The sequence below is a fragment of the Rothia sp. HMSC072B03 genome, assembly GCF_001809565.1.
Taxonomy (GTDB): domain Bacteria; phylum Actinomycetota; class Actinomycetes; order Actinomycetales; family Micrococcaceae; genus Rothia; species Rothia mucilaginosa_A.
In genome coordinates, this window is record NZ_KV797969.1 from 660,688 (window position 1) to 718,358 (window position 57,671).

Genomic DNA, 57,671 nt, shown 5'->3' on the forward strand with positions numbered 1-57,671 from the left:
CCTCTCACGGCGCCGCTCCTTACGTCGCGGCACTCCGGGGCATGATGGATTTCCTCGCACGCTCGGTATCATGCCCCGCCACTTCTTACGGCGTGGCATTCGGACGCATAATGAATTCCCTCGCGCGCTCGGCATTATGCGCCCTCATCACCATACAAATCCGGTTGGGGTCACACTAGGAAAAAGCCTGGTTTCTTCGGAAGCCAGGCTTTTTTGTTTATATCTGTATTCGTTAGAACTCTCTGGCTTTGCGGTACCGTTCCGATGGGAGAGGGCGGTAAAGTTTTTCAAAAAAGTTGGTTCCTCAATTTGACCTCCCCTCAAACCGTCGGTATAGTCTTATCCGTAAGCGTGATTGGCGCAGTGGTAGCGCGCTTCGTTCACACCGAAGAGGTCACTGGTTCGAACCCAGTATCACGCACCAAAGAACCCCCGTTTCAAGGAACGGGGGTTTTATTGTGTCCACCCCGGCACACCCTCCACAAAGGCTCCGAAACCCCGCCGACCGCTCGGTCGCCCCGCCGAGGGAACGCCAACCCCGACACGGCCCCACCACGAACGAGGTACCCCCGTGACATCACCCGAACTCGCAACCTCCACCGACTACGGACGAATGTACTCCCGCAAGCGCGGGGGAGAACTGCTCGTGCCCTCCATTACCACCGTCATCGGCCAGCACGCCACCGACCTGAGCGGCTGGCACGGATACATGGCCGCCAAGGCCGCACTCGAAGACCAGCGCGCCTACCGCGCCTCCGGATCCCACGGCCTCAAGTTCGCCATTATCCGCGACGCCGCCAACGCCTCCGAACGATACCGCGACGCAGCCGCCGCCCGAGGCGACCGCGTGCACAACTACGCCGAAAACGTCGCCCTGCGCGCCATGGGACGCGACCACGACGTCGCCGGATGCCGCGAGCTGCTCATCGCTAACGGCGAGCAAGCCTACGCCGACCGCTTCGACGAGTGGTGGGAAGCCTTCAACCCCCGCCCCCTCGCCGCCGAAATCACCATCTGGAACGACACCGTCGGCTACGCTGGCACCCTCGACCTCGTTGCAGAAATTGCGGGCCGCACCTGCATCATCGACTACAAAACCAAGGGCACCGACAAGCGCGGCCGCGTCAAAGCGCTCGACGAGAAGGTCGTCATGCAGCTCGTCGCCGGCCTCAAAGCCGAAGAATCCCTCGTAGACCCCGACGCCGGCACCTGGGAACCCTGGAAGTACGGGGACGCGCCCGTGCTCATGGGCGTGGCCCTCGGTGAGACGCAGGTTCTGCCGCAGCAGGCGAACCCCGCCATCCTCGAACGCAACTGGTACAAGTTCTGCGCCCTGCGCCGCGTCTGGGAATTCGACCGTCAGGTGCAGGAATTCGAGGATCCCGCGCTCATGCCCGTGGTGCCGCCGCCCACCGAGCGACGCTCCGCCGCGTAGCATCGCGAGGCAGGGCCGACCGGAACGAACCCCCGGCCGCTCCGCTCAGCTCCCGCGGCGACGACCGGCCCAGGGGTCCGGCTCGGAGACTCCTCCCGGGGACTCAACCCGGAGACTCCTCCCGGAGACCCCGGCCCGACACCCTCTAGATTTACCCACCCCGATTCGGGGACAATGGGGGAGAGCCGCACCCCGCGGCACCCCACCGAATATCCGTTAGCACATTAGACCGGCCCGGCGCCGGCAGAGGAGAACTATGACCATCCTGAGCATCCGCACCGTGGGCGACCCGGTGCTGCGCAGCGTCTGCGAACCCATCACCGTCTTCGACGACGACCTGGCGCGACTCATCGACGACATGCTGGAAACCATGTACGACGTGGGCGGCGTGGGGCTCGCTGGACCGCAGATCGGCATCTCCAAGCAGATTTTCACCTTCGGCGGCATCGACGACCGTGAGGGCTACATCATCAACCCCGTGCTCGAGGTCGGCGAAGAAGACCAGGAAGGCGGCGAAGGCTGCCTGTCCGTGCCCGGCCAGAAGTCCGCGACCCCGCGCAAAAACTGGGCGCGCGTGACCGGCGTGGACCGCCACGGCGAACCCCTCGTGCTGGAGGGTGAAGGCCTGTTCGCGCGCATGCTGCAGCACGAGACCGACCACCTGCACGGCAAGCTCTTCATCGACCGCCTGGTCGGCGAAGACCGTCGACGCGTGATGCGTGCCCTGCGTGCCGCAGACTACAACTCGGTCGCCGCGAAGACCGTGACCGAGCGTGCAACCCGCGTGGGTGGCGCCTTCGGCGGCGGCGGTGCGTTCGGTGCCGGTTCCTCCTTCGGTAGCTTCGGAAAGTAGGCTCACATGCTCAACATCATTTACGCAGGCACCCCCGACGTTGCCGTGCCCCCGCTCGACTACCTCGCGAACTCCAATAAGGTGCGCGTGGTCGGCGTGCTCACCCGCGAGGACGCCCCCGTGGGCCGCAAGCGCGTGCTCACCCCCTCCCCGGTCGCCCAGCGCGCCGAAGAGCTCGGCCTGCCCATCGTGAAGGCAAACCGCTGGAACGACGAAGCCGCCGCAGCCATCGCAGAGCTGAACGCCGACGCAGCCGCCGTGGTTGCCTACGGTGCCCTGCTGCCCCTGTCCGCGCTGGAATCCCTGCGCTACGGCTGGGTCAACCTGCACTTCTCTAAGCTGCCCGCCTGGCGCGGCGCCGCCCCCGTGCAGCGCGCCCTCATGGCCGGCGAGCAGGAGATCTTCTCCACCACCTTCCTGCTCGAGGAGGGCCTGGACACCGGCCCCACCTTCGAACAGGAATCCACCCCCGTGGCCGCCGACGACACCGCAGGCACCGTGCTGATGCGCCTCGCAACCAGCGGCGGCGCACTGCTTGAACGCACCTTCGAACGCCTCGAAGCGGGCGAGAACGGCACCGCGCAGGTCGAGGACGAGTCGGTCAGCTACGCCTCCAAGATGAGCATTGCCGACGGCCGCCTCACCTGGACTGAGCCCGCCGAACAGATCCTGGCACGCTTCCGCGGCGTCACCCCCGAACCCGGAGCCTGGTGCGAACTGGGTGAAAACCGCTTCAAAATCGGTGGCCTGGCGGTAGCCGACGAGCGCCTGGTGGCCTCCCTGACCGAGGCAAACGGCGGCCACCTCGCACCCGGTGCGGTGCGCCTGCACGCGAAGAAGGTACTGGTCGGCACCGGGACCGAACCCCTGCAGCTGCTGCAGGTTCAGCCCGCCGGTAAGAAAATGATGGATGCGCCCGCCTGGGCTCGCGGCGCTGGCAAGGACATGGCGGAAGGCCTGGTGGTACTCGCATGAGCAACGAAAAGCGCCCCTACAAGGGAGGACACGGCAAGCCCGGTCACTCCGGTAAGCCCGGCAACGGCAAGTTCAGCCCGGACAAGTTCGGCCGCGGCGGCTTCAACCAGGCTGGCGACCAGGGCAACGGCCAGGGCGGCGCGAAGCGTAAGCGCCGCCGCCGCTCCGGCTCGGGTAATGGCTCGGGTGCAGGTGAGCAGAACCGCCAGCAGAAGTGGGATAACAACTCCCGCGGCGACAAGAAGCGCTTCGAGCCGCGCGGCGAAAATCGTCATGAGAACCGCGCAGAATCCCGCACCGGCCGCCGCTTCGACGGCCTGACCAGCGTCGAACGCGCCGAACGCCGTGCCAAGACCGCGCACGAGGACACCAAACGCGGTGGCGGCGGTACCTCCCAGCGCAACAAGAGCGGCCACGAACGCAACCGCCGCTCCATGTCCGCCCGCGAATTCTCCGCGGCGGCACCCTCCGCACGCTCGCGCACCGCAGACACCGCACGCGCCACCGTCTTCGAGGTGCTGCGCTCCGTGGCGGAATCCGACGCCTACGCGAACCTCGTGCTGCCCAAGGCGATTCGTAGCCACCGCCTCGACCACCGCGACGCGGGCTTCGCAACCGAGCTGACCTACGGCACGCTGCGCCACCAGGGCACCTACGACGCAATCCTGCGCCACTGCGTGGACCGCCCCCTCGAGAAGGTCGGCACGACCACGCTCATCGTGTTGCGCATGGGCGTGCACCAGCTGCTGAACATGCGCGTTCCCGCCCACGCTGCGCTGAACCAGAGCGTGTCCCTGGCACGCGAAAAGATTGGGTCGGGCCCGGCAAGCTTCATCAACGCGGTGCTCCGCCGCGTCTCCGAGCGAACCCCCGAAGAGTGGTACGAGCTCATCATCGAGGAGGCCAAGGACGATACCGAGCGCATGGCTCTGCTCGCCTCGCACCCCGCCTGGATTGTGCGTTCCATGCGTCAGGCACTGGTCGCGCACGGCCGCCCCGCCACCGAAATCGAGCAACTACTTGAGGCCGATAACCTCGCCCCCGTGGTGAACCTCGTGGCGTTGCCCGGCCTGGGTAGCCTCGACGAGGCGCGAGAACAGGGTGCCGTCGACGGTGAGCTGGTCGAGGACTCGGCGCTGTACGCCTCCGGCGACTTGGCACGCCTGGAATCTGTACGTGAAGGCACCGTCCGCGCCCAGGATGCCGGCTCCCAGCTGGTGGCACGCGCGCTCGCCGCCGCACCCCTGGACGGCACCGACACCGCCTGGCTCGACCTGTGCGCAGGCCCCGGCGGCAAGGCGGCGCTCCTCGGCGCGCTCGGTATTCAGCGCGGCGCATCCCTGGTCGCCAACGAGGCGGCACCGCACCGCGCGCAGCTCGTGGAATCCTCCATGCGCCCCCTACCCGAGGACAGCTACACGGTACTCACCGGCGACGGCCGCCAGATCCGCGAGACCCTGCGCAAGAACGCCTCCGAGCTACCCGGCTCCGTCGAGCCCGGCCAGCTCTTCGACCGCGTCATGGTGGATGTGCCCTGCTCCGGCCTGGGCGCCCTGCGCCGCCGCCCCGAGGCGCGCTGGCGCAAGTCCCCGCGCGATATTGCCGAGCTGCTGCCCCTACAGCGTCAGCTCCTGGATGCGGCCATCAGCGTGACCCGCCCCGGCGGCGTGATCGCCTACGTGACCTGCTCCCCGCACGCGGCGGAGACTCAGAACATCGTGGCCGAGGCGCTCGAAAGCGGTGCGGTGAGCCTGCTCGATTCGGCGGCCATCCTGCGCGAGGTGGCCCTGCACACCGAGGGCGCGAACGGCGAGCCCGTGAGCGTGCTGGCGGGGGAGAAGGACCCCGGCCACACCCCCGAAATCAAGGTCAAGAAGGGTGCCCCGGTCGTGAACGCCTCGGCGACCACCGCTCAGCTGTGGCCGCACGTGCACGGGACCGACGCCATGTTCCTGGCCCTGCTGCGCAAGAACTAGGCTCCGGAAGCCTCGGGCGTAAACCTGGGCGTTTCAATCCCGCAGATCCGGAATTGCAGACCCGAACCCGCGCAAAATTAGACCGTCACTCGCCCCGCCCGGCCCATGCTCCATTCCCCGGAGCGCGGGCCGAGCGCGGGGGAGTGCAACGTAAGGACAACACAATGGGCATTGCCATTAACCCGTCGATTCTCTCGGCGGATTTCGCGAACCTGCAGCGCGAGCTCGAACGCATCTCTACCGCCGACGCCGCGCATATTGACGTGATGGACAACCACTTCGTGCCGAACCTCACCTGGGGCCCGCCGGTGGTCAAGCGTCTGCGCGAGGTATCGCCGGTGCCGTTCGACGTGCACCTGATGATTGAGGACGCCGACCGCTGGGCGCCCCAGTACGCCAGCATGGGCTGCGAGTCGGTGACCTTCCACGCGGAGGCCGCGATTGCCCCCATCAAGCTGGCGCGCACCCTGCGTGCCGAGGGCGCGAAGGCCGGCATGGCGCTGCGCCCCGCGACCGCCGTGGAACCCTACCTGGACATGCTCAGCGAGCTGGACATGCTGCTGATCATGACCGTGGAACCCGGCTTCGGCGGCCAGGCTTTCCTGGACGTGACCCTGCCGAAGATTGCCCGCGCCGCCAAGGCGATTGAGGGCGCGAACCTGCCGGTGACCGTGCAGGTGGACGGCGGCATCACCGAGGAGACCATTCTGCGTGCGGCCGAGGCGGGTGCGACCTGCTTCGTTGCCGGTAGCTCGGTGTACGGCGTGGACGAGGCGCTGGGCGGTCCGGAGGCGGCCATCGCCTCCCTGCGCGCGGCGGCCGCCTCGGTCAAGCGTTCCGGCGCCGGTTGCGGTTGCGGCCACTAGCGGCCCTCGCCGACGGCGGCACCCCGGAGCCCGGGCGCTCGCCCGTGCCTAGAAAGCCTTGCTGAAGCTTCGTGTGCCCCGTCGTGGGGAGACGCCCCGTCGCGAACCCCGCGGCGGGGCGTTTGCGCGTTGTAAAGGGGCGGGGAGAGGTACGTCTACGCGCTCGCTCGATTATTTTGACACTCTGTCAGCAAAATTATGACAAATATATGAAAAGTAAAAACCTTGAAAATCCGCGATAGGGCGGCTCGTTACGCCGGGAATGTATGCGAGACTCTGAATATCTTGAAGTGGCACTCAGATATCTGTAAGGTTAGGTATAGTTTAGTGATATCTAGGGAGAACTATGTCTTTCAACCGTTCCGAGCTGACCGACCCCGAGAACCAGGGCGCATCGGGCGTTAACCGCCGCGCCTTCTTCGGCCTGGCCCTCGCATCCTCCGCTGCCCTCGCCCTCGCGGCCTGCAGCAGCGAGACCACCACGACCACCACCTCCGGTGGCTCCGCATCGGGCGACTCGAACTCCGGTGGCACCCGCACCATCCAGGACGTCGATGACGAAAAGGTTGAGGTTCCCGCCAACCCCAAGAAGGTCATCGTGCTCTCCGAGCCGACCCTCGACGGCCTGCTGGCCCTGGGTGTGACTCCCGCCGGTTCCGTCTCCGGCCGCGGCCAGTCCGGCGTACCCAACTACCTCGCCGACCGCGCCAAGGACGTTCAGATTATCGGCACCGTTGCCCAGGTGAACTACGAACAGATCGGCAACCTCGACCCCGACCTAATCCTGGTCGACTCCACCGGCGTGGATAAGCGCTCTGAGGCCTTTGAAACCCTCAAGAAGATCGCCCCCGTGGTCTACTGCGGCTACGCCGGCGGCGACTGGCGCATCAACTTCCGCAACGTTGCGAACGCGATGAACATGGTCGACAAGGGTGAAGAGGTCATCAAGGCCTACGAGGCAAGCGCAGCGGCACTGAAGGAGCAGCTGGCCCCCAAGTACGGCGACAAGACCTTCTCCATCGTGCGCTGGGCGGGCAACGGCCCCGCCCTGATCCTCAAGGAACTGCCCGCCGGCCAGGTACTCAACGACCTGGGCCTCAAGCGCCCCGAGGCGCAGGACCGCAACGGCCAGGGCCACTCCGAACCGGTCTCTCTGGAGAACCTGGCAACCATCGACGCGGACTACATGTTCCTCGGCACCCTCGGCGGCGCAAGCCAGAAGAACCCGAACGCCCAGGGCACCGCAGGTCTGCAGGGCGCCGAAGAAGCACTGAATAAGGCGAAGGAAACCTCCGGCTTCACCAACCTGAAGGCAGTCAAGGACGACCACGTGATTCTCGTGGACGGCTCCAAGTGGACCTCCACCGGCGGCCCCCTGCTGCTCAACGGCATTATCGAGGACGTCAAGAAGGCCCTGCCCCTCTAAGCCCTCACCCCTCTCTGGCTTCCCGTAGCGGCCCGGTCGCTGCGGGAAGCTTGCACGACTCACCACCTCGCAAGGAACAACCACCATGACCGATCACCGCCCCGCCCGTGCCGCCGCACGGTACGGCGCTGTCGTTGCGCTTGCCGGCGCGCTCGTGGCTCCCGGTGCGGCCCTGACGGCACCGACCGCATTCGCGGATTCCAAACTGCCGATTGGAATCGCCTCGGATCCGGCGGCCAGCCCCTCGGCCACCCCCAGCGCCGAGCCCAGCAAGACCGCGGACCCCACCCAGTCTGCTAGCCCGAACCCCACCTCCGCGTCACCGAAGTCCACCGACTCCAAGCCCGCGAACCCCGCGAAGGCGAATGTCACCATCTCCACCGAAAAGTGGCGCGAAGGCAAGCTTGTGGTGCGCGGCGAGGGGTTTGTCAGTAACGCCCCCGGCCGCGGCGCAGTGTTCGCCGTGAAGTTTCTCGACGCCCTGCCGGATGAGGCTCACCAGGCGATTAACCCGATTACCAAGAAGGGCGGCAACTCGCCCGCGAACTTCATGGCGACTGCCAAAGAGGACGGCACCTTCGAGGTTGAGGTGTCCCTGCCGACCCCCGAAAACACCGGTCTGACCGCTGAGCAGCTGAAGAACAAGGGCTGGACCGTGGAGGGTACCAGTCACCGTATTCAGGTGCTTTCCGGTTCCCTGGGTGGTACGGATGCGAACGGTAACACCTACGACCGTCGTGCATCTGTGTCGCAGAATATTACGCTGAGCGACCCGGCTCCGACCGCAGAGCCGACCCCCGCGCCCAGCGAAGACTCGAAAACCTGCGCACCCGCCGATGACTCCTTTACCCCGCGCCTGACCATCGAGAACCCCAAGGCGGTTCAGGGCGGCAAGCTGCACCTGACCGGTGACGGCTGGTGCAACCCCGAAGACAAGAAGGCATCCGTTATCGGTCTGAAGATTGACGACGGCAAGGTATCTCGCAACGACGCCACCGCAGTCAACGACAACCGCACCATCTGGGCTGTCATCACCCCCGACGAAAACGGCCATGTTGACGCCTGGATTGACCTGCCCACCCGCGACAACGCAGCCTTCAAGAATGACGAAGACGCCGCAAAGTACGCCTCCGGTGAGCACACCCTGCGCCTGCTAACCGGTAGCCTGCGCGACGGTGACCGCTCCGGCACCTACGGCGGCGCCAACAGCCAGGGCGGCATCAACACCACCTTCACCATCGGCGAGTACGCCCCCGGTGACGTACCCCAGCCGGTCAACGCCTCCGAACTGACCAACGGCAACGGCGTGCAGGTGAGCCGTGACGGTTCCACCGTGACCGTGACCGTGCCGAACGCTGAACCGGGCACCTGGGTGTACGCCGCAACCTACCTCGGCAACTCCCCACAGACCCTCTACGGCTCCGGCTGGAAGCGTCTGGATGACAACCGCAGCTTCAGCTACGAAACCCGTGTGAGTATGCCCGCCGCCACCTACCGCGTGGTCGTGCACAACGGTAACCAGGGCGCCGAGAACGCCGTGCTCGGCTTTGCCGACATGACCGTCGAGCGTGCCGCGGCACCCCGCGAGGACGCATCCGATGACGACCTGGGATCCTACGAGGCAGAGCCGACGCTCGCCACGGTGGTCACCCCCGCCGAGACCGTCGTGAACCGCGTGCAGGCCAAAGCGAAGGAAAAAGCTCCCCAAAGCACCGCCGCGAAGCCCGAGGCTAAGGCGACCGCCAAGGCTACCAGCTCGCCTTCCGCCTCGCCGCGTTCGACCACCAGCGCCTCAGCCAGCCCCACGGCCCTGACCGCTCAGGGCCCGACCGTTGAGGGCACCGAGCTGACCGGCGCGACCAAGTGGTTCGTCAACAACGCGAATAATCTGCTGCTCTCCGCGGCCGGCCTGGTGATTCTGGCCCTGGCGCTGACCAGCCGACGCACGAACAAGTAACCCCCCCCCCAAGAGCCCGGGACCGCTCCCGATAGGGCTCACCCGACCTCCGCCGCCTTTTTCGAGAGTGAACGCGGCGGAGCCGGGCCAGAACCAACGGGGCGCCCGGCAACGGGACCGCCGGCCGCCCCGGAAAAATGTGAAAGGACCACCATGCGTGCACCTTTTTCGGCTGCCTCCTCGAAGGCACCCTTCACCCGCAAAGCCCTGACCGCCTGCGCCGCGGCCTCCCTGGCCCTGGGTCTGGGAATGGGTAGCGCCTCCGCCCTGCCCCCGGGCGGCGCGAAGGCTTCCACCCCCGGTACCTCCTCGACCGTCTCCTCCTCCGTGACCGAGCACGGCGTGATTTCCTTTACCCTGAGCGGTTTCCCCGCGAACACCCAGGTGTCGGTGAAGGTTGACGACGGCAACCTGTGCCCCTCCGATGCGGCTCAGGGCGCCTGCGTGGTGCACCAGCAGATGAGCGATGGCAACGGTAACGTCTCCGGCTCCTTCGTTCTGCCGGATGTTGGCGCTGGCACCCACACCCTGCGTTTCCTTGCGACCGGTGAGAAGCATGACAAGGACGGCAAGTACCTGGGTACCGAGGCGTACAGCAACCGTAGCCCCGAGTTCACCGTGACCTCCGAGGGCGGTTCCAATTCGTCGAACTCCTCGAAGTCTTCCTCGCGCCGCACTGGCTCCGAGGACTCCTCGAGCTCGCAGGGCGATGAGTCGAACGGCGAGGTCGAGACCGTGTACACCGATGCCGAGGGCAACGTCATCTCCAAGGAGGAGTACGACCGCCTGAACGCGGAGGCCGGTTCGTCCGAATCTGCTTCCGCATCGGCTGAGCCGAAGGAAACCGTGAAGGCTACCGCGAGCGCTTCGGCCTCCTCGAGCGCCCCCGCACGCGGCAGCGCCTCGGTGCCTTCGGCCTCGGCATCCGCATCGGCTTCGAGCGTGAATAACGCCGAGAAGACCGTTCAGACCGTGACCTACGGCGCCGCATTCCCGTGGGTCGGCGTGATCGTTCTGGGTCTGAGCCTGGTCGCCGCCGCAGCCGTATTGGTGATTCGTAAGCGCTAATATCTCTGAACGTCGGAGGCGGGTGGGGGAGTGCCCCTCCCGCCCTCGGCGTTTTCTCGCGTCGGCACGCACCGTGCCTGCGCCCCCTGTTTTTGTCCTCATCGAGCATGTCTATAGGAGCAATGTGACCGTCAAGAGTGCATCGCCCAGGCCCGCTCCGCACGAGATGACGACGTCCCCGGCCCGCGTGAAGGATTCCGTGGTGCAGGGCCGAAAGCTGGGCCGCCGCCTGGCCTGGCTGGCCCTGCTGGCGCTCCTGCTGGTGGTCGCGGTGGTTGCCTCGTTGCTATTCGGGTCGAATAATCTGCCGCCGGATCAGGTGGTGGGGGTGTTGACCGGGAATGCCTCGGAGGAGGCCCGGACCATCGTCATGGAGCAACGCGTTCCGCGTACCCTGGTGGGAATTATCGTGGGCGCGGCCCTGGCGATTGCGGGTTCGCTTATGCAATCCCTGACCCGCAACCCGCTGGCCGAGCCCGGCCTGATGGGCGTGAACGCCGGCGCCTCGGTGGCCGTCATCGGCTCCGTGGTGGCGTTTGGCGTGATGGGCATTTGGCAGTACATGATTGCCGCGACGATTGGTGGCGCGCTGGCCGCGATGCTGGTGTACACCCTGGGCCGCGGCCGTGACGGGTCGATCGTGAAGCTGGCGTTGGCGGGTGTGGCGATTTCTGCCGCGCTGTCGGCGCTCGCGCAGGGTCTGCTGCTGGCCAATCAGGATGCGTACAACGAGTTCCGCCTGTGGGTTTCCGGTTCTCTGGAGGGTCGCGGCATGGATATCGTCTCGACCGTTGGCCCCGTGATTGCGGTGGGCGTGCTGATCGCCTTTGTGGTGGCCCCGGCCATTAACGCCCTGGGCATGGGCGAGGAGGCGGCCACGAGCCTGGGTGTGAGCGTGCGGACCACGCAGAACCTGACCCTGCTGTCGGTGACGGTGCTGGCCGGTGCCGCGACGGCCGCGGTGGGCCCCATCAGCTTTGTGGGTTTGGCGGTGCCGTTCGTGGTGCGCGCCCTGCTCGGTAACGATGTGCGCTGGGTGAACTACGGCTCGGCCCTGCTGGGGCCGGTGTGGCTGCTGGGCGCGGATATCCTGGCGCGCGTACTGGTAGCCCCGCAGGAGACGCAGGCGGGCATCGTGGCGACCCTGGCTGGTGCTCCGGTCTTCCTGTTCCTGATGACTCGTCGTAAGGTGGAGGCGCTCTGATGTCGAATAGTTCTGTTTCGGCGCGCTCCGCGTCGACTTTTTCCTCGGCTACTGTTTCCGCGGCTGCCGGGGCGGGGTATCCTCGCCGCGGTCGCGACCTGGGCGGTCGTCCCGTTCTGACCGTGCGCGGGCCGCTCAGCGCGCAGATTCCGTGGCGCGTGGTCATCCTGAACGTAATCCTGGTGGCGGCTATCGCTTCGCTGGCCTTCTGGGGCATGCTGCAGGGTGACTACAAGCTCGCCTCCGAGAAGGTCATCCCGGCGCTTCTGGGCGAAGGCAAGCCGATCGCGGTGACCTTTGCCCAGCAGCGTGCGGCGCGCATCGTGGCGGCCCTTCTGGTGGGTGCCGCGCTGGGCCTTTCCGGTTCGATCTTCCAGGTGATCTCGGGTAACGCCCTGGGCTCGCCGGATATTATCGGTTTCACGAACGGCGCCGCGACCGGTGCCCTGCTGCAGATTATTGTGTTCAACTCCGGGCCCGTGGAGGTGGCGCTGGGCGCGGTGATTGGCGGCCTGGCGACCTCGATTCTGGTGTGGCTGATGACGCGCAATACGGGTCTGCACGGTTTCCGCCTGGTGCTGGTGGGTATCGGCGTGGGTTCGACCCTGGCGGCCTTCAATGCGCTGCTGGTCGTGCGCGCCTCCCTGACGCAGGCGCAGACGGCGGCCTCGTGGCTGGCCGGCTCGCTGAACGATATGACCTGGGAGCGCACGTACTCGCTGCTGGGCCTGTTGCTGGTCGTGACTCCGTTGCTGCTGATGCTGGTTCGCCCGCTGGGCGCCATTCGTTTTGGTGATCAGGTGGCCTCCGGCCTGGGCGTGAGCGTGAACTCCTACCGCGTTGCAGCCCTCTTCATCGGTGTGCTTTTGGTCTCATTGGCGACCGCGACGACCGGACCCATCGCCTTCGTGGCCCTGGCCGCGCCGCACATCGCGAAGAGCCTGGGACGCATCGGCGGGGTGGGTTTCACCTCCTCGGCGCTCATGGGTGCGCTCATGGTGCTCGGTTCCGACCTCATCGGTCGATTCGCTATTCCGGGCCGCATCATTCAGGTGGGTGTGGTGACCGGCGCTATTGGCGGTCTCTACCTGATTTATCTGATTTATCGTGAAAGGACGAGGAGCTAGTGAGCACGAAGACTAGCGTGACCAGCCGCCTTGAGGGCGAGCAGATGGTGGTGGCCTACGGCGAGCACACGGTGCTCAACGGGGTGGACTTTCAGGTTCCCGAGGGTGAGCTGACCGTTATCCTGGGCCCGAATGCCTGCGGTAAATCGACGACCCTGAAGGCTCTGGCCCGCGTGAATCCGCTGAAGGAAGGCGAGGTGCGCCTGGACGGCACGCCGCTGCCGCAGATGAAGTCCCGGGCCATCGCCAAGATTCTGGCGATGCTTCCGCAGACCCCGGAGGCGCCCAGCGGCGTGACCGTGGCGGACGTGGTAGCGCGCGGACGCTACCCGCACCAATCGCTGCTGCGTTCCTGGTCTGAGGAGGACGAGCGGGCCTGCGTGGAGGCGATGAAGGCCGCGAACGTCCTGGAGCTTGCGGAGCGTCCGATTGAGGCGCTCTCGGGCGGTCAGCGTCAGCGCGTGTGGATCGCCATGACCCTCGCGCAGCAGACCCCGCTGATTCTGCTCGATGAGCCGACGACCTACCTGGACATCACGCACCAGATTGAAGTGCTGAACCTGACCAAGAAATTGCACGCCGAGGGTCGAACTGTTGCCGTGGTGTTGCATGACCTGAACCTCGCTTTCAGGTATGCTACTCATGTTGTGTTAATGAAGCAGGGACGGATTATCGCTCAGGGTGATCCTCGTGCAATAATTACACCGGAACTAATTCAGGAAGTTTTTGATCTTCAATCGATCATTATTCCTGATCCGTGTACTGGAACTCCTTTGGTGATTCCGAAGGAACACCAGGACATCCATATCGCCGCCGACGCTATTTCGGCGGCCCGCGAAAGCGAATAGTTTTCGCCCCTAAGCCGCGTGGGAGTTGGCGCCACCCGTATCTATACGGGAGGAAAAGCCGGGCATTGCGCTCTGCAGCTAGCGAGAGGATCTGAGGGACCCAGGATCCCCCGCGCGTAGGGCGCCTACCCGGTGCTCGCCCGTCTTTGACGCATGAACGGACCCGAGCACTGGGTAGGTTCCATCTCTCATGGGAATCCCCTGAGTAAGGCACCGAGACTGCCGCATGAGGCGTACATTGTTGCGTTTGATGCACGGTCTCGGTGCCTTATTTGTTTCTGTGCCCTATGCGATTGCCCTCGCGGCTCTTTCGGGGCGTTTTTCTCTTTCAGATGACGTCATATTTTTGTTCGCTATTTCGCTCAGGTTTGGGTTAGGGATACCATAGAGTGAGGTAGGGGAGGCTAACCAATATTGACGTTCCTCCTCACCGCTAAAGGAGTACTACATCACGCTACGTTGCTCACGCGCAGTATCACCGATGAGGAGGCATGGACAGGGACCGCACGACCCCGAATCCGAAAGCATCATGGAGAGCGCAACCACCACGCAGACTGACACCGCCCCGGCGGACACCACGCTGACCGCTACCCCGCAGGCCGCCGAGAAGGCCGCTGAGAAGGCCACCGCACAGCAGGTTCGTCCGACCCCTCCCAAGACCCTGCGCCCCGTACCTGCGCCGCGCGTGGATAGCCCCCTCATTACCGCCCTCATTGCCGAGGCGGTCAGCTGTGAGGAGCTGAACGCCCGCATCGTTGAGGTTGTCTCCGAGGGCACCCCGATTATTGAGCCGGTGCACCGCGAAGACGGCACCGTCAACGAGAATGAGCGCATTGTTACCTTCCTGTACCACAATGAGCAGGCGGAGCAGGTGCTCATGTTCATCAACCGCCTGACTGACGAGAAGAACCTCGACCGTTCCCTCATGAGCCGCATCGAAGGCACCGGCTGGTGGCAGCTGAGCATGCAGATGGAAACCACATGGCGTGCCTCCTACAACTTCCTGCCCGCGCTGCCCGGCGAGCGCCCCGCCTGGCTGGGCGATGACGACCAGGTGCGCCTGCGCGCCGCCCTGGATTCCGGTGAGGGCGACCCGCTGAACCCCGAGACCGTGTGCAACCGCGTCGGTCGATGCATGGGCGTGGTGCAGCTTGAGCACGCGCCGGTGCAGGAGTTCATCCTGACTCAGGAAGAGATTGATGCGCTGCCCGCCCCCGAGTGGATGCAGACCTCTGACGGCCACCAGTACGTACTCGGCCGCGTGGGCGACCCCGCCCCGGACGCGCCGCTGTTCATCCAATTTGATGGTGAGATGTGGTTCAGCCAGGGCATGGAGCGCACCCTCAACCGCGCCCACGAGGCGGGCCGTATTCCGGCGATGCACGTGTTCTTCCTGCACTCTGGCGGTCGTGAGAACCGCTGGAAGGAACTGAACGGCGACAACCCGATTGCCGACTACCTGGTGGATGTTGCGTTCCCGCACCTGGAGGCGGTGCACGGTATTAAGACCGACCCGCAGAACATTGTGATTAATGGTCAGTCGCTGGGTGGCCTGTCCTCCCTGCTAGCGGTGCTGAGCCGTCCGGAGGCGTTTGGCGGCGCGATTGCGCAGTCCTCGTCGCTGTGGCAGCCGCAGGTCATGGACCGCCTGGACGAGCTGGAGGCGGCGGGTGAGATTGACCGTCTGCGCCACCTGTACCTTGAGATTGAGGTGGGGGAGCAGGAGTGGATTCTGGTACCGCCTCACCGTGAGTTGAAGGCGCGCCTGGAAAAGCTGGGCCTGGAAAATGCGCGTTGCACGACCTTCAACGGTGGTCACGATTATGCGTGCTGGCGCGGTGCCATTGTGCCGGCCCTGGAACGTATCATTGATGCTCATCAGCGGAATATTGAACGCAGCGAGCAGGACCGCGAGGAAGACCTGCGACAAGCCGCGTAGGGCTGCACCCTCGTAAAGACAGCCCCGTCCCGCATCGTGCTCATCGTAGAGAACACCCTAAAGACCGAAACACAGAAATCGAGAGAAGATGACCGTAGAACGTAGCCCCCTGGCCCCCACGCCGCTCATCCCCGAGTCTTTTGCCGCGAAGTACCGCGAGGCCGGCTACTGGATTGACCAGACTATCCCCGAGTTCCTGCTCGATGCTTGCCGCGCTAAGCCGCACTTCCCGGCGCTGGTGGCGCTTTCGCATGCGCAGCTCGATGAGAACGGTAAGCCCCAGCAGATTCGCCTCTCCTACGGTGAGCTGGAGGCGGCGGGCCGTGCCGCTGCGGCGCGCCTCGTGAAGGCGGGCGTGCAGCCGGGTGACCGCGTGCTGCTGCAGCTGGGCAACACCGCCGAGTACCTGGTGTACCTGCTGGGTATTTTCTGGGCGGCTGCGCTGCCGGTATTCTGCCTGCCGCAGCACCGCACCACCGAGCTGGTTCACTTTGCGACCCGCACCGATGCGGCGGCGCACGTGTTCTCTTCGCTGACCCCCGGCGCGGATTTCATTGCACTGCACGAGGACGTTGCCGCCGAGCTGCGCAAGAACTCCCTGGAGCCGCCGGTTGCCGTTGACGTTGCCGAGCCGCTGACCCCGCTGACCGAGGAAGAGCTCGCCGAAGAGTTCGTGCCCGGCGTCATCCAGAACACCGAGAAGACCCTCGCGAGCGAGCAGGTGGCGTTCCTGCAGCTCTCCGGCGGTACGACCGGCATTTCGAAGCTGATTCCCCGCACCCACGCCGCCTACCTGTACTCGGTGCGCGGCTCGGTGGATATCTGCAAGCTGAACAACAACACGACCATGCTCGTGGTGCTGCCCGCCGCGCACAACTTCACGATGAGCTCGCCCGGTATTCTGGGTGTCATGTGCGCCTCCGGCAAGCTCGTGTTTGCGGCGGATCCGTCCCCGCAGACTGCGTTCCACCTCATTGAGATGGAGGGTGTGACCACCTCCGCGCTGGTGCCACCGCTGGCTCAGGCGTGGGTCGCCTCCGCGGAGAAGCGCGGCGTGTCCCTGCCGTCCCTGCAGACCCTGCAGGTGGGCGGCTCGAAGCTGGCACCGGCGGTTGCGGGCAAGATTGAGTCGGTGCTCGGCTGCACCGTTCAGCAGGTGTTCGGCATGGCTGAGGGCCTGGTGAACTACACCCGCTCGACCGACATGATTGAGCTACGCCTGCGAACCCAGGGCTACCCGATTAGCCCCGATGACGAAATCCTGATTGTTGACGATCAGGACCAGCCGGTCAAGCGCGGCGAGAGCGGCCACCTGCTCACCCGCGGCCCGTACACGATTCGCGGCTACTACCTGGAGGAGAACGCGAACCGCTACGGCTTCACCGAGGACGGCTTCTACCGCACCGGCGACATTGTGCGCTTGGTTGCCGGCAAGTACCTTGAGGTGACCGGCCGCGCGAAGGACCAGATTAACCGCAACGGCGAGAAGATTGCCGTGGACGAAATTGAAGAGTTGGCGCTGACCCACCCCGACGTTTTTGACGCCGTGGTTCTGGGTATCCCGGATGAGACTGTGGGCGAGCGCGTGGGCCTGGTCATTGTGCCGAAGGAAGGCGCCGACCTAGGCGAAAACCCGCGCCGCACGATGCACGAGTTCTTCACCTCGAAGAAGCTCGCCGACTTCAAGATTCCCGAGCGCGTGCAGGTTCTGCAGGAGCTGCCCACCACGAACGTGGGTAAGATTTCTCGCCGCGAGCTGCGCGCCAAACTGGCCGAAATTTTCGGCTAGGCACTTTTCGGCTAAGCCGGCTACGCCCCGTTTCTTTGAGGGATTTTGACCGATCCCGACCGACCCCAAAGAGGAGAAAAATGTCCGCAACCGAGACCCTGCGCCCCATCCTGGCGAAGTACATTGTTGAGCCCGATTCCCTGCAGGCAGCGTTCGACGACCCGACCACCGAGCTGTTCTCGCTGGGCCTGGATTCGATGGGTTCCTTCGCCCTGCTCGATGACCTGGCCGCCGAGGGTGCCGTCATCGAGTTCACCGAGCTGGTGGAGAACCCGACCGTGGAGTTCATCGCCTCCCGCCTGGGCTAAGCCTTACCGCACCCCGGGTGCCTGCCTGCCGGTATTGCAGGCGGGGGCCCGGGGTGTTCTTTCGGTGTTCTACTTTCACCGTTTCGGCTGATTTCAGCTGAGAATGGCGGGGGAGTAGCCCCCCCCACCTTCACACACACCTCATCCCTAATCCAGACCCCTGTTTCAGACCTTGAGAGGCCACCATGGGCGTAGCTGATACTACCGCTTCCACCTCGTACACCGCGCAGGCCGTACCGAACGGGCAGGCCGAAACCTCCTGGCTGCCGCTGACCGCCAACGCGCGCGGCATCTACTTTGCCGCCGCGATTGACCCGACGAACCCCTGCTACAACACCGCGGAGGTTCTGCAATGCCCCGCAGACACTGACCTCGCTCTGCTGCGTGAGGCTTTTGAACAGCTCTACCGCGAGAACGAGGGCTTCCGCGTGCGCACCCGTATTGCCGACGGTGCCGCCTCCCAGCAGATTCTGCCGCTTGAGGTGTTCCTTGCGGGTATTGACCTGCTCGTGGATGGAGGCGAACTGGAGGAGGGCGAACTGGAGGAGGGCGAGCTGAACGGCACCGCAGAGGCGGGGGAGAAGAACGCCTCTGAGCTGCCCGAATCCGCCCTGCCTGACTCTGATTTGCCCGCGCCGGTGCGTGCCTGGGCGCAGCGCCTGCTCGCCCAGCCCCTCGCCACCGATGAGGGCGTGACCGTGCGCAGCGCAGTGGCGCGTTACGGCGGGTTCCTCTGGGTGTACCATTCCTTCTCCCACGTGGTTGCCGACGGATTCGCCGCGTTCAACGGCCTCTCCCGCGTGGCGGCGATATACCGCGCCCTGTCCGCCGGTCAGCCGGTTCCGGCAACCCGCCGCATGAGCCTGCAGCAGCTACTCGACGCCGACGATGCCGCCTCCACCGCCCGTGACGAAGACGTCGCCTTCTGGGAGGCGAGCGGCGCCCTGGAACAGGAAGATACCTCCCTGGCGGGTCGTACCGCCTCCCCGTCGGCGCAGTCTGTGCGCGTGACGTTCAGCATTGACGTCCCCACCCAGCAGGCCCTGCTGGATGCGGCAAAGCAGCACGCCGTCTCCTGGCCGGTGCTGGCGACCGCCGCCGTCGGCTCGTACCTGGCGCGTGTGGGCGGCTACCCGCAGGCTTCGTTCGGCGTGCCTCAGATGAACCGCATGTTCGCCCGCACCCTGCCGGAGGCGACCCGCGCCCTGGGTACGGCGAGCGCGCAGACCGGCTGTACCGCGGTGAACGTTCTGCCGGTGCAGGTTGCGGCGACCGGCCCCATCGCGGAGTCCCTGCACTCGGTGAAGGAGCAGTACGCCCGCAACGCGGAGCATCCGCTGGCTCGTCAGGAAGACCTCGAGCGTACCGCGCGTAATGCCCAGTCCAGGCTGTTTGGTGCGCAGATTAACGTGGTGCCCTTTGACGCGGTGCTGCCGCTGGCGGCGCCCTCCAAGGACGAGTCCGGAGCCGCGGTACCGACCGCGCGTATTCACAATATCTCTGCCGGTCCCGTTGCTGACGCGACCTTCACCCTGCGCGGCATGCCCGGCCGTGGCAACAGCATCTCCTGCGAGATTGATATGAACCCGGCGCTCTACACCGCCGAGGAGCTGGAACGCCACGCCGCCCGCCTGAGCGAGTGGCTGCCCGCCTACGCGGCGGAGGCGCAGCGCGAGGGCGCCTCCCTGAACAACCTGGGCCTGGCGACCGAGGCGGAGCTTGCGACCCTGCGCGAGCTGACCGCCCCGGCGCTTACCGAGCATCCGCTGGAGTACAAGACCCTGCTGGGTCGCTTCCGTGACGCGGTGGCGGCGCATCCGCAGGCGCTCGCCGTGCTGGATTCTGCCCCCGCGCCCGGTGAGGTGCTCACCCCCGAGTCGGAGCGCGCCTACGTCTTCGACCGCGCCCTCACCTACGCCGAACTGGACGAGCGCGCCCGTGCGCTTGCCGCGCAGCTGCTGGACTGGGGCGTTCGCCCTTCCGACGCGGTGGGTCTGCGTGTGCACCGCGGCGCCGAGCAGTACGTGGCGCTGTACGCCCTGCTGTACGCGGGCGCCACCTACGTGCCGGTGCTTCCTGATCTGCCCGCCGAGCGTGTGGGCGTGATGATGGAGGACGCCGAATGTTCCCTGCTGCTGCACGGCCCCGGTCTGCACCCGCTGAGCGCGGAGGAGCTGAACCCGCAGGAACCGCAGCGTCACACGAACCTGCCGCAGCATACTCTGCCCCTACTGAGCGCCGAGGAACCCAACGGGGAACACTCCTCAGCACCCGCCGCAGAAGAGCTTCCGGGCACGAAAACTGGCCTGGACGAGGACGCTTACGTGCTCTTCACCTCTGGCTCTACGGGCAGGCCCAAGGGCGTTGCCATCAGCCACCGCTCGATTGACAACCGCCTGCGCTGGCAGCAGCACCAGATTCCGGTGGGGGAGGGTGACCGCGTTCTGCACAAGACCCCCATCTCCTTTGATGTGCATGTGTGGGAGCTGTACTGGCCGCTCGCCGAGGGTGCCGCCGTGGTCATTGCCGCCCCGGAGGGCCACCGCGACCCCGCCTACCTGGCGCGCGTGATTGCCGAGCAGTCCGTCACGGCGGTGCACTTTGTGCCGACCATGCTGTCGGCCCTGACCTCTTCACCGGCGGCGCGCCGCATCCTGGCTGATGCCGGCTTCGGTCAGGATCGAGAGCAGCCCCTGCGCTACGTGGTCTGCTCGGGTGAGGCGCTGCAGAAGGACCAGGTGCAGGCTGCGGGCGAGGTTCTGGGAGTGTACCCGCTGAACCTGTACGGCCCGACCGAGGCGGCGGTGGACGTCACCTTCTGGGAGACCTCCGCCGACCCGCAGCGCGAGAGCGTGCCCATTGGCGAGCCGGTCTGGAACACCGGCACCCTGATTCTTGACCCAACCGGTCACCCCGTGCCGGTGGGCGTGACGGGCGAACTGCACCTGTCGGGCGTGCAGCTGGCGCGCGGCTACAAGAACAACCCGCAGGCGACCGCCGCGGCTTTCGTGGAGCAGGCTCCTGCTGGTGCGCTCGCGCTGCTGAACGGTGAGAGTCAGCGCCTGTACCGTACGGGCGATTTGGCGTGCTGGGAGATTCTTCCCGATGGTCGCGCCGTCATTGGCTACCGCGGCCGCACGGACTATCAGATCAAGGTGCGCGGTCAGCGCCTGGAGCTGGGCGATATTGAGATGGCTCTTGCCGCGGTTGAGGGTGTGAGCGCTTCGGTGGCTCTGCTGTACCGCGGCCTGCGTGAGCCTGCCCTGGCGGCGGTGCTGGAGGTCGGCGACGTGCCCGCTGAGCGTGCCGAGCAGCTGGTGGAGGCGGCGCGCGAGCATTGTGCGCAGGTTCTGCCGGACTACATGGTTCCGACCCTGTGGCACACCCTGCCTGCTCTGCCGGTGAGCCCCTCCGGTAAGGCGGATCGCAAGCTGTTGGCGTCCCTGGACCTGACCCCGCAGACTTCTGATGCTGAGGGCCCGCACGGTCTGCTGGAGCAGCAGCTGTGCTCGATTATTGCGGGTGTGCTGGGTCGTGAGCGTTTCGGCGTGGACGAGGATTTCTTCGCCTCGGGCGGTCATTCGCTGGCGGCTCTTGAGGTGATTGCCGCGGTTGAGGAGCAGCTGGGTCTGAGCGTGAGCATTGGTGCGCTGTTTGCGCATCCGACCGTGCAGGCTTTGGCGGCGTCTATTGCGGGCGAGCGTGGCGAGGGTGCGGAGTTCGCGCCGGTTCTGCCGCTGCGTGAGCACATTTTGACTCAGCGCGAACACGTTGTGACTCAGCGTGAGCAGCCCGTTGTCCCCGATACTACCGAGGCTCCCGCGCCGCTGTTTATTCTGCCGCCTGCGGGTGGTTTGGGCTGGTGCTATGCGGGGTACCTTTCGCATCTTCCGGCTCAGCAGGGTGTGTATGCTGTGCAGGCTGAGGCGTTCTCTGACCCGCAGGCTGGGTTTGCGTCGAGCCTGCAGGAGCTGGCTGAGGGCTACCTGGCACAGATTGAGAAGACCCTGGCGGAGCGTTCGTTGCCGCGTCGTTTTGCGTTGATGGGCTGGTCTGTGGGCGGTACTGCCGCGGTGCAGGTGGCGGCCCTGGCGCAGTCTGCGGGTGCGCAGGTTGAGCGCGTGGTTCTGTTGGATGCGTATCCTTCGGAGCAGTGGCAGGGCGTGCCTGCGCCGGATGAGCAGGAGAGCTTCCGTGCGCTGCTGCGTATGGGCGGTTTGCCGGAGCCTGCCGCCGATGAGCAGCTTGATTTGCCGGGTACGTTGGAGCGTTTGCAGCGGGCGGGTTCGGCGATGGGTTACCTACCGGAGGAGAAGTTGGGCGTGTGCTTGGGTAGTATGCGTGCTTCGGCGGCGCTCATGCGTGGTGCTGAGCAGGCGTTCTTTGAAGGGGACGTGTTGCTGGTGGGTGTGCCGCATGAGGATCAGCCGTACCTGGATGCGGCGGGCTGGACGGCGCATGCGTCGTCGTTCCGTGCGGTGTTGCTGGAGGGTAGGCACCCTGATCTGGTGAATCCGGCGCGTCTGGCGGAGGTGACCGGCCACTTCGCCGATTAGCCCTCTCTATTTGTCGAGTAATTAATAAATTAAAGGTCCCCGATTGATGAATCATCAATCGGGGACATTCTATTTATTGGTTTTTGAGAACCCACTCTTTATATCGGAGATAAACTTCTGATAGCTGCTTTCGCTGTTCTTCTAGTTTTGTTTCATTATCTCGAATGAGCGGTTTTTGATATGAGGCTACGAGGTTAGCAAGACCTTGAGCCATTCCTGTATCTTTACTGCATTGTGCTTCAATGACGCTGAGTCGAATTTCTTCTTCCGATGCAGGGGCATTATTATCACCGCTAGCACGGGTTGCATTTGATAGTTCTTGTGTACCCCATTCATAGTCGCCTTTTCGTGGAGTTAGACCTTTATCCGATAGGCATTTCCACCATGCTTCACGGTATTTTTTCCATTCGGGATGATTCATGGCAGCTGCATAGGATTCACCGTGGATTCGACGATAGGCTTCTGTGAGGCCACTTTGCTCTTGGAGGCTGATGCCGGCAATCTCTTTCAACGTGGCTAAGATTTCAGGCATGCACTGTTCCATGATTTTTGTGTCATATCCCCCGGATGATGGTGCATTCCCGAATCGCTTGTAGTGTCCATATTTGGCGGCGTATTCGGGGTTCCAGAGGCCAAACTCGCGACCGGATGAAACGAATTTCCTGTCTTCTACATCCGGGATATATATTTCGTAGGATTGGCCGTGTTTTGCGAAACAGCGCTGCCTGAGAATTTCCAAGGCTCGACCGTAATACTGGGAATTTTCATCGAAAATGTCATTGTATTCTTCGAGTGGAGTAATGATTCGGTTGTTTTTATAGTCTAGAGTTGCTTGGGCCGTTTCATCACGTTCTAGTTGCGGGCCTGTAGAACAGGATGTGCAGGCTAGCGTGAATGCAAACGTTATGGCCATTGCGGGCTGAAAGATTTTCTTGAGGTTCATGATTCTCCCTCCTTAATTGGATAAAGAATATGTGACAGTAAAGAAAGCGGGGCTGTATTTTGCTGATTGTTGCAAAGCATATGACCCGGTGAATATGGGTGTCGAGAGAATCTGGAATCTATGTGAATCCCAGAGCGATAAGCAGAATCTCGGGGGAGTGCCTGCTAGCTTGGGAGTGCACCCATAGCGAAAGGCCAAGACGCTATGGCAGACCACGCACAAGGGTGTTTCTGCAGCGTCGTTACTGCTGGGAGAGTATTCTAGAGCTTCATCATGAACCCCTATGGGTTATGGAGGGCAAATACTCATAGATGAGTGAGTCGTGCCCCCCCCCGTAATGCTGGTAGGGCACCCTAAAATATCCACCAATACTATGGCGAATATCATAGTTGAAGGGTGGTTAAAGCCTACCACCGGCTAGGTGCGCACGGCAACCAAAACTCCGGTCACGTCTGATTTATTACATGAGAAACGCATAGTCAACGACCATATCAACAGGAAGCAGCTCGGGCATCCTGCACCCCTTCACAGTTAAAACACGAAAGCCCCCGGTTGATGAATCATCAACCGGGGGCCTTCGTTTAGCGTCTAACGCAGAACCGGGGTTCTACAGCTAAATGATTAGTGCTGCTCCAGCTCGGAGTTAGCGTTCACGTTGAGCAGGTCGTACTTAGCGAATGCCTTCGCGGGAACGTCTGCTGCAACCTCGCCGCGCTTTGCCAGCATCTGCAGGGTGCGGACAACAACCGACTCTGCATCGATGTGGAAGAAGCGACGTGCACCCGGGCGGGTGTCTGCGAAGCCGAAGCCGTCGGCACCCAGGGTTGCGAAGTCGTTCGGAACGAACTGGCGGATCTGGTCGGGAACATCCGAGGTGTAGTCGGTGGTCGCGATGATCGGGCCAGCGGCACCTGCCAGCTTCTGGGTCACGTAAGGAACGCGAGCGGGCTGGTTCGGGTTCAGCAGAGCCTCTTCCTCAGCGGCAATGCCGTCGCGGCGCAGCTCGGTCCACGAGGTGACGGACCAGAGGTCTGCGGAGACGCCCCAGTCCTCAGCCAGCAGCTTCTGAGCCTTCTCAGCCCACGGAACAGCAACGCCGGATGCCAGCAGCTGTGCCTTGGGACCGGAGGTCAGCGGGGACTCGCTGATCTTGTGGATACCCTTGATGATGCCCTCAACGTCAACGTTTGCCGGCTCAGCAGGCTGGTGAATCGGCTCGTTGTACACGGTCAGGTAGTACATGACGTTGTGGTCTTCGTCCTTGGTACCGTACATCTGCTCGATACCGCGCTCCACGATGTGAGCAATCTCGTAGCCGTATGCCGGGTCGTAGATCTTGAAGGCCGGGTTGGTGGAGGCCAGGATGGGGGAGTGGCCGTCGTTGTGCTGCAGGCCCTCACCGGACAGGGTGGTACGACCTGCGGTTGCACCGATGACGAAGCCGCGGCACATCTGGTCGGCTGCAGCCCAGAAGCCGTCGCCGGTGCGCTGGAAACCGAACATCGAGTAGAAGATGTAAATCGGGATCATCGGCTCGCCGTGGGTGTCGTAGGACGAACCCAGAGCGATGAATGCAGCGGTTGCACCTGCCTCGTTAATACCCACGTGAACAATCTGGCCCTCGGGGGACTCGGTGTAGGTGAGCATGAGCTGGTGGTCAACGGGCACGTAGTTCTGGCCGTTGGGGTTGTACAGCTTAGCCGAGGGGAAGAAGGAGTCCATACCGAAGGTACGTGCCTCATCGGGGGTGATGGGGGCAATACGGTGACCGAAGCCCTTCACGCGCATGAGGTCCTTCATCAGGCGGACGAATGCCATGGTGGTAGCAGCGGTCTGCTTGCCGGACCCCTTCTTGGTCTGTGCGTAGACCTTGGACTCGGGCAGGATAATCTCGGGCTGGACGTTCGGACGACCGGGGATGTAGCCGCCGAGTTCCTTACGGCGTGCCTGCATGTACTGCAGTGCCGGGTGGTTTGCCTCGGGCAGGTAGTACGGCGGGTTGTACAGATCCTTCTCCAGCTCCTCGTCGGAGATGGGGATGTTCAGGTGGTCACGGAAGCCCTTCAGTGCTTCCATGGTGAACTTCTTGATCTGGTGGGTGGAGTTACGTGCCTCGAAGTAGGGGCCAAGCTCTGCACCCTTAATGGACTGTGCCAGGATGACGGTGGGCTTGCCCTTGGTCTCCATAGCTTCCTTGTAGGCTGCGTAGAGCTTCTTGTCGTCGTGGCCACCCAGGCGCAGGTTGAAGATCTGCTCGTCGGTCAGGTCTGCAACGAGTTCCTTGGTTTCGGGGTACTTGCCGAAGAAGTGCTCGCGGATGTAGCCACCGTCTTCGCCACGGAAGGTCTGGTAGTCACCGTCGAGGGTCTCGTTCATCAGCTGGATAAGCTTGCCGCTCTTGTCCTTCTTGAGCAGCTCGTCGTAGTCGGAGCCCCACAGGACCTTGATGACGTGCCAGCCTGCGCCGCGGAAGAATGCCTCGAGCTCCTGAACGATCTTGCCGTTACCACGAACGGGGCCGTCCAGACGCTGCAGGTTGCAGTTGACGACGAAGGTCAGGTTGTCCAGGTGCTCGTTTGCAGCCAGCTGCAGTGCACCACGCGACTCGGGCTCGTCCATCTCGCCATCGCCCAGGAATGCCCAGACGTGCTGCTCGGAGGTGTCCTTGATCTTGTGGTTGTGCAGGTACTTGTTGAAGGATGCCTGGTGGATAGCGTTCAGGGGGCCCAGACCCATGGAAACGGTCGGGAACTGCCAGAACTCGGGCATGCAACGGGGGTGCGGGTACGAAGGAATACCGTTTGCGCCCTTGGTCTTCTCCTGGCGGAAGCCGTCCATCTGCTCTTCGGTCAGGACGCCCTCAACGAATGCGCGGGAGTAGACACCGGGGGAGGAGTGACCCTGGAAGAAGACCTGGTCGCCGCCACCGGGGTGGTTACGGCCGCGGAAGAAGTGGTTCTGGCCCATTTCGTAGAGGTCAGCGACACCCGCGAAGGTGGAGATGTGACCGCCCACGCCGATGCCCTTCTTCTGGGCACGCTGCACCATGATTGCTGCGTTCCAACGGATCCATGCGCGGTACTGGCGCTCGAGTTCCTCATCACCGGGGTACTCGGGCTGCTGATCAACGGGAATGGTGTTGATGTAGTCGGTCTTGACCAGAGTCGGGACCTTAACACCCTTCTCGCCAGCTTCCTTGAGCAGTGCACGGAGGATGTACTCTGCGCGCTCGGTGCCGTGGGTCTTGATCAGGTCTTCGAGGGATTCAGCCCACTCCTGGGTCTCTTCGACGTCGATGTCCTTCAGGCCATCGAGAAGGGTGCTCAGGGAGTGCTCGTTCGGTACGTTAGCCAAACTAATCCAACCTCTCTTCTGTGCGGTTGTTCAGATGGTTCATGACGCGATTCTGCGTCGTTTGAATCATCTCTATGTTTAAGCGCGGCAGACCGTTAGACCTGCTGCGCTTCTTTCTCTACTATCTTAGACCTAAAAATGGCCTTCATGGCATCAAAATGATGTTTTTGTGATGTTGTTTTCGCACTCTGGGCATCATTGAGGAAAACGGGGCTCAAAAGAGGGGGTGTTAGGGTCTAAATGAACCTATATATCAAGGGAAAACGGGTGACATGGAATTGCCGCGAAGTACCGCTTTTTACCGGGATTTTGGTTGGGGTGAAGGTGTTGTGTTCCGTGGGGTTGTGTGGGATTGAGTAGGACGCAATGAATCCTGGTTCGCGAGCCGGTCAAAAACAGTGAGATGTATAACACGCTTAGATGGTTTGCGTACCCAGAAGTCGGTCTGTATAATATTACCTTGTGTTCGGCTGACATTCGCTCAGTAAGAACTACGGGTCTTTAGCTCAGCTGGTAGAGCGCCACGTTTACACCGTGGATGTCATCGGTTCGATCCCGGTAGGACCCACCGCTAACCCCGGTACCGCACGGTACCGGGGTTTTGTTTACCCTCAGCGATTTACCCGCCCAGCGTATTCCCCCGCGCGTATCCCGATGCGTGCCCCGGCGCATTTCTCCAAGAGTGAGAAGAACAGCTCATCAGGGTATAAAAGTACACTCCACCTGTATATAGCCTGCCCTCAGCGCGTATCCTTATATACATGACTGAAAACAAGAAGGCACAGATTGGTGTTACCGGCCTTGCTGTCATGGGTGCAAACCTCGCCCGCAACCTGGCACGCAACGGCTACACCGTGGCACTGCACAACCGTTCCGCTGAGAAGACCGACGCCCTGCTCGCCGAGCACGGTGCAGAGGGCGACTTCATCCGCACCGAGTCCCTGCAGGAACTCGTCGACTCCCTCGAATCTCCCCGCCGCATCCTGATCATGGTGAAGGCGGGCGCACCCGTCGACTCCGTGATCGAGCAGCTCACCCCCCTGCTGGACGAGGGTGACATCATCATCGACGGCGGCAACTCCCACTTCCCCGACACTATCCGCCGCGAGCGCGCACTGGCCGAGAAGGGCCTGCACTTCGTGGGCGTCGGCGTGTCCGGCGGTGAGGAAGGCGCCCTCTGGGGCCCCTCCATGATGCCCGGCGGCTCCGCCGAGTCTTACAAGCACATCGGCCCCATGCTCGAGAAGATTGCCGCTAAGGCTCCCCAGGACGGCGCACCCTGCTGCGCATGGATCTCCACCGACGGCTCCGGCCACTTCGTGAAGATGGTCCACAACGGCATCGAGTACGCCGACATGCAGGTGATTGGCGAGGCCTACGACCTGCTGCGTTCCGTGGCCGGCATTGAACCCGCCGAGCAGGCAGAGATTTTCAAGGCCTGGAACAAGACCGAGCTGAACTCCTACCTGATCGAAATCACCTCCGAGGTGCTCGCACAGGTGGACGCCAAGACCGGCAAGCCTCTGGTCGACGTAATCGTTGACGCCGCCGGCCAGAAGGGTACCGGCCTGTGGACCGCTAAGGCCGGCCTGGACCTCGGTTCCCCTGTCTCCGCCATCGCAGAGTCCGTTTTCGCCCGCGCCCTGTCCTCCGTCGATCGTGAGCAGCGCGAGCAGGCTCAGCGCGAGCTGTCCGCCGGCCTGATTGCCACCACCGGTGTGGGCGCCGGCGACCCCGAGTTCGTTGAGGACGTGCGCCGCGCACTCTTCGCATCCAAGCTCGTGGCCTACGCACAGGGTATGGACCTGCTCACCCGCGCAGGCAAGGAGTACGGCTGGGACCTGAAGCTGGACACCATCGCATCGCTGTGGCGTGCAGGCTGCATCATCCGCGCCGAGCTGCTGGGCGACATCATGGCTGCCTACGCAGGCGAAGCACCCGCGAACATGCTGCTGGCACCCGCCTTCAAGAACCTCATGGAGGAGCTCGTTCCTTCCTGGCGTCGCGTGGTGGCTAAGGCAACCGCACTGGGCATCCCCGTGCCGGTGTTCGCTTCCGCCCTGTCCTACTACGACGGCCTGCGCCGCCACCGCCTGCCCGCCGCCCTGATTCAGGGCCAGCGCGACTTCTTCGGTGCGCACACCTACGGTCGTATCGACGAAGAGGGCGCCTTCCACACCATGTGGAGCGGTGACCGTTCCGAGGTGAACGCAGCGGATATCCACGTTCACTAAGCTCCCGTAGCTGACCGCGAAAGGCCCGCCCCGGCCGGATTTCACATCCGGTCGGGGCGGGCCTTTGCTATGTCTTCTTGATGTCTCGGCTATGCGCCGTTGTTCACGGCGCCGAAGAGCACCGCAGGGAGCCTCTCAACGCGCCGCTACGGGCGCAGAAAGCGGGGAGGAGCTCTAAATCCACATCGCCGGGTCGATGTACGCCACGGCGTCCACCAGGGGCTTCTTCTTCTCGGGGGTGCGCGGGCGGTGCTTCGCGGGAATACCGGTAATAATCGAATCGGCCGGGTGATCGTTGACGACCACGGCGTTCGCACCAATCGCGCTATCGGAGCCGATCTCCACCGGCCCCAGCACCTTCGCGCCGGCACCAATGGTCACGCGGTCACCAATCGTGGGGTGACGCTTCACCTTCTCCAAGGAACGACCACCCAGGGTCACACCGTGGTAGAGCATCACGTCGTCGCCAACCTCAGCGGTCTCACCAATCACGATCCCCATGCCGTGATCGATGAAGAAGCGGCGGCCAATCGTGGCGCCCGGGTGAATCTCCACGCCGGTCAGAAAACGAGCAAACTGCGAGAGAGTACGAGCCAGCGCCTTCGTCTCATCCTTCTGCCAGAGCTTATGCGTGAGGCGGTGCGCCCAGATGGCGTGCATGCCCGAATAGTTCAGAGCGATCTCGACAGCGCCACGGGCAGCGGGGTCGTGCTGGCGGACGTTCTCAATATCTTCACGCAGGCGCGCAATAAAACTCATGGGGTTCCCTTTCCCTCAACGGTCGTGCTCTGTGTGTGCGACCTTTCCAAAGGTACCAACAACGGTGCTCATTCACCTATTCCCGAACTCTGTCGTCGTCATAGTGAGCGCTCTCTTTAACATCTCGGTCACAATTGCGTGCGGAACGTAATATTCGGGCTCGGGCGGGCCCTAAGCGGGGGAGCATCGCGGGGGAACGCAAACGCTCCGCCCCGGCGTGCAACCGGGACGGAGCGTCGAACACCGCGTACTGTTCTAGACGGCGGCCCCACGGGGGCCGAAGACCGGGGTCTACTAGCCGCGGATGTCCTCGTAGAGGGCGGTGGAGATGTAACGCTCACCGAAGTCGGGAACGATAGCCACGATCAGCTTGTCCTTGTTCTCGGACTTCTTGGCCTCTTCCAGAGCTGCCCAGACGGCCGCGCCGGAGGAGATGCCGCCCAGGATACCTTCCTGGGTGGCCAGCTGGCGGGAGGTGCGCATAGCGTCCTCAGCGCTGACGGCGGTCACGGAGTCGTAGATGCCTCGGTCCAGGGTCTCGGGAACGAAGTTGGCGCCCAGGCCCTGAATCTTGTGGGGGCCAACGCGACCCTCGGAGAGCAGCGGGGAGTCCTTGGGCTCCACGGCGACAACCTTAATGTTGGGGTTCTGCTCCTTCAGGTACTTACCCGAACCGGAGATGGTGCCGCCGGTACCGATGCCGGCCACGAAAATGTCGACCTTGCCGTCGGTTGCTTCCCAAATCTCGGGGCCGGTGGTCTTGTAGTGAATGGCGGGGTTAGCCTCGTTGGAGAACTGCGAAGCCAGGATAGCGTTCTCGGTGTTGGCAACGATTTCCTTAGCCTTCTCCACGGCGCCGCGCATACCCTCGGTACCGGGGGTCAGCACGATCTGCGCACCGTATGCGCGCAGCAGGACGCGGCGCTCAGCGGACATGGTCTCGGGCATGGTCAGGATGACGCGGTAGCCACGAGCCGCACCGACCATGGCCAGGGCGATACCGGTGTTACCGGAGGTGCCCTCGACGATGGTGCCGCCGGGCTTCAGAGCGCCGGACTCCTCGGCGGCGTCGATGATGGCGCGGCCGATACGGTCCTTGACGGAACCTGCGGGGTTGTAGAACTCGAGCTTGACGGCGACGTTACCGGGCAGGCCCTCGTCCAGACGGTTCAGGCGGACCAGGGGAGTCTCGCCGATAGCCTCGACGATGCTGTTGACAATCTTTGCCATGGAGGTGCTCCTTCTGAGCATGGGGGAGGGGACTACCGGAATAGCTGGGCCTCCCCAGTGAATAATTTGGGTACGTGGACACTCTACTACTCGGCGGCGGCAGGTTTAAACCTGCGGTCACAGTTCGTAACATGACTTTTCGTGACCGGGAAGCCTGCACGAGCGCGCATCAACGGGGTGCCCCGGCGGTGCCTCCACGCCGGATCCCTCGAGGCTTCCGCTGGATGCGTCGCCTCAACCTATGCCGTGACCGGAACCTCGGCGGGTACCTTGAGTGGGCAAAAAGAAAAGCACCGCGCCTCACCTTTGTCCTAAAGGCCCTCCCTCACGGAGAATGCGCGGTGCTTTCTTGAAACATTATGTAGCCCAAAAAGACAACCTCTGTATACAAGAGTAGTGGTGAACCCCGTTCACCGCAAGTCTAGGCGGGCCATTTTATTGCTACTGGATGAAAAAATATTTGCGGCTCGCGTTACGGCTCCTGTTACGGAGGGCGCAAACCTCTCACATACACTCCGCGGACGGCCCAAAAAGCGCATCCGCGGAGCGCCCCCGGAACGATCCTTCGAGTGAACAACCGGTCCGAGAGCGAGGACAAACGCGAGGGCAAACCGACTAGTTGATGTCCATGTGGAGGTCCCACTTATTGTTCAGGTAGCGGCCCACGGCCTCACCGAACATCTTCACGTGACGCTTATCAGCCGCCACGGTCTGCTCCTTGCCGTCCTTGAACAGCTTCTCACCCAGATCCACGTTCAGGGTCACGGTCCAGTTGTACGCACCCTGAGCCAGAACCGGCTGCTTGGTTTCAATGGTCAGGGTAGCGGTCGGGTTCACGTACCAGGTCTTCTTCGCATCAATACCGGACTTGGTGGAATCTGCGTACTTCTTCATCGCGGCCAGGGTCTCCTGGTCGGTACTGACCTCGTTCATGTAGTGCATATCGCCGGTGCGCAGCAGGTACTCAAACGCCGCACCAAAGTAAGCCAGCGCCGAGGCAAAACCGGCCACCGAATTCTGGTGCATGGTCTCCGGTACGACCGGGGAGGGAACATTCTGCGGCGGGTGCTCAGCGTTACCCGGCTGGTACTCACCGTGGTCTTCCATCTTCTCCAGCTTTGCTACACCGCGGTAGTCCTTATCGTCGTTGGGTAGCGGCGAGTTCGTTGCGGTCGCCGATGCGCTCGCCGAGGGCGAAGCGGAAGCGCTCGGAGAGGCAGTCTCGGAGGCGCTAGCCGAAGCAGTCGTCTCGGAGGTAGCGGAGGGGGAATCAGAGGGGGATGCGGAGGCCTCGGAGGAAGCCTTCGAACCGCAGGCCGCCAGTAGCGCCATGGAGCTGACGCCCAGCACACCCAGCGCCGCGCGGCGGGTCAGAATCTCAGACATAGTGATACCTTTCAAACATTCGGTGATTGCAACCAGTTTAACCGCAAACGCGCCTCAATACAGAGTCCGGACCGGCCTGAAGACGCGGCCGCGTGAGAAGTATCTCGTTCGGCGAGGAACGAACGAAAGCCCGGCCAAACGGCGAACCAGCTCGCGAACGCGGGACGCAATCCGGGCTAGGGCTGGCCAGGGCTGGCTCGAGCTAGGAAGCGGAAGGAGAGCCCGCCGCGGAGCTCTCCACGGCGGAACCCGCAGAGGCGCTGGCCGAACCCGCAGAGGCGCTGGCCGAACCCGCAGGGGTACCGGCAGAAGCCGAAGCCGCACCTCCCTGCAGAGTGGCACCGTACGCAACGCTCAGCTCCCACATCTTCGAGTCGGCGTGGTAGCGTCCGCGGAAGTCGCACTCCTGAACCGTCACCTGAGAAGCAGGGCCCGCGGCGGAAGGAGAAGCCGAAGCCGTGGTAGCCTCACCGGAAACCAGCGCGTCCTCGGAAGGCTCGGTAGCCTCGGCCGATGCGGAGGCGCTCGCAGAAGCAACCACCGGCTGCACCTTGCCCTCGGCCACCGCCTCCGCGCCAAAGTCAAGGGTGTACTGACCCTTGAAGAGCAGGTTGCCGTCACTCATGATGGACGGCTGCGCGCTCGAAAGAGCGTAAGAAGCCGAGGGGTTTACGTACCAGGAGCCTTTCTCAACACCCGCCAGAATCGACGTCGAGAGGGCGTCAATCTCGGAGCGGGTCTTCGAAGCCAGGGTGATACCCGTCGAGAACGCCTCAGTGCTACCGGTCTTCACCAGGTAATCCATCGCCGCCGCAAAGTATGCAATGGCCTCGTGAAAACCCGTCACCGTATTCATAGAAAGTGCGTCGGTCACCTGCGGCTTAGGCGCGTTACGCGGCGGGTGATCAACGGTGCCCGGCTCATAGTCCAGAGCACCCTCAAAGTGGGTGTACTCCACCGTTCCGGAGTAGTTCTTACCGTCGTCGGTGTAACCGTTCGGGTTAGCGCTCGACTTCGAGCCCGAAAGGCTACCACCCTGGTTACCGCTTCCCTGCGACCCCGAATTTGAGGAACCGCAAGCGCTCAGCAGGAGCGCGGCGGCGGCTGACCCCGAAAGGCCCAGACCCGCGTGGATGAGAGAACGGCGGGAGACACCGCGCGAAACCCGAGCGGACGCGGGGGAAACGGAAGAATCGGAAGGAAAAGTCATCGGAAATACACCTCACGTAGATGGGGTATGGGGCGTGACGTAATGATCTATAATTACAGGCCCCGACTAGAAGTCATGCCCTAACCCGACGGGCAGGTTAGGGCATGGGCGCCATTCGGCAAAGATTTAGAGCTTATCATCGGAACCGCTACCACCGGAGCTACCGGGGTTGCTGTTGCCGGAACCGTCGTTACCGCCGGTCTGCGAGCCCGCGCCGCCACTTGCCGGCGCCGAGGCCTGAACCTCGTACTCGTCCTGGATAGTCAGAGCCCAGTCGTTCTCCTGGCGCACACCCGTGACAACCAGACCGCGCTCAATGCGACGTTCCTTCTCGGAAATCGACACCGGGGCACCATCCAAGACCATGGTCGGGCCCAGATCAATCACCAAGTCGAAGGTCCACTGAACGCTCTTCTTCACCAGGGTCGGAAGGGCCGTGTAGGCCTTCAGAGTCACCTTGGGTGATACGTACCAGTCGCGTGCCTGGGTGCTTGCGTTGCCCTCGTCCATGAACATCGAAAGGGAAGAAATAAACTTCTCATCGACCTTCGATTCGCGCAGGGGAGCGGGGTCACCGGTCAGCACCAGGTAGTTGATGGCCGCGTAGACAAAACCGATTGAATCGTACAGGCCCTGCATCGAGTTCTGCGCCGCGCTCTCGGGACGCTTGGGCACCGGCACGTTCTGCGCCGGGGCAGACTCCGTGGCCGCAACAAATTCGCCCTTGGACTCGAAGTGATCGAAGGTTACCTCACCGCTAAAATCGGTGCGAGCCGACGCGGAGGGAGTCACCACCGGCTCATCGGGGTCAGCCGACGCGGAGGGGTTGGAGCTACCACCGCAGGCGGCCAGCAGAGCACTCAGCGACACGCCCGCAACGCCAACACCGGCATACCGCAGGGCGGCTCGTCGGCTCAGACCGGACGCGGAACGGGGGGACTGCCCGGAGGCATGGGGGAAAAGTGCCACGGAGTACCTTTCGCGTGAAACTCTCGTACGAGAGGAGTGAAGGAGTGAGAGGAAAGCCCGTCGCCGACGGCGCGAGATGCCGGATGGCCGTACCGAATCGTCGTCGAACGAGACAGTCCTAAGTATAACGCGCACGCGCACCCGCGGCCGGGCACATCACCGACGCGCAGGGGGTGATATGCCGCCCATCGTAGGCTCGGGTCCGTCCACACTCCGACCCGTGTAACGTCGGTGGGGTGGCCGGGACTTGCGGACCGCTCACTCGTTCGTCCTCTCGGCGGGCTATCGGGCCGCCGGAGCCTCGGCCGCAGCGGGGTTGGCAGCGGCGGCATCGCCCGCGGGATGATCCGCGGCACCACCGGCGGTCGGAGCCGCGGGGTTCTGCTGAGTCGGGTTTTGCTGGGCCGGATTCTGCTGGGCGGGGGCCTCAGCGCTCTGCTGGCCGGCCGGAGCCGCGGGGGTCGCAACATTCTGCGCGGGGGCGTTCTGTGCACCACCGTTCTGGGCGCCGGTGTTAGCCGCGCCGTTCTGAGCGCCACCCTGGCCGGCGGGGGCCGGCGCGTTCTGTGCACCACCGTTCTGGGCGCCGGTGTTAGCCGCGCCGTTCTGCGCGCCGGTATTCGCACCGCTTCGCGCGGAACCACCCGCGTTAGCGTTGGCGCCAGAACCGGCGTTGGAACCCGAACCGGTGTGAGCCGCCGCGGTGCTGTCATCGGTCACCGTCGGCGTGTAGGTCGAGGAGGGCTGCGGGCGCGAGGTATGCATCGGCTTAGGCGTCATCGACGGATCGTATTGCTGCGCCGAAATCACCGTCCAGCGCTTCGCCTCTTCGTCGTACTCGGCGTAGAGGGCCGTGATGTCCTGCGCCTCGGTGTTCTCGAGAGGCTTGGTCGTATTGGTGGCCTTTTCCACCACCAGACCGTGCTCCTGCGTCACCGAGCAGGCCCACGAGTACTTCGTGCCGCGCGTAACCGGCTGCTTCTCGGTCAGACGGTAGGTCCAGCCGCCGTCCACAAGCCAGTTCGTGCCCGGTGCGTAGAAGGCGCGTAGCTTCTCGAGCGAGGCGCGCTGCGGGGCGTTGTCGGGATGCACAACCTGCAGGGCCGGACCCGTGTCACCCGTGGTGCGCGCATAGTTCACGGCCGCCGCGAAGTACGCGAAGGTCGCGCGCAGGCCGCGAGCGTTCTTGTCGTACATGGTCTCATCCTCGATGGGAATCGGCACCGAGCTCGCCTTGGCATCCACCGAAGCCGGGCCCGCGGTCGGCTCAATCGTGTACACCTCGCCGGTGGTCGGGTCGGTGCTACTGATCGCGGAGGCGCCGTGGCCCGGAACGAACTTGGTCCACTTCAGCTCGCCGGAGAGGTTATCGTACGCGCCGGCAATCGTGGCGGAGGCAGTGGCGGAGGCAGTGGCCGTCGAAGTGCTCTTCGACCCGCAGGCGGCAAGCATCGCGCCCAGGGCTGCGGTGCCCGTGACGGCGAAGAAGCGGCGGCGGCTGTGAATCATGATGATCCCCTCGAACATGATGTGAAACGGAAGTATCGGTGGTGTGTTGCGAGGCCCGCACGCGATGCCCCCCGTCGATGCTGAAGGAAGCACAGGCGCGAAGCCCGTATAGCCCTAAGCCTATAGAGTTCGCGCCCGGCACACAAATAAACCCCCACGTCCGTGCCCTATGTCACCTGCAACGGGAGGATTTACTTGGAGCCCTGAAGATATCGGGTGGCCTTCGCTGTGGCCTTCGCTGAGGGGGTCGCGTTAGGGGTTGGCTGAGCACTCGAACCGGTCGAGGGAGTGGCGATCGCGCTGGGGGAAGCCTGCGGATCCTCCAGCATCTGCCAACCCTCCTCGCCAAAGTACACGTAGACATCAGCCTGAGATTTGTGACCGTACACCTTGGTGAGAAGCTCGCGCTGAAGCGTCTCGTGGTTGAAGAGGAACGCCGACTCATCCACCTTGAGCGTGGCCTTCCAACAGTACACGTCTGCCGTCGAAACGGGAACCGGCTGGGCGCTGTCCAGGTTGATGCACAGGGGAGCGTTGCTCTTCGACACGAGCCAACCGATGTTATAGCGGTAAATATCGCGGTACATGTTGGTCATGTGGTTGAACCGTTCCTGGCCGGGCAGATCCATGAAGGGTTCGGTGTTGCCGGTGAGGAACATGTAGTTCTGCGCGGCGCTCCAGTACTGCAGGAACGAGTGCAGACCCTCGACGCTACGCTCACCCAACTCCTCGGGCTTGAGGGGACGGGGAACGTTGACGGCGCGGTGGCTGAGCGTTCCGGAGGAGAAGACGCCCTCGCGTTCAAAATAGCGGTCGGGGAGAATCACGGGGCCGCGACCGTCCAACGCCGAAGCCGGCAGCGGCTCGGCGCGACGAATACTGCGAGAAACGGCAGCCGAGGTCGGGCTGGTCGAAGCGGTGGGCTCGGGTGCTGAGTCGTCCGACGCTTTGCCGTTAGACCCCTTAATATCGGAAGAGGATGCGCCGCAGGCAGTTGCGAGTACGCTAAACGCCGCCCCGGAGGAGAGCGCCAGAAGGCGGCGGCGAGAGAGCGATTCGGGCATGCAGACCTTTCGCGGTGAGGGTGAGTGTGTAGTATGGGCAGGTGGAGCCCCCTCGGTTCGGCGGGCCGGTGAGAACCTTGCGGTGAACCGTAGGGGAACCGGGTGTGCACCGGGCGGTTATAAACCGGTGCGCACCGTATGCGCGGGAAGGCGAACGCGGGAGTGAACCGCGACCCGACCCGAAAAGTAAATGGGTCGTGTCAGATGATTTTAGGGACTTTTTTGGGGCCCTCACGCGAGTATATGCCTCTCAGGGTAAAAAGTTATCAAATCTTTATTTTTCTCCTTTCAATAGGGCGGGAGCGAACGAACCAATGTGTTCGGAACAACCCCTATAAAATTGCCCCCGCTGACCTCCATAACGGTGTGACGGCGTGAGCTGTGGGACAATAACGCTGTGACTACCACCGATTATGCGCAGCTTCAGGCAGTGCGCGAACTCCTCACTCGCATCCCCCTCTCACTGGACGTCGACCCCGAAGAAACCGGCCTTCCTCGGGAGGGGCACGGCGGCGCTCGCGAGGCCGCCTCCGCAACGATAGACACAGCCTCCGCCCGGGCCCTAATCGCCTCCATGGCCCGGCAGCTTGACGATTACATCCTGCCCCGCAGCGCCAGCATGGACAGCCCGCTTACCATCGTGGTTGGCGGATCCACCGGCGCCGGCAAATCCACCCTGGTCAACACCCTGTTGGGCGAACCCCTCACCCAATCCGGCGCGATTCGACCCACCACCCGCCACCCCGTGCTGCTCTACCGCGCCGAAGACGAGGCCGCCCTGACCCCCGACCGTTTTCTGCCGACCCTGCCCCGCACCCGCGTGCAGAAGGGGGAGGGCCTGCCCGGTGCCGACCCGCTGGTTCCGCAGGCGCTCGTGCCCGTACCCACGGCGGCCCTGCCGCGCGGCATCGCGCTCATCGACGCGCCCGATATCGACTCGGTCTCCGAAGAAAACCGCACCCTGGCCAAGGAACTGCTTTCCGCCGCCGATCTGTGGCTCTTCGTCACCACCGCCAACCGCTACGCCGACGCCGTGCCCTGGGAACTGCTCCACGCGGCGGCCGCGCGCTCCATCGCAATCGCCGTGGTGCTCAACCGCGTTCCCGAAGGGGACGAAGAAGCCATCGAGACCGACCTGCGCCGCATGCTCCGCGAGGCCGGGATCGAGGCCGTGCTGATCCACACCGTGACCGAGCAGCCGCGCGACGATCGAGGGCTTATCAACCCCATCAGCCTGGCCCCGCTCACCCTGTGGATTCGCGAGCTCGGGGCCGACGCGCCCGCCCGCGCCGCCATCGCCCGCACGACGCTTGCAGGAACCGTCGAGACGCTCGCCCGGAATCTGCGCACCCTCGCCCTCGAGCAGGAGGGGCAGCAGGCCTCCCATCGCGCCCTGGCCCAGGTCGCCTCCGAAGAGTACGAAAAGGCCCTGGCGGGTATCGACGCGGCGCTCTCGGACGGCTCGCTGCTGCGCGGCGAGGTGCTCTCTCGCTGGCACGACTTCGTGGGCACCGGCGACTTCTTCCGCTCCCTGGACAGCACCATCGGCCGCCTGCGCGACCGCGTGGGCTCGGCGCTGCGGGGCCAACCCGCCGCCGCGCAGAAGGTCGAGGACGCTCTCGAAAGCGGCATCTACGCCGTGGTCGTGGATGCGGCCTCCCGAGCCTCCGAAGGCACCCGCGCCCGCTGGCGTTCGACCCGTGCCGGCCGCTCCCTGCTGCACCGGCTGGACGCGGCCCCCGCCCCGACCGCCGGCGCCACGCCCGAGGAAGAGTTCTCGGCCGCCGTGGCCGCGGAAATCCGCCTCTGGCAGGCCTCGGTGCTCGACATGATTCGCGAGGAGGGCGCCGGCAAGCGCCAGCGCGCCCGATTCCTTTCGCTGAGCGTCAACGCCGTGGCCGTGCTCATGATGGTCGCCGCGTTCAGCCTCACGGGAGGTCTCACCGGCGTGGAGGTCGGCATCGCCGGCGGTAGCGGCGTGGTCGGCGCCAAGCTCCTCGAATCCATCTTCGGCGAGGACGCCGTGCGCCGCATGGCCACCCGGGCCCGCACCGACCTGCTCGAACGCATGGGTGCCCTGCTACGCGAGCACGGACGCCCCTTCACCGAATTGTTGGCGGAAACCGAACCCGAAGTGCCCGCCGAAACGGTCTGGGACGCGGCCCGCAGCGTGCAATCGCTTGCCGAGGCCATGACCGCCGAGAGCGCCTAGCCACAGGAACCACCTCTTCCCGGCAGCGGTTCTTAGCTCCCAGCCAAAACCCACCAGACCTTCCAGAAAGCCCACTATGACCACCCACAACCCCCGAGGTGACCGCCCGAACCCGCCGGCGGAACCCCAGGCTCCCCGGGCCGTCTCAACCTTTGCCCGGGCCGTCGCGAGCCTCAACGACGCGCTGGACTACGGCCGCGACCGCCTCCCCGAATCCGTGGTGCTCGAAGCCTCCGAGGCCCTCGAACGCCTGAGCCGCCGCCGCGAGCTCTCCACCGAGCACACCATCATCGGCTTCTTCGGCGCGACCGGCAGCGGCAAATCCACGCTCTTCAACGCCGTGGCGGGGTACCCCATCGCCCGCTCGGCGCCCACGCGCCCCACGACCTCCGCGGTGCAGGCCGCCGTCTGGGGCGCCGAGGACAGCGACGAACTGCTGGACTGGCTGGGCATCGAGAACCGCGTGTACCCCCAGAGCACGGAATTTATCCGGGACGTCGAGGGACAGACTCAGAACGCCGCGAGCGCGCAGTCCGCCCCCAACGCGGTGACCGAGCCGGCCCCGGGCCTCTTCAACCGCATCCGGCGCATGGTGGGCCGCGGCGAAACCCGCACCCGCACCGGCGGCCTAATTCTGCTGGACATGCCCGACTTCGATTCCGTCACCACCGCCAACCGCGAGATTGCCGCCCGCATGATGCGCTACGTGGATGTGCTCGTCTGGGTTGTCGACCCCCAGAAGTACGCCGATGCGGTGATTCACAGCGAGTTCATGGTGCCGCTGGCCGCCTCCGGCGCGCAGACCCTCTGCGTTCTCAACCAGGCCGATAAGCTTGAGCCCTCCGAGGTGCCCGCCGTGCTGGCCTCCCTGACGCACCTGATGCAGGCCGAAGGTACCGACCGGCACCTGCTGGCTCCGCCCCTGGCTGTCTCGGCCCGAACCGGTGAGGGAATGGACGCGCTCCGCGATCTGCTGGCTCAGGTGGCCGCCGCGAAGAGTGCCTCGCTGCAGAGCACGGACGCCCAGCTGCACGCCATCGCCAACGATTTGCGCGCCTACGCCGGGGGAGAGGGGACGGTCCTGGCCGGAACCTACGCGCTGAACGCCGAGCGGGAGCTGACGCAGGCCTGCTACGATGCGAGCCCCGCCGCCCAGGTTTTGGAGGCGGCCACCGAGTCGTACCGCCGTGCGGCCCGCACCCGCACCGGCTGGATCGCCACGCGCTGGGTGGGACGCCTGAAGGCCGACCCCCTGCGCCGCCTTCACCTCGGAACCGGTTCTGAGGGAAAGAACGGCACAAAGAGCGACGCGAAGGGCGGGCGCGAGAAGGGTGCCGGGGCCTCGAACCCCGGGATGCTGGGCGGGTACGCCCAGGATTCCGCGCCCGAGCTCGTGGCCCCTTCGCTGCCCCCGCTGAGCGCCGCGCAGAAGGCAAACACGGCCAACGCGGTGCGCCGCTACGGCTCGCGCATGGGACAGAACGTAGGCGAACCCTGGAAGCGCTCCCTCGGCGAGGCAGCCCTCTCGCGGGAGTCCGAGCTGCCGACCCTGATTGAGCGTGACATCGCGCGCATCGACTACACGCGCGGCCGCCAGCGTGCCCCGTGGGCGGTCTTCAACGTGTTGCAGTGGCTGGCTCTGCTCAGCGCCCTGGTGGGCGTGGCCTGGCTGACCCTCATCGCGGGGCTGGGCTATCTGCAGATTCAGCTGCCGCCGCCTCCTGCCCCCGAGGGGTTCCCGGTGCCCCTGCCGACCCAGCTCGTCATCCTGGGCGTGCTGCTGGGCATTGCCGCCGCCGGACTGGGGCGGCTACTGACGGCCTGGGGTGCCCGACGCTACGCTCGCCGCCTGCGCGTCCGCCTGAACGCTGGGGTCGAGGAGGCGGTCCGCTCCTGCGTCATCGAGCCCGTGCGGGCGGAGGCTCAGCGCCTGCAGGCCTACCGTTCGGCACTCGAGATCCGGCCCTAGCGGGATAGTCGGGACCTCTCAGGCCGGCGCCTATACCAGGGGGTGCTGACTCGGAGCCCAGCGCTGGCACCCACCAGCCCAGCCCCGGCGCGCGCCAGCCCGAATACGAATAGTCCCTCCCCGCCGGAAAAGGCGGGGAGGGACTATTAGTCTGCACAATGCTGTTTCTGCGAGGTGCCGCTGAAACTAGCCGACCTCGTTGGGGTCGGCGGGGGTCTCCGCCTCGCTGTCAACGTGTCCGTGCGAGGCCGAAAGCTCGCGCAGGCCCTCGGTGATGGCGTGCGCGGCCTTGAAGACCAGCTCGGGGTAGTTGCGGTTGGGCTGACGGGTCATGCGGTCGATCGGGCCCGAGATGGACACGGCCGCAATCACCTTGCCGCCGGGTGCGCGCACGGGGGCCGAAACCGAGGCGGTGCCGCGTTCGCGTTCGCCCACGGACTGTGCCCAGCCGATGCGGCGCACGGCCGCGAGCATGGCGGCGCTGAAGTGGGCGTCGCGCAGGCCCTCGACGATGCGGTTCTGGTCTTCCCATGCCAGCAGCACCTGTGCGGCGGAGCCGGCCTGCATGGACAGCTGGGTGCCCAGGGGGATGGACTCGTGCATGCCGGAGGGGCGGGGAGCGGTCGCGACGCATACGCGCCAATCGCCCTGACGGCGGTACAGCTGGGTGGACTCGTCGGCGTCGATGCTGAGCTGCTGCAGAATCGGGTTGGCCACGGTGGTGAGCTCGTCAGAGATTGTGGCGGAGGCCAGCTCGGTCAGGCGCGGGCCGAGCATGAAGCGGCCCTGCACGTCGCGGGCCACGAGGCGGTGGTGGGCCAGGGCCACGGCGAGGCGGTGCGCGGTGGGGCGTGCCAGGCCGGTGGCCTTGACGAGATCGCCCAGGGAGACGGGGCCGGCCTCGAGGCAGTCGAGGATGAGCGTGGCCTTGTCGAGCACACCCACGCCGGAGGAACTGTGGGAGTGTACCTCTACCACATGCTCATCGGCGTTCATGTGCTCGGGCGGCTTGACGGGGTCGATGATCGGTGCGTTGTGTTGTGTGGATGCGTTGACGTGACGCATTCCGTGTGCGCTGAAACGTGATGCGGAAGGAGTCATTCCTTCATTCTATCTCAGAATATGAAAGATACCCCGGACTTCATGGACTCTTTGGGATGCAGAGCTGAAGATGGAATCACCCCCTACGGGATAAATTATGAACTTTTCATAATAAGTGTTTGCGTGGGTTTATGGGTGAAAATATGCGAAAAGACGCAGAAAAATGCGAATAATCCCGCAAAATTACCCTGGAGTCATAGAGCAAACCCACATAAAAACACTCGCTAGTTCGGGGTGTTTCTAGGCCGTCTCACAGGCTAAGAATCCGTGAAAAAATATGCGACACGCCGCAGGGAAATACCGATTTGAGGGTCCCATCGGGTACATAATCCGCCCCTCAACTCCGCAAACTTGCGGTACGCACCACACCGAACGCATCCACCGTAGGAACGCATCAAGCAGGAGAAAGCATGACTAGCGAACAGAACGCAACCACCGCGGGCACCCGTCCGCGCACCCTGGCAGAAAAGGTCTGGGACGCCCACGTTGTCGTCCCCGGCGAAAACGGCAAGCCCGACCTGCTCTACATCGACCTGCAGCTACTGCACGAAGTGACCTCTCCCCAGGCCTTCGAGGGCCTGCGCATCGAGAACCGCCCCCTGCGCCGTCTCGACCTGACCATCGCCACCGAGGATCACAACACCCCCACCGACAACATCTTCGGCACCATCGCCGACCTGACCAGCCGCACCCAGATTGAGACCCTGCGCCGCAACGCCAAGGAATTCGGCGTGCGCATCCACTCCCTGGGCGACAAGGAACAGGGCATTGTGCACGTGGTCGGCCCGCAGCTCGGCCTGACCATGCCCGGCATGACCATCGTCTGCGGTGACTCCCACACCTCCACTCACGGTGCGTTCGGTGCGCTGGCCTTCGGTATCGGCACCTCCGAGGTGGAGCACGTCATGGCCACCCAGACCCTGCCCCTGGCACGCTTCAAGACCATGGCCATCAACGTTGAGGGCACCCTCAAGCCCGGCGTGACCGCTAAGGACATCATCCTCGCCGTCATCGCGCAGATCGGCACCGGCGGCGGCCAGGGCTACGTGCTCGAGTACCGCGGTTCCGCCATCCGCTCCCTCTCCATGGAGGGCCGCATGACCATGTGCAACATGTCCATCGAGGCGGGTGCACGCGCCGGTATGGTCGCCCCCGACGAGACCACCTTCGAGTACATCAAGGGCCGCCCGCACGCCCCCAAGGGTGAAGAGTGGGACAAGGCTGTGGAGTACTGGAAGACCCTGCCCACCGACGAAGGTGCCGTCTTCGACAAGGAAATCTTCATCAACGCCGACGAGCTCGAGCCCTTTGTTACCTGGGGCACCAACCCCGGCCAGGGCGTGCCGCTGAGCCAGTCCGTGCCGTCCCCCGACGACTTTGAGGACGAGAACGACAAGGTTGCCGCAACCCGCGCCCTCGAGTATATGGGCCTGGAGGCGGGTACCCCCATGAAGGAAATCCCCGTGGACGTCGTCTTCCTGGGCTCCTGCACCAACTCCCGCATCGAGGACCTGCGCGCCGCGGCCGACATCGTGCGCGGCCGCACCATCGCCGAGAACGTGCGCATGATGGTCGTGCCCGGCTCCCAGAAGGTGCGCGCACAGGCCGAAGAAGAGGGCCTGGACAAGGTCTTCAAGGACTTCGGTGCCGATTGGCGATTCGCCGGCTGCTCCATGTGCCTGGGCATGAACCCCGACCAGCTGGCACCCGGCGAGCGCTGCGCCTCCACCTCGAACCGTAACTTTGAAGGACGCCAGGGCAAGGGCGGCCGCACCCACCTGGTCTCCCCGGTGGTCGCCGCCGCAACCGCCGTGCGCGGTACCCTGTCCGCACCGTCCGACGTTCTGGCGTAATACGCCACCGACGCTATAAAGGAGAGCCATTATGGAACCCATTATTAAGCACACCGGTATCGGCGTACCGCTGCGTTCTTCGAATGTTGATACCGACCAGATTATCCCCGCGGTCTACCTCAAGCGCGTGACCAAGACCGGCTTCGACGACGCGCTCTTCGCCAACTGGCGCAAGGACCCCGAGTTCATCCTGAACCAGGAGCCCTACAAGCACGGTAGCGTTCTGGTGGCCGGCCCCGACTTCGGCACCGGTTCCTCGCGTGAGCACGCCGTGTGGGCGCTGCGCGACTACGGTTTCAAGGTCGTTATCTCCGCTCGCTTTGCCGATATTTTCCGCGGTAACTCGGGCAAGCAGGGCCTGGTGACCGCCCAGGTCGCCCAGGATGACATCGAGCTGATTTGGAAGGCCCTGGAGCACGAGCCCGGCACCGAAATCACGGTCGACCTGGAGTCGAAGACTGTGACCGTGGGTGCGCTGGTCGTTCCCTTCGAGATTGACGACTACGTGCGCTGGCGCCTCATGGAGGGCCTGGACGACATCGGCCTGACCCTGCAGAACATTGACGCCATCGAGGCGTACGAGGCGAAGCGCCCCTCCTGGATGCCGCGCACTCAGGAGCTCTAAACGCCTGCACCTCGCTGCCGCGAGAGTACCGAATTGCTAAAAGCTCGGGGCGGTCACCGAAAAGGTGACCGCCCCGAGCTTTTGTCATGCGCGTGGAATACCTCGGAATAGCGTTAGGCGGCCTCTCCCGTGATGGGGGAAGCGAGGGATGCGTTCTCCGAGCAGTTGTACAGCTGCACCGAGCCGGGGGAGCGCACGCCCACCTGCGAGTTCGCGTTCTTTGCGGTGGACAGGCTGAAGTCGCTCACCAGCTCGTGGTTGATGTAGCTGCCGCCCGCCCCGCCGCCGCTGCTCATCGCGGTGACGGAGGTGATGCTGCCGCCCTCGCTGAACTGCACCTGGCGGCCGAAGACGTCATCAAAGTAGGTGGCGGCCGTCCAGATGTTCAGGGCCGCGCCGCCGCCGCCGTATCCAGCGCCGCCACCCGAGGCGATGCTGGTCAGGCTGAACCTATCCTGCTCGTGGGCGATGAGGGCACCCGAGCCGCCTCGACCCTTGTACCCGGAGGTAGCCTCGGAGCCTCCGGTGCCCTTGACACCGGTGACCACGGAGTCGCCGTCGTAGCCGTAGTAGGGCGGGAACTCGACGTTTTCAAACCAGGGGGTCTTCATGTCCTTGAGCGTCAGCTGGCGATTGGCGCCGAGTACGCCGATGAGTGCCTCTCCGGTCGTGCCGGGTACGCCCGCGCGGCCCGGGGTGCCTCCGGTGACGCTGATGCGCAGGTCCATGTCTTCGTCCCAGGTGGTGACGGGGTGGAGGGTCTGGTAGGGGCGCGCCATGAGCATGCCGCCCTGGCCGTCGTTATCCTGGCTCGCGTCGGCCCCGGCGTTACCGCCGCCGATAGCGGTGCCGGCACCATCCGCGGCAATGCGCATGGCCGGGTTGAGCTGGTCATCGGGGGCTTCCGAAAAGACCGCGAAGTGGCTTGCGAGGGTCGCGAACTGCGCGCCGCCTCCGCCAGCGCCGGCCACGGCTACCACGGTGACGGTGCCGTTGCGGACCAGCTCGATGGCTGAGGAGCCGCCGCCGGAGGCTCCGTAGACGATGCCGGAGGTGCTCTCGGGGGTCTGCGCCTGGCCGATCTGCGTGCTGGAGCCGGTGGAGTCGCCGCCCGCCGCGTAACCGCCGCCGCCGAGTGCGGGGCGGGTGCCGGATGCGGCACCGACGCCGCCGTTGCCGGCCCAGACGCGCAGGATATCGCCCTCCGAGACCTTCAGGATGCCGCTGAGCTGGGCACCCGCGCCTCCGCCGATGAGGTAGGAGTCAGTCTCTTGGGCAAGGTACGAGGGGGTAAAGGAGGAGGTGGCTCCGCCTGCGCCGCCGATCAGATCGAAACGCACGCGGCCGGTGCCCTGCGGAACGATCCATTCGCTGTAGGCCCCCTTCACGTCGTCGTAGCCGGTGGCCGCGGGCTTGAGGGAGAGGGCGGGGGTGCAGGCCTCGACGCTAGCTGCCCACGCCGGGATGGCGGAGCTGGCGAGGATGACGGGGGTGCTCCAGGCGGCTCCCCGAACGAGGTTGCGGCGCGACATCTTCGGCGATGCTGCGGCTCGGGTGCCGGTGGTTCGGGAATCGGTGTGATGTGCGGTGGTGTGTGATTTGTGATGGTAGTTCATTGGGTTCTTTCGGTGTGTAGCGCGCAGGTGCAGCTGCGCACGTTATTGTAGGGGTGAAACGCGAGTAAGGTTCAAGTTCCGGGTTATGTTCAGGGTTTTCGACGATATATTTAGCCCCAATCCCGTATTTATTTGCGGTGTAATGAATTTTCAGGTATGTTAAATTATTTTTTTACGCGTTTCTCAAGTATTTTTCGGGGCGAGGCCTTGACCGCATCCATGCGCCTCAGAAACGTCAAGCGTCAAACCCGCGAGGTGGTATCCGCGCCGCCGAGCGCCACAATCTGTCTGGCGGGGTGGGGGAGCGAGGTTGGCGTAGCGTCGCGTATCAGAGGTGCACTCTCCGCATAGTGGGCCCACTACGGGGGAACGTCCTTCCTTGTTTGGAGCACCTTTACACTGGGGCTTAGAATAATGATGAATATATGCGCCCGTTTCACCTTCGCGCTCGAAGGCACGGCACGTACACAACGCTGGCGCAGTTACACACGGTTTTCCGGTTCGGGTCGCACCGACCGACGCTCCAAAGGATTTTTAATGACTGAGAACATCAGCAAGCTTCGCATCGAAGGTGGCACCCCGCTCGTCGGTGAGGTTCACGTACGCGGCGCCAAGAACCTGGTGCCCAAGGCGATGGTCGCAGCACTACACGGTTCGACCCCCTCGACCCTGCGCAACGTCCCCGACCTGAGCGACGTGGAGATCGTTACCACCCTGGTTGAACTGCACGGTGCGAAGGTTGACTATGATCCCGAGTCCGGTGTTCTCACCCTCAACCCCGCCCAGGACGCGACCACCGCGGCCAAGAACGCGGAGGAGATTCAGCTCTTCGGTGGTAACTCGCGTATTCCGATTCTGATGGTGGGCCCGCTGCTGCATACCCTGGGCACCGCGCGCATCCCCAACCTGGGCGGCTGCAAGATCGGTGACCGCCCCATCGACTACCACATGGCCGCGCTGCGTAAGTTCGGCGCCGTCGTCGAGAAGGACGACGAGACCGGCACCACCCTGATCGTGCCCGAAGAGGGCCTGAAGGGCGCCGAGATCGTGCTGAACTACCCCTCCGTGGGCGCTACCGAGCAGGTTCTGCTCACCGGCGTGCGCGCCAAGGGCAAGACCGTTCTGCGCAACGCCGCGATTGAGCCCGAGATTATTGACCTCATCGCCGTACTGCAGAAGATGGGCGCCATCATCTTCATCAACGAGGACCGCACCATCGTCATCGAGGGCGTGGACGAGCTGACCGGCTACGACCACACCTCCCTGCCCGACCGCAACGAGTCCGCTTCCTGGGCCTCCGCGGCCCTGGCCACCGGCGGCGACATCTTCGTGCGCGGCGCGGCTCAGAAGGACATGACCGCGTTCCTGAACCAGTTCCGCAAGATGGGCGGCCTGTACGAGGTGACCAACGAGGGCATCCGCTTCACCCACCCCGCCCGTCGCACCCCCGGCGCAGAGCTCAAGCCCATCGTCTTTGAAACCAACGTGCACCCCGGCTTCATGACTGACTGGCAGCAGCCGCTCGTCGTGGCGCTGACCCAGGCTAAGGGTGCCTCCATCGTGCACGAGACCGTGTACGAGGAGCGCTTCGGCTTTACCAACGCCCTCAAGCAGATGGGCGCCGACATTGTGGTGATGCGCGATTGCGTGGGCGGCGCACCCTGCCGCTTCGAGGGTAAGGGCTACGGCCACTCCGCCATCATCTCCGGCCCCACCCCGCTGACCGGTGCCGACATCGAGGTTCCCGACCTGCGCGGCGGCTTCTCCCACATCATCGCGGCGCTGACCGCCAAGGGTACCTCCCACGTGAGCGGTGTTGAGCTGATTGCCCGCGGCTACGAGAACTTTGAGCAGAAGCTCAAGAACCTGGGCGCAAACTTTGAGGTGCTCAAGCGCAAGGCTTCCAAGGCCCCCAAGCCGGACGCCGCCATCGTCGTGGTGGAGCCCGAGGAAGTTGAGGTTCAGGGCTAATGAGCGGGCAGCAGGGAAAGAAGGCACTGCCGGAAATTGAACCCACCGCCTACGGCGATGCGCTCTACAAGGTACTCGGTAATGCAGCGCGCGGGGTGTATAAGCTCATCGCGCGCGTCGAAATTACCGGCCGCGAGAACCTGCCGAAGAATGGCGGGTACATCATCGTTGCCAACCACACGACCGAGCTCGACCCGGTCACCGTGGCTTTCCCCGCGTTCGTCAACGGAGCCCTGCCGCGCTTCTTGGCGAAGGACTCACTCTTCCGCGCTCCCGTGCTCGGCTACATCATGCGCAAGCTCGCGCACATCCCCGTGGTGCGCGGCTCGGTGGATGCCCGCAAGTCACTGATTACCGCTCGCAAGGTCGTGGAGGCCGGCGGCGCCGTCGTGATTTTCCCCGAGGGTACCACTACCCACGACCCGCAGCTGTGGCCCATGCAGGCCCGCACCGGCGCGGCTCGTCTGGCCCTGTCCACCGGCGCGCCCGTCTACCCGGTAGCGCACTGGGGCGACGAACAGATTCTCGGCTACGTGGATGAGCCCGGCGAGGACGGTCGCGTGAAGGAAAAGCGCAAGGTTTCGCTCTTCCCCCGCAAGACCGTGCGAGTAAAGGTCGGACCGGCCCTCGACATCGCCTCCCTCGTGGCCGACCCCAGCCCGGAGGCGAAGCACACCCGCACCGAGCTGGGCGTGGTCACCGACGCGATGCTGGACGCCATCACCGCCGAACTTGAGGAAATCCGCGGAGAGAAGGCCCCCGAGGGACGCTGGAACCCGCGCACCAAGCGCCGCGAAGCCCCCGGCACCCCCTCGGGTCCGGTCGGCGGCGCCCTCGGCGAACCGGACGCGAAGTAGACCTTCGCCCCGGCCGCCCGCGCGATCCCGGCTCGCACCCTCCCCCTACCAGCCACACCAATGCCCGCACCCCGCATCCGTGGGGAAGCGCGAGAGAGACAGATTCCCATGAGCTTCTTTGGACGAACCCCGGCACCGAGCCCCGAGTTCACCCTCTCACCCACCGTGGAATCCATTGCGATTCTCGGCGCGGGTAGCTGGGGCACGGCCTTCGCCAAGATCGCGGCGGACGCCGCTCGCGAGCGCGGCGACGACACCCGCGTGACCCTCATCGGTCGCGACGAGCAGGCCATGGCCGAGTGCGAACGCACCCGCGAGAACTCCCGCTACTTCCCGGGCATTAAGCTCCCCGACAACCTGCACTTCACCGCGGACGCGCCCTCGGCGCTGACCGGGGCGGACCTGGTGGTCCTGGCTCTGCCGGCACAGGTTTTGCGCTCGCAGTTGCAGAACTACGCCCGCTTCATCGAGTCGGATGCGCTGCTGGTCTCCCTGGCCAAGGGCCTGGAAACCGGCACGGGCCTGCGCATGTCGCAGGTCATTACCGAGGAGCTGGAGGAGGCCCTCGCGATGCGCGGCGCGGATGTGCGCGCGATCGGCCACATTCCGCACCGCGTGTGCGTGCTCTCGGGCCCGAACCTGGCGACCGAGATTATGGGGGAGGAGCCCACGGCATCCGTCGTGGCGGCCCGCACCCTGCCCGTGGCCGAGGCCGTGGCCCGCGCCATCGCCTGCGGCTACTTTCGCCCCTACACCAACACGGACGTGGTCGGCACCGAAATCGGCGGCCTGGTCAAGAACGTGATTGCCCTCTGCGTGGGTATCTGCGAGGGCCGCAACTACGGCGATAATTCGAAGGCCTCCATCATGACGCGCGGCCTGGCGGAGATTACCCGCCTGGCGGTGGCGCTGGGTGGCGAGGCCTCGACCATGAGCGGACTGGCCGGCATGGGCGACCTGATCGCCACCTGCTCCTCACCACTGTCCCGTAACCACACGGCCGGCCGCCTGTTGGCCGAGGGGGTTGCCCCCGACCGCCTGCACGAGCACATGAGTCAGACGGCCGAGTCGATTAAGTCGGCTCCCGTGGTGGCCGAGCTGGCTCGCCGCCACGGTGTGGAAATGCCCATCGTGGAGGCCGTGGTGGCGGTGCTTTCGGGCCGCATCAGCATCGAGGACCTCGCCCCGAAGCTGCTGGGGCGCCGCCTCAAGCACGAGGGCCACTAGGGTTAAAGCTTTCTGATGTGCTGGCACCCCTTGATTCGGGTTGTGTGCCAGGACATACTAGAAGAAGATTGAATGTAAACATCCAAGGACGGATACCGTTGCGGAAAACCGGTGCGTGAGAAACGCATCAGTGACCGCGACGGTATTCGTGCGTTAGGATTATTGATGCATTGCCGTTCCACCTTCCGGACCTAATGGTAGGGGAACATTGACTAGGAGAAACACATGACCGAGAAGAAGACCGTCGCCCTGCTGTGCGGTGGCCGCTCCTCCGAGCACCCCATTTCGCTCATTACCGCCGCTGGCGTGCTGAGCGCTATTGACCGCACCGCCTACGACGTCATCACTATCGGCATTACCCGTGACGGCCGCTGGTACCTGACCGACGAGCAGCAGCTTGCCGAGCTGACTGCCGGCACTCGCGGTACCGCGGAGTTCCCCGAGGGTACCCAGCAGGTATTCCTGCCGATGGGCACCGGCGATTCCCGCCTGACCCTGGTGGACGCTGAGGGCAACGTTACCCGCACCGCGCCGGTGGACGTTGTGTTCCCGCTGCTGCACGGCCCCTTCGGTGAGGACGGCACCGTGCAGGGCCTGCTGGAAATGGCCGACCTGCACTACGTGGGTTGCGGTGTGACCGCCTCAGCCGTGGGCATGGACAAGCACTTCATGAAGGTCGCCTTCGAGTCCGCCGGCCTGGAGGTCGGCCCCTACGAGGTCGTGACCAATCGCCAGTGGGAGCACGAGGACCGCGAGCAGATTCTGGAGCGCGTGCTGAAGCTGGGCTTCCCCATGTTCGTGAAGCCGACCCGCGCAGGTTCCTCCTTCGGTATTACCAAGGTGGATTCGGTGGAGGAGCTTGTGCCCGCGATCGAGGAGGCTCGCCATCACGACCCGAAGATCATCATCGAGGCCGGCATCGTGGGCCGCGAAATCGAGTGCGCCGTGCTGGACGGCCACCACGGCGAGATGCCGCGCGCATCCTACCCCGGCGAGATCGAGGTTGTGGATCAGGACCACGGCTTCTACGATTTCGAGGCGAAGTACGTCTCTGAGTCCTCGGCCGTGACCGTGTGCCCGGCAAACCTGCCGCAGGATGTGCAGGATCGTCTGCGTGAGCTGGCTGTGAAGGCATTCCTGGCACTGGACGGCGAGGGCCTGTCTCGTGCGGACTTCTTCTACACCGAGGACGGCCGCCTGGTCATCAACGAGGTGAACACCATGCCCGGCTTCACCCCGATTTCGATGTACAAGACCATGTGGGAGAACACCGGTATTTCCTACACCGACCTGATTAGCGAGCTGCTGACCCTGGCGATGGAACGCCCCCTGGGCCTGCGCTAGTTTCTGCATTAGCCGGGGCGCCGTATTCTGTCTTACGTACGGTGCCCCGGCTTGTGTGCGCTCTCTCGGAGCCATCGCGCCCCACCGGCCGAGCCGCAGGGGGATTCTCAGGATACATGAGAGACGTTCTAATTTCTCTGGTGCGAAAAATCACTTGACGGTTATACTTTTAGGGTGCCTTTGCGATTTATCGAGTAAAAGTGCATACCGATTAGGGGTAACGCAAATTTTCTCGCAAGTGAATGTAGCGCCCGCAAAGGGTAATAAACCCGAATAGGCAGTCGTAAAAATTCATGACAAGCCCGAAGACATACCCAAAAGCGATAAGATAGACGGGAAAGAATCCGCTAATTCGGTAGAATAACTGATGGTGTTCCGTCGCTCACTGATGGGATACCTATTCACTCACGAAATATCAGAAAGTCAAGGACAACCTTTTGGGAAAACGAAACCGTAAGGTGGTCTCTGCGAGTCTGGCGACAGCACTGGTTGCTTCCGGAAGCCCCTTTGTAGCCTCGTTTGCGCAGGATATACAGGATGCCGCCCAGGTACCGGTGCACCCCGAAAACGCTGCAGACCAAACCCTAGACCCCGCCGTTGGCGAACATTCGCAGACGGCAGTTCCTACCCTAGCTACGGTGAGTGCATGGCCTACCACTGAAGCTACTTCCTCCGCGACGGCCGATGCTGAGGCATCCCCTCGCGCTACTTCTGATGCCCAGCCGACCCCGTCCGAGAGTGCTGAGCCGACCAAGGAGGCCGCTCCGGCACCTTCTGAGAGTGCGGACCCCACCCCTGAGCCTTCGAAGACTGCTGAGCCCACCCCGGAGCCGTCGAAGAGCGCCGAGCCCACCCCGGAACCTTCGAAGACTGCTGAGCCCACCCCCGAGCCTTCTAAGAGCGCCGAGCCGACTCCGGAACCCACTCAGGATCCGACCCCCGAGCCGACACCGGAGCCCTCCAAGGACGTGACCCCTGAGCCTACTCAGGACCCGACCCCCGAGCCGACTCCGGAGCCTACTCAGGATCCGACTCCTGAACCGACCCAGGACCCGACTCCTGAACCGACCCAGGACCCGACTCCTGAACCGACCCAGGACCCCGTCCCCGAGCCGTCCAAGGAACCCACGAAGGACGCAGACCCGAACCCGGTTAAGGACCCCACTCAGGAACCTAAGCAACAGCCGGTTGTCCCCGTGCCCAATCCGGAGCCCACGAAGAACGTTTCCCAGGATCCGGTGGTTCCCGTTATCCCCGTGATTTCTGACGAACCCAGGGATAACACCCCGAACCAACCGGTGGCTCCTCCGGAGACAGAGCCCGTGGCGCCGGCGCCCTCGGTGGACCGTGAGGTTATTGCGCCGACCAGGCGTCAAGAGGACACCGTCATCTCCATCGAGGTGGTGCGCCCGAGCACTTCGTCGGCATCGAGCGAGTCCGCAAAGCCGACCCCGATCGGTGACACCGATGAGGATCCGTTGCCCTCCGGCTCCACCACGCTGGGACGCATCGCGGCGAACAATGGTTCGCAGGATTCCATCCCCGGTGCAGCCGATTGGGTGGCCGGTTACCTTTCGCGTAATAAGTCCGAGGATGACCGAACTGCAGAGGCCAGCCCCTCGAAGTCGCCCAGCTCGGCGGCAGCATCGAAGTCGCCCAGCTCCTCCGCGTCCGCTACCGCCAGCCGCTCCGCCAAGAGCGTGACCAAGGCCGACGGCGCGAACGCCTCGCAGGAGCAGGCCGTGAAGAATGCCGACGCGGATGACTCGGGCCTGTCCGGCATCGCGCCGCTGATTCTCTTCTCGCTCATCGGCATTGTGCTGATTGCCCTGGCAATCCGCTACTTCAGCCAGGGAAGCTAAGACTCCCGAACGGGTAGAGACCAGGCCGTCATTCTCCCTAGTGAGAAAAGTGGCCACGAGCTAACGCGTAGCGCAGAATACGCGATAATTAAGGGTGTGAATCCTCAAACATCTAGTGAAACGCGGGACCATCCCACGCGCGAGACGCCTCTCGCGCAGCTGGGAGAGTCCCGCGTTCTGCGCGCCTTCATGCCCATTATCGAGGCGCATAACGAACGAGTGACCGATGCACTCCGCGCATCGGGGCGCACCGAAGCGCTCGAGGTGGGACCCGGAGACGACTGCGCCGTGCTGACCCCCTCGACCGAGCGGACCGTGGTCACCACCGATACCCTCGTGCAAAACCAAGACTTTATGGACCCTTGGCTCGGGGGCTTCGACGGAACCCGTAGTGGCGGGTACGAGGTCGGCCGCAAATCGGCCACGCAAAACCTGGCCGACGTCGCCGCCATGGGCGCGCGGCCCGTGAGCCTCTTCGCATCCCTGAGCCTGCCGGGTGAAACCCCCTACGGCTGGGTCGAGGACTTCGCCCGGGGACTCGTGGACGGCGTGCGCGCCTGCGGAGCTGAGGACTGCACAATCGCCGGGGGCGACATGGGTGCCTCCGGCGAGATTTCGGTAACCGTCACCGCCCTGGGCCGCACCGACCGGCCCGTGCTGCGCTCCGGCGCGCAGGCGGGTGACACGCTTGCGCTGGCCGGGCGTACCGGCTGGGCCGACGCCGGGTTGCGGCTGCTCCTCAACCCGCTATCCCGCCCCGCCATGGTGCTGCTGAAGGGCATCGCGAACGGCGGGCTGTCCCATGATCCGCTCCCCGAAATTCCCCTGTCCGAGGGGCTTTTGGACCTCATCGGAACCCTGAATAGCGCCGAAGCTGCCGAAATGCTCGAGGCCTGCAAACGTGCCATTGATGCGCAGATGCGCCCGGTCAGCCCGGTGCCTCTGGGTGAGGCGGCGCGCGATGCGGACGCGAACGCCATGCTGGACGTTTCCGATGGGCTCGTCAAGGATTCGGGCCGGATCGCCCGCGCATCCGGCGTGCAGATTCACCTGGACGAGGCCGCCGTGGATGCGCTTGCCGCGCCCCTGCTGCCCGTGGCCCGTCTGCTGCTGACCATCGTCGAACACAACGAGGGGGCCGAGAGTCCCGCCTCCCTGGCCAGGGCCTTCGTGCTCGGCGGGGGAGAGGATCACGGCTTGCTGGCGACCTTCCCCGCGGAGGTGCCCGAGGGCTTTACGACCCTGGGCTCGTGCCGCGTGGACCGCGCGGGCCGAGCCCACAGTGCGGATCCCCTGGCCGGTGGGCACTACGGTGCGGGGCATCGCGGGTCGCTCGCGGCCGGTACCGTGCTCATGAACGGCGCGCCCCTGAGCGAGCTGGGTTGGGAACACTACGGGGCCTAGCGCGAGCCGGGACCCGCGGGTTCTTAGACTCTTGGGTTTCGCGGAAAATACCGTACATTTAATCGAAAATTCTATTAGAATAGAAATACGAAGCAGGGGTGGGGTAAGGGCGCGAAGACTGCGCCCACCCGCCGACCTGCGAATTACCGCAATTAGCCGTGGTGCGGGCCAGCCCTGGCGCGCGTGGGCTCGCGGAAACACCAGAAACCGGAACCGCAGGAGGGGAGCATGAGGACAGAACGTGAAGACTCGCGGGGCACCCGGCCCGCCGGAACCCGCGGTGATGCCCGTCCCGGGGGTCTTTCTGAGGGGTCGAATAGCGCTTATGCGCCGACCGGCCCCGAGCGCAATGATTCTCTGCGCGAGGCCCGCGAGGTGTACCGCCGCGCCTGCATGCGAGCCTATCGATTCGGTATCGCCTGGTCCGCGAGCGCCCGGGCCGTGGTGGACCACTACCGCGAACCCCTCAACGAGCTCAACGGCTTTCCCGTGCCCGACCACGACACCGGGTCGAACCTGGCCCACACTCTGCGCACGCTCACCGAGGAATTCGACCGGGGCATGGAGGAACTCCTCTTCGAGGACCCCGCTGACCGCGAGGACGTGCCCGGGCTGGCCCACCTGTGGGTGCGCCTGGGCGGAATCTACGAGCGCGCCATCGTGAGCGCCTCGCGGATGGCCCGCGGCAACTCCGGAACGCTGCTCTGCGCCTGGGGCTTGGAAGCCGTGCGCAGCTACTGGGGCCTGCCCGGCAACCTTGCTCAGGAACTGGGTCCGGAGGCTGAGGAACTGCCCCTGCTGAGCGCCCTCGCCCGAGATGAGGAGCGGGTGCGCGCGGCTCACGCGGCCGCTTCGGGAAGCGGAGACCTCGAGGCGCCCCGCGGTTTTGACTACGCGGTGGCCGAGGCCCGCGCCATGGCCTGCGCCGCCGAGCGCGTGCGCGCGAGCGTGGGGGAGCAGATGGTGCCCTCCACGATGCTTTCCGTCATGGTGGAGCTGGCCAGCCTGGGGCTGTACTACCCCGAGGGGGAGAACGCCCCCGAGAAACTTGCGCACGGCGCTGATGAACCCGAAGCTGGCGAGCCCGAAACTAACGGGGCGAATGGTGCCGAGGATGCCGAGAGTGCAGAAACCCCTCTGAACCGCGCCCGCCGCGCCGCCATGCTGAGAGCCCTGGAACGCACCGCCGAGCATCCGCCCGCACCGCACCTGGCCGGAAGCGTGGACGCCGGCGCCCTCGGCTTCTACCTGGCCGTTGTGCACGCCAACCCGAGGTGGGAGGGCGCAACCCTGAGCGAGGAGGAGGTCCGGAGTATGCTGACCCCCGCCTCCGCGGCACCCGCACAGGTCGCCCCCGCCCCGGGTGCGAAGACTCCCGCAGAGGAGGGGGAGAGCGGCTGGGAACTCATGGGTACCCTGCGCTGCGAACCCCTCGCGATGGCTCAGCTGCGTCTCGAGCTGGAGGGCATGGGCGATAGCCTGCTCATCACCCCGCTGGATATGGCCGCAGGCCTCTGGGCCGTGCACGTGCACGTGCCCGAGGTGGAACCGGCACGCCGGCTCGTGACCTCATACGGGGAGTGGTCGGACGAGCGCATCTCCTCGCTCGCGGACGGGCACCACGCGGAGAGCTGCAGATGAGCCCGCGCCGCACCCCAAAGCACAGCCCCGAACAGGAGGCCCTGGACCTGGGCATTTTCGGGGCTGAGCCTGTCGCGCCCGTCGAACCCACCGATCCTGTTGTACCCGCCGAGAAGGCTGAACCCGCTGCGCTCGCCGAACCTCACAAGAGGGAACGCGGGGTGCCCCTCCTCAGCGACGAACAGCTGCGCACCACGGCCGAGCTGACCGTCCGCGACCTTGCCGCCTTCGCCCGCGGCGAGGCGAGCCGCGAGGAGCTGAGCGAACGGGCCGCGCGTCGAACCAGCGCACCCTACCGTAAAGCGCTCAGGGCGCTCAAACATTCGCTGGGCCCCGCCGCGCACGCCATGACCGACGATGCGCTCTACGAGCTCGTGGATATCGCGCTGGCCGCCCGGCAGACGGCTCAGCCGGAGACGACTCAACCGGAGGAGCCCACGCCGAAGAAGCCGGCACGGAAGGCACCCGCCCGAAAGAAACCGGCGCAGAAAGAACTAGCTCAGAAAGCCTCCGCGAAGAAGGCCCCGGCTGAACGGAAGGCCCCGGCTGAGAAATCGACCTCCGCATCAGTTGCCGCGGAGGCCAAAAGTCGTGCCCTGGCGCGCTACGCCGCCGAGGACAGCCTCGAGAACACGCCCCTCAAAAAGTACCTGCCCGCCCCCAGCGTCAAGGCCATCGCCACGCACCTGGGAATCACCACGGTCGGCCAGATGCTCGAATACTTCCCGCGCAAGTACCTGCCGCGCGGTGAGCTCAGCTCCTTTGCCGAACTCGTTGAGGGCCAGGACGTCACCATCATTGCGCGCGTGGTGCACGTGAGCACCCGAACCATGGCGGCCCGCCGCGGCAAAATCACCGAGGTGACCATCACCGACCGGCTCGCCGACTCCTCCGCGCACGAGGAGAGCGGCTTCGGCGGCATCGGGCCCGTGTCCGTGACCCCCGGCCGCGCCAACGCCTCCGCCCCGGGTACCTCCTCCCGGGGGGCATCCGGGCTGGGTCTG

The 57,671-nt window shown here is 64.5% G+C and carries 39 protein-coding genes and 2 tRNA genes (1 of these 41 running past the window's edge); 30 read left to right on the top strand and 11 right to left on the bottom strand.

Annotated elements, in window-relative coordinates:
* Positions 1-349 precede the first annotated feature (349 nt).
* From HMPREF2630_RS06110 to HMPREF2630_RS06185, 16 genes are all read left to right on the top strand, one after another.
* Positions 350-424 (top strand) — tRNA-Val (locus tag HMPREF2630_RS06110).
* Between the two features lie 147 nt (positions 425-571).
* On the top strand, positions 572-1,435 hold the full coding sequence (locus tag HMPREF2630_RS06115) for a hypothetical protein (protein ID WP_049333199.1): 864 nt from the start codon (positions 572-574) through the stop codon (positions 1,433-1,435).
* Between the two features lie 256 nt (positions 1,436-1,691).
* The gene (def, locus tag HMPREF2630_RS06120) at positions 1,692-2,288 is read left to right on the top strand and encodes a peptide deformylase (RefSeq protein WP_070483903.1); all 597 of its coding nucleotides are present in this window, start codon (positions 1,692-1,694) and stop codon (positions 2,286-2,288) included.
* 6 nt (positions 2,289-2,294) lie between these two features.
* Positions 2,295-3,263, top strand: coding sequence for a methionyl-tRNA formyltransferase (gene fmt, locus HMPREF2630_RS06125; RefSeq protein ID WP_070483905.1), 969 nt, complete (start codon positions 2,295-2,297; stop codon positions 3,261-3,263).
* Positions 3,260-5,239, top strand: a complete 1,980-nt coding sequence (locus HMPREF2630_RS06130) for an RsmB/NOP family class I SAM-dependent RNA methyltransferase (protein WP_070483907.1) — start codon at positions 3,260-3,262, stop codon at positions 5,237-5,239. The genes fmt and HMPREF2630_RS06130 overlap by 4 nt, the downstream gene beginning before the upstream one ends.
* A 164-nt stretch (positions 5,240-5,403) precedes the next feature.
* The gene (rpe, locus tag HMPREF2630_RS06135) at positions 5,404-6,105 is read left to right on the top strand and encodes a ribulose-phosphate 3-epimerase (protein ID WP_005505561.1); all 702 of its coding nucleotides are present in this window, start codon (positions 5,404-5,406) and stop codon (positions 6,103-6,105) included.
* Positions 6,106-6,451: 346 nt separating this feature from the next.
* A complete protein-coding gene (locus tag HMPREF2630_RS06140) occupies positions 6,452-7,531 on the top strand; it encodes an ABC transporter substrate-binding protein (protein WP_049333189.1) in 1,080 nt (359 codons plus the stop codon).
* Positions 7,532-7,616: 85 nt separating this feature from the next.
* Positions 7,617-9,488: a peptidase gene (locus HMPREF2630_RS06145; protein ID WP_070483909.1), complete on the top strand. Its 1,872-nt coding sequence runs from the start codon at positions 7,617-7,619 to the stop codon at positions 9,486-9,488.
* A 153-nt stretch (positions 9,489-9,641) separates the two neighbouring features.
* A complete protein-coding gene (locus tag HMPREF2630_RS06150) occupies positions 9,642-10,556 on the top strand; it encodes a plasmid partitioning protein (protein WP_070483911.1) in 915 nt (304 codons plus the stop codon).
* A 124-nt stretch (positions 10,557-10,680) separates the two neighbouring features.
* Entirely contained in the window at positions 10,681-11,760 is a 1,080-nt protein-coding gene (locus tag HMPREF2630_RS06155) for a FecCD family ABC transporter permease (RefSeq protein ID WP_239662793.1), read from the top strand.
* Complete coding sequence (locus tag HMPREF2630_RS06160; RefSeq protein ID WP_049333186.1) at positions 11,760-12,887, top strand: FecCD family ABC transporter permease; 1,128 nt, start codon at positions 11,760-11,762, stop codon at positions 12,885-12,887. Before HMPREF2630_RS06155 ends, HMPREF2630_RS06160 begins: the two co-directional genes overlap by 1 nt.
* A 44-nt stretch (positions 12,888-12,931) precedes the next feature.
* Positions 12,932-13,735, top strand: a complete 804-nt coding sequence (locus tag HMPREF2630_RS06165) for an ABC transporter ATP-binding protein (RefSeq protein WP_049333362.1) — start codon at positions 12,932-12,934, stop codon at positions 13,733-13,735.
* 529 nt (positions 13,736-14,264) lie between these two features.
* Positions 14,265-15,674 carry an enterochelin esterase domain-containing protein gene (locus tag HMPREF2630_RS06170; protein WP_070483913.1) on the top strand — a complete coding sequence of 470 codons (1,410 nt, stop codon included), beginning with the start codon at positions 14,265-14,267 and terminating at the stop codon, positions 15,672-15,674.
* A gap of 88 nt (positions 15,675-15,762) precedes the next feature.
* On the top strand, positions 15,763-17,463 hold the full coding sequence (locus HMPREF2630_RS06175; RefSeq protein ID WP_070483916.1) for a (2,3-dihydroxybenzoyl)adenylate synthase: 1,701 nt from the start codon (positions 15,763-15,765) through the stop codon (positions 17,461-17,463).
* 80 nt (positions 17,464-17,543) lie between these two features.
* Positions 17,544-17,771, top strand: a complete 228-nt coding sequence (locus tag HMPREF2630_RS06180) for a phosphopantetheine-binding protein (protein ID WP_070483918.1) — start codon at positions 17,544-17,546, stop codon at positions 17,769-17,771.
* Between the two features lie 185 nt (positions 17,772-17,956).
* Positions 17,957-22,327 (top strand): non-ribosomal peptide synthetase, encoded by a 4,371-nt coding sequence (locus tag HMPREF2630_RS06185; RefSeq protein ID WP_210389019.1) that lies wholly within the window; start codon positions 17,957-17,959, stop codon positions 22,325-22,327.
* A gap of 73 nt (positions 22,328-22,400) precedes the next feature.
* On the opposite strand, the gene HMPREF2630_RS08945 is transcribed toward HMPREF2630_RS06185, so the two are convergent.
* Both HMPREF2630_RS08945 and aceE read right to left on the bottom strand, forming a co-directional pair.
* The gene (locus HMPREF2630_RS08945) at positions 22,401-23,270 is read right to left on the bottom strand and encodes a hypothetical protein (RefSeq protein ID WP_083298898.1); all 870 of its coding nucleotides are present in this window, start codon (positions 23,268-23,270) and stop codon (positions 22,401-22,403) included.
* Positions 23,271-23,891: 621 nt separating this feature from the next.
* Entirely contained in the window at positions 23,892-26,624 is a 2,733-nt protein-coding gene (aceE, locus tag HMPREF2630_RS06190) for a pyruvate dehydrogenase (acetyl-transferring), homodimeric type (RefSeq protein WP_070483920.1), read from the bottom strand.
* Positions 26,625-27,119: 495 nt separating this feature from the next.
* On the opposite strand from aceE, the gene HMPREF2630_RS06195 reads away from it, so the two are divergent.
* Positions 27,120-27,192: transfer RNA gene (locus tag HMPREF2630_RS06195), tRNA-Val, on the top strand.
* A 193-nt stretch (positions 27,193-27,385) separates the two neighbouring features.
* Positions 27,386-28,858 (top strand): NADP-dependent phosphogluconate dehydrogenase, encoded by a 1,473-nt coding sequence (gndA, locus tag HMPREF2630_RS06200; protein ID WP_070483922.1) that lies wholly within the window; start codon positions 27,386-27,388, stop codon positions 28,856-28,858.
* A 174-nt stretch (positions 28,859-29,032) separates the two neighbouring features.
* Here the strand turns inward: gndA and epsC are convergent, their stop codons facing one another.
* From epsC to HMPREF2630_RS06235, 7 genes are all read right to left on the bottom strand, one after another.
* Positions 29,033-29,617, bottom strand: a complete 585-nt coding sequence (gene epsC / locus HMPREF2630_RS06205; RefSeq protein WP_049343415.1) for a serine O-acetyltransferase EpsC — start codon at positions 29,615-29,617, stop codon at positions 29,033-29,035.
* A gap of 294 nt (positions 29,618-29,911) precedes the next feature.
* Complete coding sequence (gene cysK / locus HMPREF2630_RS06210) at positions 29,912-30,847, bottom strand: cysteine synthase A (protein WP_049343414.1); 936 nt, start codon at positions 30,845-30,847, stop codon at positions 29,912-29,914.
* 615 nt (positions 30,848-31,462) lie between these two features.
* The gene (locus HMPREF2630_RS06215) at positions 31,463-32,233 is read right to left on the bottom strand and encodes a DUF6318 family protein (RefSeq protein WP_070483929.1); all 771 of its coding nucleotides are present in this window, start codon (positions 32,231-32,233) and stop codon (positions 31,463-31,465) included.
* 202 nt (positions 32,234-32,435) lie between these two features.
* Positions 32,436-33,443: a DUF6318 family protein gene (locus tag HMPREF2630_RS06220; RefSeq protein WP_070483931.1), complete on the bottom strand. Its 1,008-nt coding sequence runs from the start codon at positions 33,441-33,443 to the stop codon at positions 32,436-32,438.
* 126 nt (positions 33,444-33,569) lie between these two features.
* A complete protein-coding gene (locus HMPREF2630_RS06225; RefSeq protein ID WP_049345544.1) occupies positions 33,570-34,412 on the bottom strand; it encodes a DUF6318 family protein in 843 nt (280 codons plus the stop codon).
* A gap of 282 nt (positions 34,413-34,694) precedes the next feature.
* Positions 34,695-35,921: a DUF6318 family protein gene (locus HMPREF2630_RS06230; RefSeq protein WP_246822758.1), complete on the bottom strand. Its 1,227-nt coding sequence runs from the start codon at positions 35,919-35,921 to the stop codon at positions 34,695-34,697.
* 191 nt (positions 35,922-36,112) lie between these two features.
* On the bottom strand, positions 36,113-36,985 hold the full coding sequence (locus HMPREF2630_RS06235; protein ID WP_070483932.1) for a DUF6318 family protein: 873 nt from the start codon (positions 36,983-36,985) through the stop codon (positions 36,113-36,115).
* A 397-nt stretch (positions 36,986-37,382) separates the two neighbouring features.
* On the opposite strand from HMPREF2630_RS06235, the gene HMPREF2630_RS06240 reads away from it, so the two are divergent.
* Both HMPREF2630_RS06240 and HMPREF2630_RS06245 read left to right on the top strand, forming a co-directional pair.
* The gene (locus HMPREF2630_RS06240; protein ID WP_070483935.1) at positions 37,383-39,197 is read left to right on the top strand and encodes a GTPase; all 1,815 of its coding nucleotides are present in this window, start codon (positions 37,383-37,385) and stop codon (positions 39,195-39,197) included.
* A 76-nt stretch (positions 39,198-39,273) separates the two neighbouring features.
* A complete protein-coding gene (locus HMPREF2630_RS06245; protein ID WP_070483937.1) occupies positions 39,274-41,166 on the top strand; it encodes a GTPase in 1,893 nt (630 codons plus the stop codon).
* A gap of 186 nt (positions 41,167-41,352) precedes the next feature.
* On the opposite strand, the gene HMPREF2630_RS06250 is transcribed toward HMPREF2630_RS06245, so the two are convergent.
* Positions 41,353-42,162 (bottom strand): IclR family transcriptional regulator, encoded by an 810-nt coding sequence (locus HMPREF2630_RS06250; protein ID WP_049343429.1) that lies wholly within the window; start codon positions 42,160-42,162, stop codon positions 41,353-41,355.
* A 515-nt stretch (positions 42,163-42,677) separates the two neighbouring features.
* Between HMPREF2630_RS06250 and leuC the strand changes: the two genes are divergently transcribed.
* Both leuC and leuD read left to right on the top strand, forming a co-directional pair.
* Positions 42,678-44,120 carry a 3-isopropylmalate dehydratase large subunit gene (gene leuC / locus HMPREF2630_RS06255; RefSeq protein ID WP_049333156.1) on the top strand — a complete coding sequence of 481 codons (1,443 nt, stop codon included), beginning with the start codon at positions 42,678-42,680 and terminating at the stop codon, positions 44,118-44,120.
* Positions 44,121-44,151: 31 nt separating this feature from the next.
* Entirely contained in the window at positions 44,152-44,745 is a 594-nt protein-coding gene (leuD, locus tag HMPREF2630_RS06260) for a 3-isopropylmalate dehydratase small subunit (protein ID WP_049333154.1), read from the top strand.
* A 113-nt stretch (positions 44,746-44,858) separates the two neighbouring features.
* Here leuD and HMPREF2630_RS06265 read toward each other — a convergent pair whose 3' ends face one another.
* The gene (locus HMPREF2630_RS06265; protein WP_246822759.1) at positions 44,859-46,361 is read right to left on the bottom strand and encodes a transcriptional initiation protein Tat; all 1,503 of its coding nucleotides are present in this window, start codon (positions 46,359-46,361) and stop codon (positions 44,859-44,861) included.
* Between the two features lie 537 nt (positions 46,362-46,898).
* On the opposite strand from HMPREF2630_RS06265, the gene murA reads away from it, so the two are divergent.
* From murA to HMPREF2630_RS06305, 8 genes are all read left to right on the top strand, one after another.
* Positions 46,899-48,332 (top strand): UDP-N-acetylglucosamine 1-carboxyvinyltransferase, encoded by a 1,434-nt coding sequence (gene murA / locus HMPREF2630_RS06270; RefSeq protein WP_049333152.1) that lies wholly within the window; start codon positions 46,899-46,901, stop codon positions 48,330-48,332.
* Positions 48,332-49,189: a lysophospholipid acyltransferase family protein gene (locus tag HMPREF2630_RS06275; RefSeq protein ID WP_049343409.1), complete on the top strand. Its 858-nt coding sequence runs from the start codon at positions 48,332-48,334 to the stop codon at positions 49,187-49,189. The genes murA and HMPREF2630_RS06275 overlap by 1 nt, the downstream gene beginning before the upstream one ends.
* A 108-nt stretch (positions 49,190-49,297) precedes the next feature.
* Entirely contained in the window at positions 49,298-50,416 is a 1,119-nt protein-coding gene (locus tag HMPREF2630_RS06280; protein WP_070483939.1) for an NAD(P)H-dependent glycerol-3-phosphate dehydrogenase, read from the top strand.
* A gap of 225 nt (positions 50,417-50,641) precedes the next feature.
* Complete coding sequence (locus tag HMPREF2630_RS06285; RefSeq protein WP_070483941.1) at positions 50,642-51,760, top strand: D-alanine--D-alanine ligase family protein; 1,119 nt, start codon at positions 50,642-50,644, stop codon at positions 51,758-51,760.
* A 437-nt stretch (positions 51,761-52,197) separates the two neighbouring features.
* Complete coding sequence (locus tag HMPREF2630_RS09430; RefSeq protein WP_070483944.1) at positions 52,198-53,622, top strand: hypothetical protein; 1,425 nt, start codon at positions 52,198-52,200, stop codon at positions 53,620-53,622.
* Between the two features lie 219 nt (positions 53,623-53,841).
* Complete coding sequence (locus tag HMPREF2630_RS06295; RefSeq protein ID WP_246822760.1) at positions 53,842-55,026, top strand: thiamine-phosphate kinase; 1,185 nt, start codon at positions 53,842-53,844, stop codon at positions 55,024-55,026.
* 228 nt (positions 55,027-55,254) lie between these two features.
* Positions 55,255-56,667: a DAK2 domain-containing protein gene (locus HMPREF2630_RS06300; protein WP_143131602.1), complete on the top strand. Its 1,413-nt coding sequence runs from the start codon at positions 55,255-55,257 to the stop codon at positions 56,665-56,667.
* Positions 56,664-57,671, top strand: the 5' end (the start) of a protein-coding gene (locus HMPREF2630_RS06305; protein ID WP_083298901.1) for an ATP-dependent DNA helicase RecG. 2,145 nt of this gene lie beyond the right edge of the window; only the first 1,008 of its 3,153 coding nucleotides appear in the window; its start codon is at positions 56,664-56,666; the stop codon falls past the right edge of the window. Before HMPREF2630_RS06300 ends, HMPREF2630_RS06305 begins: the two co-directional genes overlap by 4 nt.

What these genes read in the sequence shown, in the direction of transcription:
- HMPREF2630_RS06250 (WP_049343429.1), bottom strand. Translation starts at nt 42,162, where the DNA reads ATGAACGCCGATGAGCATGTGGTAGAGGTACACTCCCACAGTTCCTCC.
- HMPREF2630_RS06175 (WP_070483916.1), top strand. Translation starts at nt 15,763, where the DNA reads ATGACCGTAGAACGTAGCCCCCTGGCCCCCACGCCGCTCATCCCCGAG.
- HMPREF2630_RS06130 (WP_070483907.1), top strand. Translation starts at nt 3,260, where the DNA reads ATGAGCAACGAAAAGCGCCCCTACAAGGGAGGACACGGCAAGCCCGGT.
- HMPREF2630_RS06275 (WP_049343409.1), top strand. Translation starts at nt 48,332, where the DNA reads ATGAGCGGGCAGCAGGGAAAGAAGGCACTGCCGGAAATTGAACCCACC.
- cysK (WP_049343414.1), bottom strand. Translation starts at nt 30,847, where the DNA reads ATGGCAAAGATTGTCAACAGCATCGTCGAGGCTATCGGCGAGACTCCC.
- HMPREF2630_RS06285 (WP_070483941.1), top strand. Translation starts at nt 50,642, where the DNA reads ATGACCGAGAAGAAGACCGTCGCCCTGCTGTGCGGTGGCCGCTCCTCC.
- HMPREF2630_RS06235 (WP_070483932.1), bottom strand. Translation starts at nt 36,985, where the DNA reads ATGCCCGAATCGCTCTCTCGCCGCCGCCTTCTGGCGCTCTCCTCCGGG.
- HMPREF2630_RS06185 (WP_210389019.1), top strand. Translation starts at nt 17,957, where the DNA reads ATGGGCGTAGCTGATACTACCGCTTCCACCTCGTACACCGCGCAGGCC.
- HMPREF2630_RS06180 (WP_070483918.1), top strand. Translation starts at nt 17,544, where the DNA reads ATGTCCGCAACCGAGACCCTGCGCCCCATCCTGGCGAAGTACATTGTT.
- HMPREF2630_RS06245 (WP_070483937.1), top strand. Translation starts at nt 39,274, where the DNA reads ATGACCACCCACAACCCCCGAGGTGACCGCCCGAACCCGCCGGCGGAA.
- HMPREF2630_RS06145 (WP_070483909.1), top strand. Translation starts at nt 7,617, where the DNA reads ATGACCGATCACCGCCCCGCCCGTGCCGCCGCACGGTACGGCGCTGTC.
- fmt (WP_070483905.1), top strand. Translation starts at nt 2,295, where the DNA reads ATGCTCAACATCATTTACGCAGGCACCCCCGACGTTGCCGTGCCCCCG.
- HMPREF2630_RS06140 (WP_049333189.1), top strand. Translation starts at nt 6,452, where the DNA reads ATGTCTTTCAACCGTTCCGAGCTGACCGACCCCGAGAACCAGGGCGCA.
- HMPREF2630_RS06300 (WP_143131602.1), top strand. Translation starts at nt 55,255, where the DNA reads ATGAGGACAGAACGTGAAGACTCGCGGGGCACCCGGCCCGCCGGAACC.
- rpe (WP_005505561.1), top strand. Translation starts at nt 5,404, where the DNA reads ATGGGCATTGCCATTAACCCGTCGATTCTCTCGGCGGATTTCGCGAAC.
- HMPREF2630_RS06165 (WP_049333362.1), top strand. Translation starts at nt 12,932, where the DNA reads ATGGTGGTGGCCTACGGCGAGCACACGGTGCTCAACGGGGTGGACTTT.
- HMPREF2630_RS06170 (WP_070483913.1), top strand. Translation starts at nt 14,265, where the DNA reads ATGGAGAGCGCAACCACCACGCAGACTGACACCGCCCCGGCGGACACC.
- HMPREF2630_RS06150 (WP_070483911.1), top strand. Translation starts at nt 9,642, where the DNA reads ATGCGTGCACCTTTTTCGGCTGCCTCCTCGAAGGCACCCTTCACCCGC.
- leuD (WP_049333154.1), top strand. Translation starts at nt 44,152, where the DNA reads ATGGAACCCATTATTAAGCACACCGGTATCGGCGTACCGCTGCGTTCT.
- HMPREF2630_RS06160 (WP_049333186.1), top strand. Translation starts at nt 11,760, where the DNA reads ATGTCGAATAGTTCTGTTTCGGCGCGCTCCGCGTCGACTTTTTCCTCG.
- HMPREF2630_RS06265 (WP_246822759.1), bottom strand. Translation starts at nt 46,361, where the DNA reads ATGAACTACCATCACAAATCACACACCACCGCACATCACACCGATTCC.
- leuC (WP_049333156.1), top strand. Translation starts at nt 42,678, where the DNA reads ATGACTAGCGAACAGAACGCAACCACCGCGGGCACCCGTCCGCGCACC.
- epsC (WP_049343415.1), bottom strand. Translation starts at nt 29,617, where the DNA reads ATGAGTTTTATTGCGCGCCTGCGTGAAGATATTGAGAACGTCCGCCAG.
- HMPREF2630_RS06280 (WP_070483939.1), top strand. Translation starts at nt 49,298, where the DNA reads ATGAGCTTCTTTGGACGAACCCCGGCACCGAGCCCCGAGTTCACCCTC.
- HMPREF2630_RS06215 (WP_070483929.1), bottom strand. Translation starts at nt 32,233, where the DNA reads ATGTCTGAGATTCTGACCCGCCGCGCGGCGCTGGGTGTGCTGGGCGTC.
- gndA (WP_070483922.1), top strand. Translation starts at nt 27,386, where the DNA reads ATGACTGAAAACAAGAAGGCACAGATTGGTGTTACCGGCCTTGCTGTC.
- def (WP_070483903.1), top strand. Translation starts at nt 1,692, where the DNA reads ATGACCATCCTGAGCATCCGCACCGTGGGCGACCCGGTGCTGCGCAGC.
- HMPREF2630_RS08945 (WP_083298898.1), bottom strand. Translation starts at nt 23,270, where the DNA reads ATGAACCTCAAGAAAATCTTTCAGCCCGCAATGGCCATAACGTTTGCA.
- HMPREF2630_RS06230 (WP_246822758.1), bottom strand. Translation starts at nt 35,921, where the DNA reads ATGATTCACAGCCGCCGCCGCTTCTTCGCCGTCACGGGCACCGCAGCC.
- murA (WP_049333152.1), top strand. Translation starts at nt 46,899, where the DNA reads ATGACTGAGAACATCAGCAAGCTTCGCATCGAAGGTGGCACCCCGCTC.
- HMPREF2630_RS06220 (WP_070483931.1), bottom strand. Translation starts at nt 33,443, where the DNA reads ATGACTTTTCCTTCCGATTCTTCCGTTTCCCCCGCGTCCGCTCGGGTT.